The sequence below is a fragment of the Loktanella sp. DSM 29012 genome (assembly GCF_900110705.1).
GTDB classification, from domain to species: Bacteria; Pseudomonadota; Alphaproteobacteria; order Rhodobacterales; family Rhodobacteraceae; genus Loktanella; species Loktanella gaetbuli.
This window is the reverse complement of record NZ_FOEJ01000002.1, coordinates 1-55,089: the sequence shown is the minus strand read 5'-3', so window position 1 is coordinate 55,089 and position 55,089 is coordinate 1. Positions and strand designations below refer to the sequence as shown.

Annotated in this window: 60 protein-coding genes (1 of these 60 only partly in view); 27 read left to right on the top strand and 33 right to left on the bottom strand. The window is 62.2% G+C overall.

Annotated features, from left to right (window positions below; all coding sequences use genetic code 11):
* The 3 genes in view from BMX27_RS04965 to BMX27_RS04955 are tightly spaced (each overlapping or abutting the next) and all read right to left on the bottom strand, a layout consistent with a single transcriptional unit that may run on beyond the window.
* Positions 1-456, bottom strand: the 5' portion of a protein-coding gene (locus tag BMX27_RS04965) for a methyltetrahydrofolate cobalamin methyltransferase (RefSeq protein ID WP_090158802.1). Its footprint begins 612 nt before the window's first position; 456 of the gene's 1,068 nt are visible here — the first part of the coding sequence; it begins with the start codon at positions 454-456; the stop codon falls past the left edge of the window.
* On the bottom strand, positions 453-1,442 hold the full coding sequence (locus BMX27_RS04960; RefSeq protein ID WP_090158801.1) for a methylenetetrahydrofolate reductase: 990 nt from the start codon (positions 1,440-1,442) through the stop codon (positions 453-455). Before BMX27_RS04960 ends, BMX27_RS04965 begins: the two co-directional genes overlap by 4 nt.
* Positions 1,439-1,735 (bottom strand): virulence factor, encoded by a 297-nt coding sequence (locus BMX27_RS04955; RefSeq protein ID WP_090158800.1) that lies wholly within the window; start codon positions 1,733-1,735, stop codon positions 1,439-1,441. The genes BMX27_RS04960 and BMX27_RS04955 overlap by 4 nt, the downstream gene beginning before the upstream one ends.
* Positions 1,736-1,966: 231 nt before the next feature.
* Between BMX27_RS04955 and BMX27_RS04950 the strand changes: the two genes are divergently transcribed.
* Together BMX27_RS04950 and BMX27_RS04945 are read left to right on the top strand one after the other, a co-directional pair.
* Positions 1,967-3,079: a Ppx/GppA phosphatase family protein gene (locus BMX27_RS04950; protein ID WP_056032114.1), complete on the top strand. Its 1,113-nt coding sequence runs from the start codon at positions 1,967-1,969 to the stop codon at positions 3,077-3,079.
* 63 nt (positions 3,080-3,142) lie between these two features.
* Positions 3,143-3,868 (top strand): RlmE family RNA methyltransferase, encoded by a 726-nt coding sequence (locus BMX27_RS04945; protein WP_056031276.1) that lies wholly within the window; start codon positions 3,143-3,145, stop codon positions 3,866-3,868.
* Here the strand turns inward: BMX27_RS04945 and BMX27_RS04940 are convergent.
* On the bottom strand, positions 3,853-4,461 hold the full coding sequence (locus BMX27_RS04940) for a sulfotransferase family protein (RefSeq protein ID WP_090158799.1): 609 nt from the start codon (positions 4,459-4,461) through the stop codon (positions 3,853-3,855). The genes BMX27_RS04945 and BMX27_RS04940 overlap by 16 nt on opposite strands.
* Positions 4,462-4,658: 197 nt before the next feature.
* Between BMX27_RS04940 and recA the strand changes: the two genes are divergently transcribed.
* From recA to BMX27_RS04920, 4 genes are all read left to right on the top strand, one after another.
* The gene (gene recA / locus BMX27_RS04935; RefSeq protein ID WP_056031281.1) at positions 4,659-5,732 is read left to right on the top strand and encodes a recombinase RecA; all 1,074 of its coding nucleotides are present in this window, start codon (positions 4,659-4,661) and stop codon (positions 5,730-5,732) included.
* 168 nt (positions 5,733-5,900) lie between these two features.
* The gene (gene alaS, locus BMX27_RS04930; protein WP_090158798.1) at positions 5,901-8,558 is read left to right on the top strand and encodes an alanine--tRNA ligase; all 2,658 of its coding nucleotides are present in this window, start codon (positions 5,901-5,903) and stop codon (positions 8,556-8,558) included.
* Complete coding sequence (locus BMX27_RS04925; protein ID WP_090158797.1) at positions 8,555-8,842, top strand: DUF1330 domain-containing protein; 288 nt, start codon at positions 8,555-8,557, stop codon at positions 8,840-8,842. Before alaS ends, BMX27_RS04925 begins: the two co-directional genes overlap by 4 nt.
* 20 nt (positions 8,843-8,862) lie before the next feature.
* On the top strand, positions 8,863-9,312 hold the full coding sequence (locus BMX27_RS04920) for an MOSC domain-containing protein (protein WP_090158796.1): 450 nt from the start codon (positions 8,863-8,865) through the stop codon (positions 9,310-9,312).
* A gap of 106 nt (positions 9,313-9,418) precedes the next feature.
* Here the strand turns inward: BMX27_RS04920 and typA are convergent, their stop codons facing one another.
* The 12 genes from typA to BMX27_RS04865 all read right to left on the bottom strand — a co-directional run bounded on the left by typA (position 9,419) and on the right by BMX27_RS04865 (position 20,660).
* Positions 9,419-11,236: a translational GTPase TypA gene (gene typA, locus BMX27_RS04915; protein ID WP_090158795.1), complete on the bottom strand. Its 1,818-nt coding sequence runs from the start codon at positions 11,234-11,236 to the stop codon at positions 9,419-9,421.
* A 61-nt stretch (positions 11,237-11,297) separates the two neighbouring features.
* Positions 11,298-11,627 (bottom strand): DMT family transporter, encoded by a 330-nt coding sequence (locus BMX27_RS04910; protein WP_090158794.1) that lies wholly within the window; start codon positions 11,625-11,627, stop codon positions 11,298-11,300.
* A 31-nt stretch (positions 11,628-11,658) separates the two neighbouring features.
* Positions 11,659-12,261, bottom strand: a complete 603-nt coding sequence (locus BMX27_RS04905) for a YitT family protein (RefSeq protein WP_090159188.1) — start codon at positions 12,259-12,261, stop codon at positions 11,659-11,661.
* An 88-nt stretch (positions 12,262-12,349) separates the two neighbouring features.
* Positions 12,350-13,558 (bottom strand): NADP-dependent isocitrate dehydrogenase, encoded by a 1,209-nt coding sequence (locus BMX27_RS04900; RefSeq protein ID WP_090158793.1) that lies wholly within the window; start codon positions 13,556-13,558, stop codon positions 12,350-12,352.
* A gap of 91 nt (positions 13,559-13,649) precedes the next feature.
* The gene (locus BMX27_RS16805; RefSeq protein WP_177172652.1) at positions 13,650-13,787 is read right to left on the bottom strand and encodes a hypothetical protein; all 138 of its coding nucleotides are present in this window, start codon (positions 13,785-13,787) and stop codon (positions 13,650-13,652) included.
* Positions 13,784-15,028 carry a formate dehydrogenase subunit gamma gene (locus BMX27_RS04895; protein WP_090158792.1) on the bottom strand — a complete coding sequence of 415 codons (1,245 nt, stop codon included), beginning with the start codon at positions 15,026-15,028 and terminating at the stop codon, positions 13,784-13,786. Before BMX27_RS04895 ends, BMX27_RS16805 begins: the two co-directional genes overlap by 4 nt.
* A 63-nt stretch (positions 15,029-15,091) precedes the next feature.
* The gene (gene fdh3B / locus BMX27_RS04890; RefSeq protein WP_056031309.1) at positions 15,092-15,685 is read right to left on the bottom strand and encodes a formate dehydrogenase FDH3 subunit beta; all 594 of its coding nucleotides are present in this window, start codon (positions 15,683-15,685) and stop codon (positions 15,092-15,094) included.
* 11 nt (positions 15,686-15,696) lie between these two features.
* Positions 15,697-18,657: a formate dehydrogenase subunit alpha gene (locus BMX27_RS04885; protein ID WP_090158791.1), complete on the bottom strand. Its 2,961-nt coding sequence runs from the start codon at positions 18,655-18,657 to the stop codon at positions 15,697-15,699.
* A gap of 42 nt (positions 18,658-18,699) precedes the next feature.
* The gene (locus BMX27_RS04880; protein ID WP_090158790.1) at positions 18,700-18,891 is read right to left on the bottom strand and encodes a twin-arginine translocation signal domain-containing protein; all 192 of its coding nucleotides are present in this window, start codon (positions 18,889-18,891) and stop codon (positions 18,700-18,702) included.
* A gap of 49 nt (positions 18,892-18,940) precedes the next feature.
* Positions 18,941-19,528 carry a TorD/DmsD family molecular chaperone gene (locus BMX27_RS04875; protein WP_090158789.1) on the bottom strand — a complete coding sequence of 196 codons (588 nt, stop codon included), beginning with the start codon at positions 19,526-19,528 and terminating at the stop codon, positions 18,941-18,943.
* Positions 19,525-20,127, bottom strand: coding sequence for a DUF3306 domain-containing protein (locus tag BMX27_RS04870; protein ID WP_090158788.1), 603 nt, complete (start codon positions 20,125-20,127; stop codon positions 19,525-19,527). The genes BMX27_RS04875 and BMX27_RS04870 overlap by 4 nt, the downstream gene beginning before the upstream one ends.
* A complete protein-coding gene (locus tag BMX27_RS04865) occupies positions 20,124-20,660 on the bottom strand; it encodes a DUF3305 domain-containing protein (protein WP_090159187.1) in 537 nt (178 codons plus the stop codon). Before BMX27_RS04865 ends, BMX27_RS04870 begins: the two co-directional genes overlap by 4 nt.
* Positions 20,661-20,943: 283 nt before the next feature.
* On the opposite strand from BMX27_RS04865, the gene BMX27_RS04860 reads away from it, so the two are divergent.
* The 5 genes from BMX27_RS04860 to BMX27_RS04840 are packed head-to-tail and all read left to right on the top strand — an operon-like array spanning position 20,944 to position 25,332.
* Positions 20,944-22,893, top strand: coding sequence for a 4Fe-4S binding protein (locus tag BMX27_RS04860; RefSeq protein WP_090158787.1), 1,950 nt, complete (start codon positions 20,944-20,946; stop codon positions 22,891-22,893).
* A gap of 9 nt (positions 22,894-22,902) precedes the next feature.
* Positions 22,903-23,097 (top strand): DUF6494 family protein, encoded by a 195-nt coding sequence (locus tag BMX27_RS04855; RefSeq protein ID WP_090158786.1) that lies wholly within the window; start codon positions 22,903-22,905, stop codon positions 23,095-23,097.
* Entirely contained in the window at positions 23,094-24,161 is a 1,068-nt protein-coding gene (gene apbC, locus BMX27_RS04850; RefSeq protein ID WP_090158785.1) for an iron-sulfur cluster carrier protein ApbC, read from the top strand. Before BMX27_RS04855 ends, apbC begins: the two co-directional genes overlap by 4 nt.
* Complete coding sequence (locus BMX27_RS04845; protein ID WP_090158784.1) at positions 24,161-24,859, top strand: biotin/lipoate--protein ligase family protein; 699 nt, start codon at positions 24,161-24,163, stop codon at positions 24,857-24,859. The genes apbC and BMX27_RS04845 overlap by 1 nt, the downstream gene beginning before the upstream one ends.
* Positions 24,856-25,332: a DUF6505 family protein gene (locus BMX27_RS04840; RefSeq protein WP_090158783.1), complete on the top strand. Its 477-nt coding sequence runs from the start codon at positions 24,856-24,858 to the stop codon at positions 25,330-25,332. The genes BMX27_RS04845 and BMX27_RS04840 overlap by 4 nt, the downstream gene beginning before the upstream one ends.
* Positions 25,333-25,410: 78 nt before the next feature.
* Here the strand turns inward: BMX27_RS04840 and BMX27_RS04835 are convergent, their stop codons facing one another.
* The 7 genes from BMX27_RS04835 to BMX27_RS04805 form a co-directional block, all read right to left on the bottom strand.
* On the bottom strand, positions 25,411-26,220 hold the full coding sequence (locus tag BMX27_RS04835) for an ABC transporter substrate-binding protein (RefSeq protein WP_090158782.1): 810 nt from the start codon (positions 26,218-26,220) through the stop codon (positions 25,411-25,413).
* Positions 26,217-26,933 carry an ATP-binding cassette domain-containing protein gene (locus BMX27_RS04830; protein ID WP_090159186.1) on the bottom strand — a complete coding sequence of 239 codons (717 nt, stop codon included), beginning with the start codon at positions 26,931-26,933 and terminating at the stop codon, positions 26,217-26,219. Before BMX27_RS04830 ends, BMX27_RS04835 begins: the two co-directional genes overlap by 4 nt.
* Entirely contained in the window at positions 26,927-27,631 is a 705-nt protein-coding gene (locus tag BMX27_RS04825; protein WP_090158781.1) for an ABC transporter permease, read from the bottom strand. The genes BMX27_RS04830 and BMX27_RS04825 overlap by 7 nt, the downstream gene beginning before the upstream one ends.
* 42 nt (positions 27,632-27,673) lie before the next feature.
* Positions 27,674-28,096: a cupin domain-containing protein gene (locus BMX27_RS04820; protein WP_090159185.1), complete on the bottom strand. Its 423-nt coding sequence runs from the start codon at positions 28,094-28,096 to the stop codon at positions 27,674-27,676.
* Between the two features lie 206 nt (positions 28,097-28,302).
* Positions 28,303-29,580: a phosphopyruvate hydratase gene (gene eno, locus BMX27_RS04815; protein WP_090158780.1), complete on the bottom strand. Its 1,278-nt coding sequence runs from the start codon at positions 29,578-29,580 to the stop codon at positions 28,303-28,305.
* A gap of 35 nt (positions 29,581-29,615) precedes the next feature.
* Entirely contained in the window at positions 29,616-30,506 is an 891-nt protein-coding gene (locus BMX27_RS04810) for a DMT family transporter (RefSeq protein WP_090158779.1), read from the bottom strand.
* 64 nt (positions 30,507-30,570) lie between these two features.
* On the bottom strand, positions 30,571-30,996 hold the full coding sequence (locus BMX27_RS04805) for a Fur family transcriptional regulator (protein ID WP_090158778.1): 426 nt from the start codon (positions 30,994-30,996) through the stop codon (positions 30,571-30,573).
* A 137-nt stretch (positions 30,997-31,133) separates the two neighbouring features.
* On the opposite strand from BMX27_RS04805, the gene BMX27_RS04800 reads away from it, so the two are divergent.
* Complete coding sequence (locus BMX27_RS04800; protein ID WP_090158777.1) at positions 31,134-31,919, top strand: DUF533 domain-containing protein; 786 nt, start codon at positions 31,134-31,136, stop codon at positions 31,917-31,919.
* Here BMX27_RS04800 and BMX27_RS04795 read toward each other — a convergent pair.
* Genes BMX27_RS04795 through BMX27_RS04785 form a run of 3 tightly spaced genes read right to left on the bottom strand, consistent with a single transcriptional unit; the run spans position 31,916 to position 34,623 of the window.
* Complete coding sequence (locus BMX27_RS04795; RefSeq protein WP_177172651.1) at positions 31,916-32,887, bottom strand: CorA family divalent cation transporter; 972 nt, start codon at positions 32,885-32,887, stop codon at positions 31,916-31,918. The genes BMX27_RS04800 and BMX27_RS04795 overlap by 4 nt on opposite strands.
* Complete coding sequence (locus tag BMX27_RS04790; protein WP_090158775.1) at positions 32,877-33,719, bottom strand: PhzF family phenazine biosynthesis protein; 843 nt, start codon at positions 33,717-33,719, stop codon at positions 32,877-32,879. Before BMX27_RS04790 ends, BMX27_RS04795 begins: the two co-directional genes overlap by 11 nt.
* A 31-nt stretch (positions 33,720-33,750) precedes the next feature.
* Positions 33,751-34,623 carry a GNAT family N-acetyltransferase gene (locus BMX27_RS04785; protein WP_177172650.1) on the bottom strand — a complete coding sequence of 291 codons (873 nt, stop codon included), beginning with the start codon at positions 34,621-34,623 and terminating at the stop codon, positions 33,751-33,753.
* Positions 34,624-34,693: 70 nt separating this feature from the next.
* Here BMX27_RS04785 and BMX27_RS16995 point away from each other — a divergent pair, with 70 nt between their 5' ends.
* On the top strand, positions 34,694-34,816 hold the full coding sequence (locus tag BMX27_RS16995; protein ID WP_256212400.1) for a hypothetical protein: 123 nt from the start codon (positions 34,694-34,696) through the stop codon (positions 34,814-34,816).
* On the opposite strand, the gene tyrS is transcribed toward BMX27_RS16995, so the two are convergent.
* Positions 34,813-36,063, bottom strand: coding sequence for a tyrosine--tRNA ligase (gene tyrS / locus BMX27_RS04780; protein WP_090158773.1), 1,251 nt, complete (start codon positions 36,061-36,063; stop codon positions 34,813-34,815). The two genes, BMX27_RS16995 and tyrS, sit on opposite strands and share 4 nt — an antisense overlap.
* A gap of 61 nt (positions 36,064-36,124) precedes the next feature.
* On the opposite strand from tyrS, the gene BMX27_RS04775 reads away from it, so the two are divergent.
* Positions 36,125-37,240, top strand: a complete 1,116-nt coding sequence (locus BMX27_RS04775; RefSeq protein WP_090158772.1) for an anhydro-N-acetylmuramic acid kinase — start codon at positions 36,125-36,127, stop codon at positions 37,238-37,240.
* 125 nt (positions 37,241-37,365) lie between these two features.
* Positions 37,366-37,950, top strand: a complete 585-nt coding sequence (locus tag BMX27_RS04770) for an outer membrane protein (protein WP_090158771.1) — start codon at positions 37,366-37,368, stop codon at positions 37,948-37,950.
* 58 nt (positions 37,951-38,008) lie between these two features.
* Here BMX27_RS04770 and BMX27_RS04765 read toward each other — a convergent pair whose 3' ends face one another.
* Positions 38,009-38,347 carry an MmcQ/YjbR family DNA-binding protein gene (locus tag BMX27_RS04765; protein ID WP_090158770.1) on the bottom strand — a complete coding sequence of 113 codons (339 nt, stop codon included), beginning with the start codon at positions 38,345-38,347 and terminating at the stop codon, positions 38,009-38,011.
* A gap of 194 nt (positions 38,348-38,541) precedes the next feature.
* Here BMX27_RS04765 and cysS point away from each other — a divergent pair, with 194 nt between their 5' ends.
* The 3 genes from cysS to BMX27_RS04750 all read left to right on the top strand — a co-directional run bounded on the left by cysS (position 38,542) and on the right by BMX27_RS04750 (position 42,460).
* Positions 38,542-39,975 carry a cysteine--tRNA ligase gene (gene cysS / locus BMX27_RS04760; RefSeq protein ID WP_090158769.1) on the top strand — a complete coding sequence of 478 codons (1,434 nt, stop codon included), beginning with the start codon at positions 38,542-38,544 and terminating at the stop codon, positions 39,973-39,975.
* 70 nt (positions 39,976-40,045) lie between these two features.
* A complete protein-coding gene (cimA, locus tag BMX27_RS04755; protein ID WP_090158768.1) occupies positions 40,046-41,665 on the top strand; it encodes a citramalate synthase in 1,620 nt (539 codons plus the stop codon).
* A gap of 30 nt (positions 41,666-41,695) precedes the next feature.
* Positions 41,696-42,460 carry a squalene/phytoene synthase family protein gene (locus BMX27_RS04750; RefSeq protein WP_090158767.1) on the top strand — a complete coding sequence of 255 codons (765 nt, stop codon included), beginning with the start codon at positions 41,696-41,698 and terminating at the stop codon, positions 42,458-42,460.
* Here the strand turns inward: BMX27_RS04750 and BMX27_RS04745 are convergent.
* Genes BMX27_RS04745 through cobA form a run of 3 tightly spaced genes read right to left on the bottom strand, consistent with a single transcriptional unit; the run spans position 42,457 to position 45,881 of the window.
* The gene (locus BMX27_RS04745) at positions 42,457-43,692 is read right to left on the bottom strand and encodes an MFS transporter (RefSeq protein WP_090158766.1); all 1,236 of its coding nucleotides are present in this window, start codon (positions 43,690-43,692) and stop codon (positions 42,457-42,459) included. The genes BMX27_RS04750 and BMX27_RS04745 overlap by 4 nt on opposite strands.
* Complete coding sequence (locus tag BMX27_RS04740) at positions 43,689-44,969, bottom strand: cobyrinate a,c-diamide synthase (protein ID WP_090158765.1); 1,281 nt, start codon at positions 44,967-44,969, stop codon at positions 43,689-43,691. Before BMX27_RS04740 ends, BMX27_RS04745 begins: the two co-directional genes overlap by 4 nt.
* Positions 44,970-45,029: 60 nt before the next feature.
* Complete coding sequence (gene cobA, locus BMX27_RS04735; protein ID WP_090158764.1) at positions 45,030-45,881, bottom strand: uroporphyrinogen-III C-methyltransferase; 852 nt, start codon at positions 45,879-45,881, stop codon at positions 45,030-45,032.
* A gap of 97 nt (positions 45,882-45,978) precedes the next feature.
* Between cobA and BMX27_RS04730 the strand changes: the two genes are divergently transcribed.
* The 8 genes from BMX27_RS04730 to pgi all read left to right on the top strand — a co-directional run bounded on the left by BMX27_RS04730 (position 45,979) and on the right by pgi (position 53,581).
* Positions 45,979-47,028, top strand: a complete 1,050-nt coding sequence (locus BMX27_RS04730; protein WP_090159184.1) for a cobalt-precorrin-5B (C(1))-methyltransferase — start codon at positions 45,979-45,981, stop codon at positions 47,026-47,028.
* Positions 47,025-47,753 carry a cobalt-precorrin-6A reductase gene (locus BMX27_RS04725; RefSeq protein ID WP_090158763.1) on the top strand — a complete coding sequence of 243 codons (729 nt, stop codon included), beginning with the start codon at positions 47,025-47,027 and terminating at the stop codon, positions 47,751-47,753. The genes BMX27_RS04730 and BMX27_RS04725 overlap by 4 nt, the downstream gene beginning before the upstream one ends.
* Positions 47,750-48,382 carry a DNA-3-methyladenine glycosylase family protein gene (locus tag BMX27_RS04720; RefSeq protein ID WP_090158762.1) on the top strand — a complete coding sequence of 211 codons (633 nt, stop codon included), beginning with the start codon at positions 47,750-47,752 and terminating at the stop codon, positions 48,380-48,382. The genes BMX27_RS04725 and BMX27_RS04720 overlap by 4 nt, the downstream gene beginning before the upstream one ends.
* The gene (locus BMX27_RS04715) at positions 48,379-49,047 is read left to right on the top strand and encodes an alpha/beta hydrolase (protein WP_090158761.1); all 669 of its coding nucleotides are present in this window, start codon (positions 48,379-48,381) and stop codon (positions 49,045-49,047) included. The genes BMX27_RS04720 and BMX27_RS04715 overlap by 4 nt, the downstream gene beginning before the upstream one ends.
* 126 nt (positions 49,048-49,173) lie before the next feature.
* Positions 49,174-49,758, top strand: coding sequence for an HNH endonuclease (locus tag BMX27_RS04710; RefSeq protein ID WP_056031404.1), 585 nt, complete (start codon positions 49,174-49,176; stop codon positions 49,756-49,758).
* Positions 49,759-49,846: 88 nt separating this feature from the next.
* Positions 49,847-51,301, top strand: coding sequence for a glucose-6-phosphate dehydrogenase (gene zwf, locus BMX27_RS04705; protein ID WP_090158760.1), 1,455 nt, complete (start codon positions 49,847-49,849; stop codon positions 51,299-51,301).
* A gap of 4 nt (positions 51,302-51,305) precedes the next feature.
* Complete coding sequence (gene pgl / locus BMX27_RS04700) at positions 51,306-51,977, top strand: 6-phosphogluconolactonase (RefSeq protein ID WP_090158759.1); 672 nt, start codon at positions 51,306-51,308, stop codon at positions 51,975-51,977.
* A 5-nt stretch (positions 51,978-51,982) separates the two neighbouring features.
* The gene (pgi, locus tag BMX27_RS04695; protein WP_090158758.1) at positions 51,983-53,581 is read left to right on the top strand and encodes a glucose-6-phosphate isomerase; all 1,599 of its coding nucleotides are present in this window, start codon (positions 51,983-51,985) and stop codon (positions 53,579-53,581) included.
* On the opposite strand, the gene BMX27_RS04690 is transcribed toward pgi, so the two are convergent.
* Positions 53,578-54,048 carry an acyl-CoA thioesterase gene (locus BMX27_RS04690; RefSeq protein WP_090158757.1) on the bottom strand — a complete coding sequence of 157 codons (471 nt, stop codon included), beginning with the start codon at positions 54,046-54,048 and terminating at the stop codon, positions 53,578-53,580. The two genes, pgi and BMX27_RS04690, sit on opposite strands and share 4 nt — an antisense overlap.
* The gene (locus BMX27_RS04685) at positions 54,045-54,389 is read right to left on the bottom strand and encodes a RidA family protein (RefSeq protein ID WP_056031419.1); all 345 of its coding nucleotides are present in this window, start codon (positions 54,387-54,389) and stop codon (positions 54,045-54,047) included. The genes BMX27_RS04690 and BMX27_RS04685 overlap by 4 nt, the downstream gene beginning before the upstream one ends.
* 261 nt (positions 54,390-54,650) lie before the next feature.
* Here BMX27_RS04685 and BMX27_RS04680 point away from each other — a divergent pair, with 261 nt between their 5' ends.
* Positions 54,651-55,010, top strand: coding sequence for an integrase arm-type DNA-binding domain-containing protein (locus BMX27_RS04680; protein ID WP_090158756.1), 360 nt, complete (start codon positions 54,651-54,653; stop codon positions 55,008-55,010).
* Positions 55,011-55,089: the final 79 nt, after the last annotated feature.

Sequence of the window (55,089 nt, the reverse complement as noted above, 5' to 3'; positions counted from 1 at the left end):
CACATTGTATTTCTTGACCAGCGGCAGCACCAGTTCCAGCCGTTCTTCCTCGCCGGTGACAGAGTTCAGCAGCGGGCGGCCCTCGGCCTCGGCCAGACCGTTTTCCAGCGCACCGGGGACAGAGCTGTCGATGCATAGCGGAAGATCGCTGACGCGCTGCACGCAGGCGATCAGCTGTTTCATCAGCATCGGCTCGACAAAGTTGTTGTCGGCGTAGCGGGGATCCTCGGCCATCTTGTTGGAAAAGACGGCCCCCGAATTGACGTCCAGCACGTTCGCTCCGGCAAGGGCCTGCGCGATGGCATCCGCCTCGACCCGACTGAAATCGTCGCGTTCCAGTTCTTCGGCGAGGATCTTGCGCCCGGTGGGATTGATCCGTTCGCCAATGACGCAGAATGGCTGGTCAAATCCGATGATGGCGGTTTTCGTTTTCGATTCGATAACGGTGCGGGTCATGCGATGTCTTCCTGTGGGTTGGCTGGCACGGCAGAGGCGCCGCCATGGGTCATGGCCCATGTAGCATTGGTCTTGATCCCGCCAAGCGGGAAGAAGTGGACGGTGGTGATGTTGAAATCGGGGTGCGCGGCCTTGTGTGCGGCAAGCGCGGAAACCACGTCGTTCGGTTCATAGGGCAACAGCAGTTTGGTCACGTCAGCGGCGCGCTTTTGCAGCACCTTCAATGAAGGGCCGACACCGCAGGCGATAGCGAATTTGATCATCGTTTGCAGTTTGGCGGGTCCTGCGATGCCGATGTGGATCGGTAGCGTGATACCGGCCTGTTTGAGGCTGTCAGCCCAAGCGATGATGGGCTGCGCGTCAAAGCAGAACTGCGTTGCAATCGCCATCTGCGCATCCGTGCGGGATTGGAAATCGTTTTTCCAGCGCAATGCCGCATCCACCTGGGTCTGGGTGCCATCGGTGTCGATATCGCGGTTTCCCTCCGGGTGGCCTGCAACATGCAGGCGGGTGAAACCGGCCTGATCAAACAGGCCCGTTTCCATCAACTGCATGGAATCGCTGAAATCGCCGTGCGGGGTCGTAACACCACCAGCCAGCAGCAGCGCCTGACGCACGTCCGCCTCGCCCTGATAGCGAGCGATCCAGTCCGCCAGCGTGGCCCGGTCCTTGATGATGCGGGCGGGAAAATGCGGCATCACGGCGTAGCCTTCGGCATTCAGACGTTTTGCCGTCGCAACCATGTCGTCGATCGGCGTGCCGTCGATATGGGCGATATAGACGCGGGTGCCAGCGGGCAGAAGCTGCGTGAAATCGGGGATCTTCTCCGCCGTGCGTGGCATCACCTCGATCGAGTAGTCGGCAAGCAATGCCGCCACCGCCGGAATCGGAGTCGTCAGGTCTGGTTCAGGCTTGCGCTTGAGAAAGGGAAGGAGGGACACGGCGGTTTCCTTTAGTCGGAGTGACAGGGGGCGGGGCGGCGTCATGCCCAGCCGTCGGTTGCGATCAATGCGCGCAGGCGGTCGGCGGTATATTCGGCGTCGAGGCGCGCGGCCTCGGCCTGTGCCACGGCGGCATCATCACCTGATACGCTGTAGGGGTCGCCGCGGCGCATACCGGCAAGGTAGTCATCGGTGCCTGCAGCGCCCGACTTCATGGCGGCCCGGTCGATGGCCTGTTCAAACCGTTCGGGCAATTGCACCTTTTGGGCCTTGCGACCACGGCCGACCATGACCTGTGCTGGCATATCGCGCCAATAGATAATCGTGACGTCCGGCATGATCCTGATCCTCTGTTCGCAATTCGCGTTCTAACATTCCGCACGTCGTGCCGCGGCCTGTTTTCGACACAACCGCATCCTGTCGCGACGGGTATCGCAACTGTCGACCCCACGCACCAGACCGGCGGACGCCAGAAACCCACATGATTATGGTGAAGGGACCTCATGTCGCTTGCGTGGGGCGGCGTCAGGGCCTACCTTGGTTGCAACTCGAAATCGGAGGGCGTGACGATGGCGCCCATGCGTCCCCATGGTGCGGGCGCGTTCCCCAAAGCGGTCGTAACCCCCGCGCCAAATGCCCCGGACCCTGCGCAGCTCTATGCGGCGCTGGATTTGGGAACAAATTCCTGTAGGATGCTGATTGCCCAACCCAAGGGCAGCCAGTTCCACGTGATCGACAGCTTTTCCAAGTCCGTCCAGCTGGGACAGGGCCTCGAAAGCAGTGGGAAACTGTCGCGTGCGTCGATGAACCGCACGATTCAGGCCATGCGGATCTGTCGCCAGAAACTGGAACGCCACGGCGTCAAAAGGATGCGTCTGGTTGCAACAGAGGCCTGTCGCCGTGCACGCAACGGGGCCAATTTCATCGCACAGGTCCGGCGCGAAACGGGGTTGCAGCTGGAAATCATCAAGCCTGAGGAAGAAGCGCGGCTTGCCGTGATATCCTGCGCGCCATTGGTCAGTACCAAGACCGAACAGCTGTTGGTCGTCGATATCGGCGGGGGATCGACCGAGCTGGTCTGGATCGACATCAGCCATGTCCCTGCACGCGAACGCCCGCGGGCGATCATGCGGCTGCACGCAGGGTTTGTTGCTGATCCCGGCCCGTTTGCCGCGGCCAAGGTGGTAGACTGGATTTCTGTGCCACTGGGCGTAGCCACGCTGCGCGATCAATTCGCTGATGTGGATGACGACGCTGCACGTTTCGCCCTGATGAGCTGGTTCTTTGAAGAAAACCTGTCGGATTTTGCACCTTCGGCTGCGGAACAGGCCCGCGACGGTTTCCAGATCATCGGCACCAGCGGCACGGTCACGACGGTCGCTGCCTCGCATCTGGGGCTGAAACGGTATGACCGGACCAAGGTGGACGGCCTGCGCATGACGTCAGACCAGATCGACGCGGTGATCCGTGGCTATCTGAAACTGGGTCCCGATGGCCGGCGTGATGATCCGCGCATCGGGCGTGACCGGCAGGCACTGATCATGTCGGGGGCCGCGATCCTGCAGGCCCTGATGCGGCTGTGGCCGACGGACCGGCTGTCGGTTGCTGACCGCGGACTGCGCGAGGGGTTGCTTTATGCGCAGATGTCGGCAGATGGGGTACTGGAAGACGCCCCCTACTGAAGGGGCCGATTTTTCTGCGAAAAATCGGGGGCCCCGGCCCACGGCAATGAGTAGGACGCGACGATGGCGAACAAACCGACAAAGAATTCATCCGGGCGGGGTCAGCGGGACCTGACGGTCAAGGTCAAATCCGCACGCGGCAGGTCCACGTCGTCGACCCGTTGGTTACAGCGTCAGCTGAATGACCCTTATGTCAAGAAGGCCAAGGCCGAGGGGTATCGCGGACGCGCGGCCTACAAGATCCTCGAGCTGGACGACAAGTTCCGTTTTCTCGTGCCCGGTGCGCGCGTGGTCGATCTGGGCTGTGCCCCCGGCGGCTGGTGTCAGGTCGCGGCCCGCCGGGTCAATGCATTGGGCGACCGCACGTCCAAATCCGTGGGAACCGTGCTGGGAATTGACCTGCAAGAGGTCGAACCGGTGGCAGGGGCCACGATCTATCAGCTGGATTTTCTGGATGAGGGCGCGGATGCGCAGGTCAAGGCATGGCTGGGCGGTTCCGCAGACGTCGTGATGTCCGACATGGCGGCAAGCGCATCGGGCCACAAACAGACCGACCACCTGCGCATCATTTCACTGTGCGAAGCGGCGGCCTATTTTGCGTTTGACGTGCTGGAAGAAGGCGGCACCTTCGTGGCCAAGGTGCTGGCCGGCGGCGCAGAAGGGAACCTGCAAAAGTTGCTCAAATCGCGGTTCACCAAGGTCGCCAACGTCAAACCCCCCGCGTCGCGGTCCGACAGTTCGGAAAAATTCGTCGTGGCCACCGGGTTCAAGGGTCAGATCAGCGACTGACGCCCGGCCATGTCCCACACCTCGAATTCGATGCTGCGTTTTTCGCGCAGCCTGGCCGCGACCGCGGGGCTGAGAGGGGTGGGTTTGCTGGGCGAGACGTTCAGTCGCTTGAGGTCGAGCGTCACGTCCAGCCGTGCCTCGAGAAAGGCAATCAACAGGTTCTGATCCTCGTAGCGGAACAGGTGGTCGATCCCCATGTTGCCATCACCGTCCAGCACGAATTTGGCCTGAGACCCGACATTGGCGAAATCGGCTGGCTTGCCCTTGCAATATTCCAGCACAAAATCATCGAAACTGACGTCGCGGGTGCTGTTGGGGTGGCCGATCAGATCATCGCGCGACCTGTAGCGATACCAGCTGCCCAGCCAGTCAACAGGATCGCGGACCACGGCCATGATCTCGGGTTCCTTGCCACCGGCTTGCACGAACAATGGCTTGAAAAACCGACGGTAACGATAGACGGGCGCGTGTTTGATCTGGGGCGGGTCGCGCATCACCATCGCGGCCTTGGGGGCCAGTGCGCCCTCGATGGCGGTCGTGCCGGTTTTCGGCACCGCGAGGAACACCAGATTCTGCTTCCAAAACACGAGCATGGCTGCCCTCCGCTGATCAGATCAAAAATAATCCTACGCCATGCACGAAGTATTAACCACCATCCACACAATCTGAAGCTGTTCAGAAAGAGATTGCAATGTTCTTGTTTCGGTCTCATATAGGTCAATGAGAACACAATAAGAACAAAGAGCGGTGATTGCCGCTGTTTCAGGTACGTGACATAAGGACGAAACTCATGGCAACGGCAGAACTCCTCAAAATGGCTGACAAGAAAACCGCCGACAAGCAAAAGGCACTCGATAGCGCGCTGGCACAGATCGAACGCCAGTTCGGCAAGGGGTCCATCATGACCCTGGGCGGCAAGAATCAGATGCCCGATATCGAGGCGACCAGCACCGGATCGCTTGGTCTGGACATCGCCCTTGGGATCGGCGGTCTGCCCAAGGGGCGGATCATCGAAATCTACGGGCCGGAATCGTCCGGCAAGACGACGCTGACACTGCACACTCTTGCTGAAGAGCAGAAAAAGGGCGGTGTCTGCGCATTTGTCGACGCCGAACACGCGCTGGACCCGCAATATGCGAAAAAGCTGGGCGTCAATCTGGACGAGCTGCTGATTTCGCAGCCCGACACGGGTGAACAGGCGCTGGAGATCGTGGATACGCTGGTGCGGTCGGGTGCGGTCAGCCTTGTGGTTGTCGACTCGGTCGCGGCGTTGACGCCGAAATCCGAACTCGAAGGTGACATGGGCGACAGCAGCGTGGGCGTTCACGCCCGTCTGATGAGCCAGGCCATGCGCAAGCTGACGGGATCGATCAACCGGTCTGGTTGCATGGTGATCTTTATCAACCAGATCCGCATGAAAATCGGTGTCATGTTTGGATCGCCCGAAACGACGACCGGTGGTAACGCTCTGAAGTTCTACGCATCGGTGCGGCTGGATATCCGCCGGATTGGCGCGCTCAAGGATCGCGATGAGGTCGTGGGTAACGCCACCCGCGTCAAGGTCGTCAAAAACAAGGTTGCACCACCGTTCAAACAGGTCGAATTCGACATCATGTATGGTGAGGGCATTTCCAAGATGGGCGAGCTTCTTGATCTGGGCGTCAAGGCCGGGATCGTCGAGAAGTCGGGTGCCTGGTTCAGCTACGGCGATGAACGCATCGGGCAGGGGCGTGAAAACTCCAAGACCTTCCTCAAGGAAAACCCGGCAATCGCGATGGAAATCGAGGACAAGATCCGTGCGTCGCACGGGCTCGACTTTGGTGCCTCGGGCGGGTCTGACGACGACGATCTGGTCGAAATGTAGGATTGCTTTCGACGGCATGACTGGACGTGTGGATGATGAACACGGACAGGACAGCGAACAGGGCGTGCACTGCGGTGCGCGCCCTGTTTTGTCTTTGGGGTTATTGCTGGACCCTTGGGCTATGGGGGGCTATTTCAGGCGCAACCTGTTGATCCGAAAGCGCCAGATATGACCTCTCTTGCCGATATCCGCTCTACCTTCCTGAACTACTACGGCCGCCAGGACCACGAAGTCGTGGCCTCGAGCCCGCTGGTGCCGCGCAACGATCCGACGTTGATGTTTACCAACTCGGGCATGGTGCAGTTCAAGAACCTGTTCACCGGTCTGGAAAATCGCGATTACCAGCGCGCGACCTCTGCTCAGAAATGTGTGCGCGCGGGCGGCAAGCACAATGATCTGGACAACGTCGGATACACGGCGCGGCATCATACCTTTTTCGAGATGCTCGGGAATTTCAGCTTTGGCGATTATTTCAAGGACGACGCCATCGCATTTGCCTGGGAATTGCTGACCCGCGATTTCGGCCTGAACAAGGACAAGTTGCTGGTCACGGTCTATCACACTGATGACGAGGCCGCCGAGATCTGGAAAAAAGTCGGTGGTTTCGGCGATGACCGCATCATTCGCATCCCGACGGACGACAACTTTTGGCGCATGGGCCCGACCGGTCCCTGCGGCCCCTGCACCGAGATTTTCTACGACCACGGCGACCACATCTGGGGTGGCCCTCCGGGCAGTGCAGAAGAGGACGGTGATCGTTTCATCGAAATCTGGAATCTGGTGTTCATGCAGAACGAACAGTTCGAGGACGGCACGATGCGGCCGCTGAACATGCAGTCGATCGACACGGGCATGGGACTTGAGCGCATCGGCGCGCTGTTGCAGGGCAAACATGACAACTACGACACGGACCTGATGCGCGCCCTGATCGAGGCGTCGGCCCATGCGACCAGCAGCGATCCCGATGGTCCGGGCAAGGTGCACCACCGTGTTATCGCAGACCATCTGCGGGCCACGTCATTCCTGATCGCCGAAGGCGTGCTGCCCAGCAACGAGGGACGTGGCTACGTCCTGCGTCGGATCATGCGCCGTGCGATGCGTCATGCGCATCAACTGGGCGCGGCCGATCCGCTAATGCACCGCCTGGTGCCTGCATTGGTACAGGAAATGGGTGCGGCCTACCCCGAGTTGGGGCAGGGAAAGGCGCTGATCGAGGAAACGCTGAAGAACGAAGAAGTGCGTTTCCGCCAGACCCTCGACCGTGGATTGAAATTGCTGGACGATGAACTGGCGCAATTGCCGGATGATGCAGACCTGCCCGGCGAAACGGCGTTCAAACTCTATGATACCTATGGTTTTCCGCTTGATTTGACGCAGGATGCGCTGCGCGAAAAGGGCCGTGTGGTGAACACCGACGGGTTCGACAGTGCGATGGCCGCCCAAAAGGCCAAGGCCCGTGCGGCCTGGTCGGGCAGCGGCGAACAGGCTGACGCAAGCGTCTGGTTCGACATCGCAGACAAGTCTGGCACCACCGATTTTCTGGGCTACGAGACGCTGAATGCCGAAGGTCAGATCGCGGCGGTGATTGTCGATGGTGCACCTGCGGACACCGGGACCGGTGCAGTGCAGATCGTTCTGAACCAGACGCCGTTCTATGCCGAAAGCGGCGGTCAGGTCGGCGATGCGGGCACGCTGAAAACCGAAACGGGGACCGTGCGGATCACCGACACGAAAAAGGTCGCAGGTGTTTTCATTCATATCGGTGACGTCACCACGGGCGAGATCCGGCGCGGTCAGGCCGCTGTTCTGGCGGTCGATGCCGACCGGCGTGCCGATATTCAGGCCAACCATTCCGCAACCCACCTGCTGAACGAGGCGTTGCGCGACACGCTGGGCGACCATATCGCACAGCGCGGGTCCCTGAATGCGCCTGACCGTCTGCGGTTCGATTTCAGCCATCAAAAGGCGGTCGAGGCGGATGAACTTGCAGCGGTCGAACGCGCGGTCAACGCGATGATCCGACAGAACACGACCGTGGAAACCCGCATCATGACCCCGGACGATGCCCGCGCGCTGGGTGCGCAGGCACTGTTTGGCGAAAAATACGGGGACGAGGTGCGTGTTGTATCGATGGGGCGCAAACCGGGGTCCGGCAAGGGTGTCGATGGTCAGACCTATTCGCTGGAATTGTGCGGTGGCACGCATGTGAGCCGTCTGGGTCAGATCGGTGCCTTTGTGCTGTTGGGCGACAGTGCATCCAGTGCTGGCGTGCGCCGGATCGAGGCGCTGACCGGGCAGGCCGCACTGGATCACCTGCGCACTCAGGATGCCGCACTGGCGCAGGCAGCCGCTGTGCTCAAGGTGCCGGCGGCGGATGTTGCATCACGGGTCAAGGCACTGATGGATGAACGCAAGGCGCTGGCAAACGAAGTGGCGCAGTTGCGCCGCGATCTGGCGATGGGCGGCGGCAGTTCCGCTGAGTCCGAAAGCGAGGTCGTGAACGGCATTCCGTTCATCGGGCAGGTCATGGCCGGCGTGTCGGGCAAGGATCTGCCCGCGCTGATCGACCAGTTCAAGGACCGCGCCGGGTCCGGCGTTGTTCTGCTGATCGCGGATGCAGGCGGCAAGGCCGCAGTCGCTGCCGGCGTCACGTCCGACCTGACGGACCGTGTGTCTGCCGTGGACGTGCTGCGCGCGGCTGTGGCCGAGTTGGGTGGCAAAGGGGGCGGCGGCCGCCCCGACATGGCGCAGGGCGGCGGTGCCAGCATTGACAACGCCGCGGCGGCGCTGGCCGCCGCGCGGTCCATCCTGGAGGGAAAAGCATGAAAACCGCACTTTGGATTGCCCACGTCACGGTAACGGACGAGAAATCTTATGCCAGATACGCAGCCCTCGCGACCGGGGCGATTGCGGATCACGGTGGGGTATTCCTTGCCCGTGGTGGTGACTACGAGACGCTGGAAGGGCCGGATCGGTCCCGCAATGTCGTGGCACGGTTTCCGTCGAAACAGGCGGCGCATGATTGCTACTATTCGGACGCTTACCAAGAGGCGTTGAGCCATGCCAAAGGCGCATCCGTGCGCGAGCTGAGCATCGTCGAAGAGCTGTGAGCCCAACCAGTCTTGCCAGCATGATGGCGCGACATGCGCAGATCGGGCGGCTGGACTGGATCGGGTTGCGGCCTGAGCGGCGTGCGGAGGTGCTGTCCGTCGCGCGGGCAACGGTGACGCCGGACGGTTTGACCGATGACCATGCGCGCCCGGGCAAGCGGGCGGTGACACTTGTTCAGGCGGAACATCTGCCGGTCATTGCCGCGCTGTCCGGGCATCCGGTGATTGCGCCCGAAACACTGCGGCGCAATCTGATGGTGTCGGGGATAAATCTGGCCGCCCTGCGCAAGGGGCAGCTGCGCATCGGTGACGTGATACTGATGATCGAGGGTCCCTGTCCGCCCTGTTCCCGGATGGAGGAATATCTGGGTCACGGAGGTTATAACGCTGTGCGCGGGCACGGAGGTTGGTATGCCTCTGTCGTGACGCCCGGCGCGATAGCTGTCGGCGATGCGGTGGTGGCCGGGTAAGGGGGCGCTGCCCCCTCTGCCCCCTGCGGGGCCATTCACCCCCGGGATATTTGAAACCAGAAGAATGTGAAAAAAGGCCCGCCCGGTGGGGCAGGCCTTTGGTCGTTCAGCCGGCGCGCGACTGGCGTTTGCGCTCATGCGGGTCGAGGTAGCGTTTGCGCAGTCGAATGGCGTTTGGCGTGACTTCGACCAGTTCATCGTCGTCGATATAGGCGATGGCCTGTTCCAGCGACATGGTGACCGGTGTCGTCAGGCGCACGGCTTCGTCGGTGCCGGAGGCACGGACGTTGGTCAGCTGCTTGCCCTTGAGCGGGTTCACCTCGAGATCGTTTTCACGGCTGTGTTCGCCGATGATCATGCCTTGATAGACCGCTTCTTGGGCACCGATGAAGAATTTGCCACGGTCTTCGAGTTTCCAAAGGGCAAAGGCGACCGATGTGCCGTTTTCCATGGAAATCAGAACGCCCTGACGACGGCCCTGGATCTTGCCCTTGTAAGGGGCCCAGCCGTGGAACAGGCGGTTGAGGATACCCGAACCGCGGGTGTCGGTCAGGAATTCACCGTGATAGCCGATCAGGCCGCGCGACGGGACATGTGCAATGATGCGGGTTTTTCCTGCGCCTGCGGGCTTCATCTCGACCAGCTCGCCCTTGCGCGGGCCGGTGAGTTTTTCGACCACTGCGCCGGTATATTCGTCATCCACGTCGATCGTGGCTTCTTCGATCGGTTCGTGACGCACACCGTCGATATCGCGATAGATCACCTGTGGGCGCGAGATTGACAGCTCGAAGCCCTCGCGGCGCATGTTTTCGATCAGCACGCCCATCTGCAATTCGCCACGACCAGAGACCTCGAAGGCGTCGCCCATGGGCGTGTCCGCGATCTTGATCGCGACGTTGACTTCGGCCTCTTTCATCAGACGGTCACGGATGACGCGGGACTGCACCTTTTTGCCGTCCTTGCCAGCCAGCGGGCTGTCGTTGATGCCGAAGGTCACGGTGATGGTGGGCGGGTCGATGGGCTGTGCGGGCAGGGCGGTCTCGATGGACAGGTCGCAGATGGTGTCGGCCACGGTGGCCTTGGTCATGCCGGCAAGCGTGACGATATCGCCGGCCTCGGCCACGTCGATGGGCTGCTGGCCCAGGCCACGAAACGCGAGGATCTTGGACACGCGGAACTGTTCGATCTTGTCGCCTTTGCGCGACAGCGCCTTGACGGTTTCGCCTGCGCGCAGCGTGCCTGCCTCGACGCGGCCGGTCAGGATGCGGCCGATGAACGGATCGGCAGACAGGGTCGTTGCCAGCATCTGGAACGGCTCGTCGCGGCGCTCGATCTGCTTGGGCATGGGAACATGGGCGAGGATCTGGTCGAACAATGCGTCGAGGTTTTCGCGCGGGCCGTCCAGTTCCTGATCGCACCAGCCAGCACGGCCAGAGGCATACATGACGGGGAAGTCCAGCTGTTCGTCGGTCGCTTCGAGTGCGGCAAACAGGTCGAACACGTTGTCCACGGCCTGATCGGGTTCACCGTCGGCCTTGTCGACCTTGTTGACGACCACGATGGGACGCAGGCCGAGGGCCAGCGCCTTGGACGTGACGAATTTCGTCTGCGGCATCGGGCCTTCGGCGGCGTCCACCAGCAGGACCACACCGTCGACCATGGACAGGATGCGTTCCACCTCGCCACCGAAATCGGCGTGGCCGGGGGTGTCGACGATGTTGATCCGGGTGCCTTTCCATTCAACGCTCGTGCATTTGGCAAGGATGGTGATTCCCCGCTCGCGTTCGATGTCGTTGCTGTCCATCGCGCGTTCGGTCGTCGCCTCGTTTTCGCGGTAGATGCCGGATTGCTTGAGTAGCTCGTCCACCAGCGTGGTTTTGCCGTGGTCAACGTGTGCGATGATCGCGATGTTGCGAATGTCCATGTGGTCTGCCTTTGTACGGAGTTGCGCGCGCCATACAGCGCCAAGCGTCCAAAGGCCAGCCCTAGTGCACTGTGGTGTCCGAGAACACCTGAATGACGATGATACCGCACATGATCAGCGCTATTCCCGCAACGGCTGCACCATCCAGCCGTTGGTGAAAGATCAGATAACTGAAGCCTGCGATGAGCACGATCCCGAGGCCGGACCAGATGGCATAGACGATGCCGACCGGCATGACCTTGAGTGCCAGCGCCATGAAATAGAACGATGCGCCGTATGTGGTCAGACACAGTGCCGATGGCCACAGCCGTGTGAACTGCTGGCTGGCCTGCAACGACATGGTGCCTATGGTTTCGAGTGCAATCGCGATGATGAGCCAGAGATAATGCATGGCGCCGACCTAACCCGACAGGTGCTGCGTGTCACGTCGCGATGTAGCGGTCACGACGGTGATTGAAGGTGATGATCAGGTTCAGGACGACCGCGCCAAGCAGCGACCACATGACGACTGTCGCCGGGAACAGCAGCAGGGCGAGGGCAAAGATCACGGCGTCCACGGCAAGCTGGACGTAGCCGGCCTTGAACCGGGTGGTGTCCTGCACCAGCAGCGCCACGACACCCAGACCGCCAAGGCTGCCATTGTGCCGGAACAGGGCCAGCAGCCCCAGACCGGTCAGCGATCCGAATGCAATGGCCCCCAGAGCCGGAGACAGGGTTGCAAACACCAGATTCTGCGGAATGATTTCGGTCAGCACCGACAGGGCTGTCACCGAGATCAGAGATTTGATCGTGAATGCGGGTCCCAGCCGCCGCCAGGCCAGCATGTAAAACGGCAGGTTGATCAAAAAGAACACCGGTCCGAACGACCAGCCGCTGAGATAGGCGATGATCACGGCCACGCCCGCCGTCTGTCCGGTAATCAGCCCCAGATGGGTCAGAAATGTCAGTCCAAGCGCGCAGAGGAACACACCCAGCGTCATGCCTTGGACGTCATCTGCCAGCGAATGTTTGTCTGATGGTGTCATGCAGGGCAAATAGGGCAACATGACTGACCTGTCCACGCAAAAGGCCGCCCCGTGGTCGGGACGGCCCCAAGATGCATGAAATTTGCGCTTACATGACCGCTTGCAGGTTTTTATCAATCGCTTCGAGGAAACCTTCGGTCGTCAGCCACGATTGGTCCGGACCGACGAGCAGAGCCAGATCCTTGGTCATCTGGCCTGATTCTACGGTATCGACGACGACTTTTTCCAGTTTTTCGGCAAAGGCCTGAAGCTGCGCATTCTCGTCCAGCTTGGCGCGGTGCTTCAGCCCGCCGGTCCAGGCAAAGATCGACGCGATGGAATTGGTCGAAGTGGCCTTGCCTGCCTGATGATTGCGATAGTGACGGGTGACGGTGCCGTGCGCCGCTTCTGCCTCGACGATCTTACCGTCTGGGGTCATGAGCGCGGAGGTCATCAGGCCAAGCGAGCCAAAGCCTTGGGCCACGGTGTCGGACTGGACGTCGCCGTCGTAGTTCTTGCAGGCCCAGACATAACCGCCGGACCATTTCATCGCGGAGGCAACCATGTCATCGATCAGGCGGTGTTCATACCACAGGCCGGCGGCCTCGAACTTGTCCCGGAATTCGGTGTCATAGATGTGCTGAAAGAACATCATGAACTGACCGTCGTATTGTTTCAGGATCGTGTTCTTGGTCGACAGATAGACAGGGTAGCCGCGCTTGAGGCCATAGTTGAACGAGGCACGCGCGAAATCCGCGATGCTGTCGTCGAGGTTGTACATGCCCATGTAGACACCGGACGAGGGCGCCTTGAACACCTCTTCTTCCATGACGTTGCCGTCGTCACCGACCCATTTCATCGACAGGGTGCCGGGGCCGGGGAATTTCATGTCGGTGGCGCGATACTGGTCGCCATAGGCGTGTCGCCCGATGACGATAGGCTGGGTCCAGCCGGGGACCAGACGCGGGACGTTTTTACAGATGATCGGTTCACGGAACACGACACCGCCAAGGATGTTGCGAATCGTGCCGTTGGGGCTGCGCCACATCTTTTTCAGGCCGAATTCTTCGACGCGGCCTTCGTCGGGGGTGATCGTGGCACATTTCACGCCGACGCCGATCTCCTTGATCTTGTGGGCGGCGTCGATCGTGATCTGGTCGTCGGTCGCGTCACGCGACTGGATGCTGAGGTCGTAATACAGCAGGTCCACATCCAGATAGGGCAGGATCAATTTCTTCTTGATGAAATCCCAGATGATCCGGGTCATCTCGTCACCGTCGAGTTCGACGATCGGATTGGCTACCTTGATTTTGGACATGGTCACTCCGGCGCGTTTGGGTGGGTTTCACATTGCATAGCGCAAATGAAATCCACCCGAAAGATCGTATACGAACGTATACCGAAATAACCTATTCGCCGCCGACCCGCACGAAGGTCCCGCTGGTATAGGCCTCTTGTGATGACAGCGGGGTTGTTTCGGTCAGGATGACGTTGGCCGCGACGGTGATGACACCAGCGCAGACCAATGCGGCCAGAAACGATTTCATGCGCGTCCCTCCGTAATCTTTTCAGGGGTTTCCTGACGAACCTTTTCCAGCCACAGGTTGTGGTGCTCGCGGGCCCACTCCTCGTCCACGTCGCCTTTGCCCATGGCATCGAACGCGCCTTCCATGCCTACGGTGCCAAGGTAGATGTGGAAAAAGATGATCGCGGTCAGGATCAGCGCCATCGCAGCGTGCCAGATTTGCGCCAGTGCCATTTCCTCTTGGGGGGCGAGGTCAGCAGGCAGGGCAGGCAGACCGACCCAGCCCAATACGCCCGTGTCGTTGATGAAACCAAAGGTCTTGGTGAAGAGGTTCAGCTCGAACGGGAACAGCAGCGACAGACCCGACAACGAAATGGTGCCACCGAACACGATCACCGCCCAAAAGATGAGCTTTTGACCTGCGTTGAATTTCTTGGCGGGCGGATGACCGCCGCCGAACATGCCGCCCCCGCGTGCCAGCCATTTCAGATCGGTCTTGTCCGGGATGTTGTTGAGAACCCACATGAAGAAGATCATCACCAGCGCCAGCATGAAGGCCCAGCTGATGTTGTCGTGCACCCACTTGCTGGCCGCAGCCACAGCGGCAAAGGAGTCGTGGCCAAAGATCGGGATGAACACCTTACGCCCGAACAGGGACAACAGACCCGTCACGCCCAACACGACAAAGCTGGTCGCCAAGAGCCAGTGACCAAACCGTTCGATCGCCTTGAACCGTTCGACACGACGCCCGGTCGGGGGGTGATCCATGCGCATTTTACCGCGCAGGACGTAGAAAATGACCAGCAGGGCCAGCGAACCCAACAGGATCACGGCACCCCAGAACGGCAGCGGTCCGTCGCGGGCCTCGAGCCAGACCATGCCGCCATCCTGAATAAGGGTCTTGGCGGCCGGGCCGTTGTTGACCGTGGTGACATCGGCGGTATCAAAGCGCAGCGCGCGCCACTGATCGCTGTCGGAAGCGGTGCCCGAAGGCCCCAAAACACCCGATGCGGGCACATCGCTGTCGAAACCGGTGTTTGCGCGCCTGTCGCTGTCGTCAACGGACAGCCCTTGCTGGCGGCGCAGGATGTCCTCCAGCGTGGGTGCACCGCCCGTGGCCGCGCGGTCGCCAATGTTGGTTTCCGCGTCAACCGGCGTCTCATCGGTGACCGCAGCACCAGTGACGGCCGGATCGACGTATTGTGCAAACGCCGGACCGGTCAGGCCAAGGGTCAGGAATAGGGCGGCTAGGGCCTTCAACATGGATCGCTCCCGGTCAGAAATTGTGGTGATCGGGGCGCGCTGGCGCGCGCCCCGCAGCAGGGGTCAGCCCTGCTTTTCGCCGTAGGCTGTGCCCCAGCCCCATGCGCCGGAACCGAACCCGCGTGCGACGGTACGCTCGCGGTAGATTTCCGACACATCGTCGCCGTCACCGGCCAAAAGCGCCTTGGTCGAACACATTTCCGCACAGATCGGCAGTTTGCCTTCTGCGATGCGGTTGCGACCATACTTCTGGAATTCGGCCTGGCTGTGGTTTTCCTCGGGGCCGCCAGCGCAGAAGGTGCATTTGTCCATCTTGCCACGGCTGCCAAAGTTGCCGGCCTGCGGATACTGCGGCGCGCCAAAGGGGCAGGCGTAGAAACAGTAACCACACCCGATGCACAGGTCCTTGGAGTGAAGCACCACACCGTCAGCCGTCTGGTAGAAACAATCCACCGGACACACGGCCATGCAGGGCGCATCAGAACAATGCATACAGGCCACGGAAATGGACCGTTCACCCGGTTTGCCGTCCTGAATGGTCACCACCTTGCGGCGGTTGATGCCCCAAGGCACCTCGTGTTCGTTTTTACAGGCTGTAACGCAGGCGTTGCATTCGATGCAGCGTTCGGCGTCGCAGAGGAATTTTGCGCGTCCCATAATATTTCTCCTTACGCTGCGCTGATTTTGCAGAGGGTGGCCTTGGTTTCCTGCATCTGGGTGACGCTGTCGTAACCATAGGTCTGTGCGGTGTTGGTCGATTCACCCAGCACGATCGGGTCTGCCCCTTCGGGATAACGCGACCGCAGATCCTCGCCTTCCATGACGCCACCAAAGTGGAACGGCATGAATGCGACACCCGGTCCCACGCGTTCGGTGACCATGGCGGCCACCTTGACGCGGCCCTTTTCAGGACCTTCGACCCAGACCTGCGCACCGTCGCGCACACCCAGGTTGTTGGCGTCACGCGGGTTGATCTCGACGAACATCTCCTGCTGAAGCTCGGCCAACCAGGGGTTGGACCGGGTTTCGTCGCCGCCGCCCTCGTATTCGACCAGACGACCAGATGTCAGGATGATCGGATAATCCTGCGAAAAGTCGTTTTCTTGGATGGAGGAATACATCGTCGGCACGCGCCAGAACTTCTTGTCGTCATAGGTCGGGAATTCCGCGACCAGATCGCGCCGGTTCGTGTACAGCGGTTCGCGGTGGATCGGCACCGGGTCAGGGAATGTCCAGACCACGGCGCGGGCCTTTGCGTTGCCATAAGGCGCGCAACCATGCAGGATCGCAACCCGCTGGATACCGCCCGACAGGTCGGTTTTCCAGTTCACGCCGCCAACCTTGTCCAGATAATCGGACGGCAGTTCGCCCGTCTGGCTGGTTTCGCCGACCTCTTCGGTGCCGGGGCGCGTATCGCTGAACCCGCCGACCCATTCGATCATGCGACGCTCGTATGGGGTCAGGTCGCTGTCCCAGCCCATTTCGATCAGCATCGCCATGGTGAATTCGGGGTAACCGTCCTCGATTTCCGACCCTGGGTTGCTGACGCCTTCGGCCAGCAGGTTGTCGCCATCGCGTTCCACGCCGAAACGAGCGCGGAACGGCAGACCGCCTTCTGCCACCGGCAGCGACATGTCATAGAGGTTGGCCGAACCGGGGTGGTTCATTTCCGGCGTACCCCATGCAGGCCACGGCATGCCGTAGAAATCGCCGTCAGCCGGTCCACCGTTGGCGCGCAGCGTCGTGCGGTCAAAGGTGTGCTGGTTCGCCATATGCATTTTCAGGCGTTCCGGGCTTTGTGCCGTATAGCCGATCGTCCACATGCCGCGGTTGAATTCGCGGGTGAGGTCCTCGATGTTCGGTTCGTCGCCCTCGACCGCGATGTTGCGGAACAGACGATCCGAAAAACCGAACTTGTCCGCGAACAGCTTGATGATCGTGTGATCGGGCTTGCTCTCGAACAGGGGATCGACGACCTGATCGCGCCACTGCAACGACCGGTTGGATGCGGTGACAGATCCGCGCGTTTCGAACTGCGTCGTGGCCGGCAGCAGCCACACACCGTCCTGACGGTTTTGCATGACCGCAGACACCGTGGGGAAAGGGTCGATGACCACAAGCATGTCCAGATTTTCCATGGCCGTGACCATTTCCTTCTGGCGGGTCTGGCTGTTGGGGGCGTGACCCCACAGCACCATCGCGCGAGTGTTGTCGGGCTGGTCCAGATTGGCCGCGTCCTCCAGCACGCCGTCGATCCAGCGGCTGACGGGAATACCGGTCAGGTTCATCATCGCGGTCTCACCGACCATCGCCGGGCTGAAACGCCCCCGGAGCCACTCAAGGTCTTCGTCCCAGACGCGGGCCCAGTGGGCCCAGGCACCCTCGGTCAGGCCATAGTAGCCGGGCAGCGTATCGGCCAGAACGCCCAGATCGGTGGCACCCTGCACGTTGTCGTGGCCGCGGAAGATGTTGGTGCCGCCACCGGCGGTGCCCATGTTGCCCAGTGCCAACTGCAGGATGCAGTAGGCGCGGGTGTTGTTGTTGCCGTTGGTGTGCTGTGTGCCACCCATGCACCAGATGACAGTGCCGGGGCGGTTGTTGACCAGCGTGCGGGCGACGCGTTCCAGCTGCTCACCGGGGGCACCGGTGACGCGCTCGACTTCTTCGGGGGTCCACTTTGCGACTTCGGTGCGGATTTCGTCCATGCCCCAGACGCGGGTGCGGATGAATTCCTGATCTTCCCAGCCGTTTTCAAAGATATGCCACAGGATGCCCCAGACCAGCGCCACGTCGGAGCCGGGACGGAAACGGACGAATTCGTCTGCGTGTGCCGCCGTGCGGGTAAAGCGCGGGTCGCAGACGATCAGCGGCGCGTTGTTTTCTTCCTTGGCCTTGAGCACGTGCAGCAACGACACCGGGTGCGCCTCGGCCGGGTTGCCGCCGATGATAAAGATCGCCTTGGAATTGTGGATGTCGTTGTAGCTGTTCGTCATGGCGCCGTAGCCCCATGTGTTTGCCACACCGGCCACCGTGGTCGAGTGGCAGATCCGTGCCTGATGGTCGACGTTGTTGGTGCCCCAGTAGGCCGCGAACTTGCGGAACAGGTAGGCCTGTTCGTTGTTATGCTTGGCAGAACCCAGCCAATAGACCGAATCCGGGCCGCTTTCTTCGCGGATCTTCATCATGCCGTCGCCGATTTCGTTGATCGCGTCTTCCCACGACATGCGAATCCATTCGCCCGCGACCTTTTTCATCGGGTATTTCAGGCGGCGTTCACCGTGGGCGTGTTCGCGCACGGATGCACCCTTGGCGCAATGGGCACCGAGGTTGAACGGGCTGTCAAAGCCGGGTTCCTGACCGATCCAGACGCCATTATCGACCTCTGCCAGAACGGTGCAACCGACCGAACAATGGGTGCAGACCGATTTGATCGTCTGGACGTTGGCGTTGCTGACCTGCTGTGCGCTGGCCGGCGTCACGGCACCGCCGGTTGCGGCAATGGCCGACAATCCGCCGATGGCCAGACCGGACCCGCGCAGAAACCCGCGCCGGTCGATCGTGCCACGGGCCTTGTCGCTGGAAATGCCGGGGCGGGCGCGGCGACTGTTATCTGTCTTTTTGCGAAGCATGGTATCCTCCTTCGATCCGCCGATGGGCGGTCGGCGTTGAAATCAGAAGCGGGCGCTGGCCAGGTAGGTGCGCGTATGCTCGGTGTCCTGAATGGTGGTCGAGGACAGGTCGACCGGCTTTGCCTGGGCCGCATCGGGCTTTGCGATTGCCACCGCCGCAATGGCGGCGGGCGCGGCAGTCCCGGCAAGTTTCAGAAATCCGCGGCGGTTGGTGCCTTTGGTGTCTTCCGTCATTGGTCGTCCTCCCAGTTTGTGTGCGGGCGTCCCCGCGGGGTCATTGCGTTCAGGCAGCAAGCCGGAACGCCTCTTTTTCGATTGTCATGAATGCAGCGCCGACGGCACCGACATGGGTATACAGTTCTGCCGATTTTGCCTTGCGCAGGTCACCATAGAAATGTCCGGCCCAGGGGCCGACATGCTTGGCGTAGAAATCCTTTTGTGCGGCAAGGCTTACGGGGGCACCAAAGCGTCCCACAATCATGCCGCCCATCATTTCCATCAGCGATGCCGCATTGTCCTCTGGTTCAAAGACGTTGGCAGCACGCACGATCCGCAGGTCCATCATGTCGCGCCGCAGCCGCGCCAGCGGTTTTTCGTTCAGAAATCCGGTCAGGTAATAGCTTGCGTAGGGCAGCAGTTCACCACGGCCCAAACCGATGAACAGTGCGTTGTATTCACGCGACACGTCCTTGGGCTTGCCTTTGCGCGCTGCTGCGGCCAACCCGTTGATCGCGGTTCCCAGCGCCGTTTCGTCACCGGATAATTGTGCGGTCTGGTCCAGCAACAACTGGTCAGGCGGTCCCGAAAGGATCAGCCCGAGGAAATTGTACAGGTCGGCGCGCAGCCGGTCCTCTGCTGACAGATCGGTCATGCCGCCCCCTCATCGAACGCAAACCGCATCCGACGCGGTGCGGGTGGTATGTCGTCGGACTGCGCGTCAGCCTCAGTTTCTGCCTCGGCATAGGCGACAGGCTGGGGCAGGTCTGGCGTTTGCACTTCGTCCTCGACCGGCTCGGCCACTGGTGCGACAGCATCGGCCACCTCTTCGGTCGGGGCACTTTGCGCGGCAATCCGTTCGATATGCTTCAGCAGGCCCTTGCCGACCTGATAGCTGGTCTGAAAAGGCCCCTGATCCCGCGCCATGGCGAGGTAGTCGTCGTCGTAGTCATTCAACCCGTCGACACAGGCCAGCACCGGGTTCGACCGCCACAGCTTGCGCAGCGCACGTTTGCGCAGATAGGCGGGCACTGTTTTCGCCATGAAGGCGGTAAAATCGTCCCCTGCCTTCAGCGTATCGGGATCGGGCAGGTCCAGTAGACGCAGAACGTCCTCTTCGGGCAGTGCGTCAAGGTCGAGCTGAGGCGTGTCGCAGGTTTCGACACCGGCGGCGTGTGTTGATTCGGCTTCGGCTTCTGCCTCGGCGCGCAGGCCCGCACGCCTGCGAGCAAAAAAGGATGCGACCGCAGTCACGACTGGGTCTCGTGCGTCGTGGGTGCGCGGTAAACATCTGTCGTCTGGTTGATCCGGTGATCGCCAATCCCGTCCTGGGTTGTATCAACGCGCTGGCGATCCCGCCGGCGTTTCACGAATGGCACCTCGACGTGATGCCGCGCGACATAGGCCTCGACCCAGTTTCGTACGGCGGCCGGCATCGCGACCTTTTCGACGATGTCCTCGCCATTGTCGGCATAATCCTGCGCCTCGTAGGGAGAGGCCGTGACCGACACCAACCGCAGCGGGGCATCGCTGCGCGCCGTATCCGCCCGCATGATGATATAGAGCGACGGGCAGCGCGTCTGCAATTCATGCACATAGGCCTCGGTGTCAGAGGCATGCAGATCGACGTCCAGCGTCGCCACATGAAAATAGGTCACATCATCCACGGTGCGTAACGTGGTCCAGTCTGCTGGCCCGGCACCCGGCAGGACGTCGGTTGCCTTCCACGACCACTTTGCCCAGCGGGTCACGCCCGGCGCACGACGCACGACGACGCCAATTGGCATCGACTCTTGATGAGGCGTTGTCAGACGCAATTTGCGACGAACGGTCATTGTGGTCCCGGTCTCTTTGGCTGGGTCCGGAGAAACCTCCGGCGGTCTTGGCTGCAATCAGTGTCGCAGGAGGTCGCCTGGCTCTGCAAGCAAAAAATGGTATCCAACGGCATGCAAGATGCCTTTGGCCCATGCTGCGGTGCAGCAATGGCGGCGCAAAAAATTGCTGAAAGTATGGGTGTTTACGATCTCTTGCTTTCGCTGGTATCAGGTGCCCTGCGCCGGGGAGAGAGCCATGACCAAGACAGTTTTGATCTGCGATTGCCTGGGCAGTCAGCGCGTCGACGGGACCGGATTGACGGCTGCGACAGGGCTGTCCTGTTCGGCTTGTCATACCAACCTGTGCGACGCCCAGATCGACCTTGCCGAGACCGCCTTGCGGCAGGGCGATGTCGTGATCGCCTGCCAGCAGGAAGCGCCAAGATTTACTGAACTTGCCGACGATATCGGGGCTGCGGTCCCGACCTTTGTGGACCTGCGCGACCGGGCCGGCTGGACGGCCGACGAGACAGCCACGGCGAAACAGGCCGCCCTGCTGGCAGAGGGTGTTCTGCCCCGCGGCGAGGTGCGGTCGATGGATGTGGTCAGCGATGGCACATGCCTCATCCTCGGGGTTTCGGATGTGGCCGTCCGCGCGGCGGAACAACTGGCACCGATCCTGGGTGTCACCCTTCTGATGCCTGATGGTTGGGAGGTCGATCTGCACAGCGGCTACGATACGGTGACGGGCGAATTGTCGCAGGCCACCGGGTCGCTGGGCCAGTTCGAGACGAAATTCGACCGCCTGCGCCAGACGATCCCTGGCGGTCGTGGTCCTGTCGCCCTGACCCCGCCGCAAGACGGTGCGCGGTCGGGCTGCGACATCATCCTGGATCTGCGCGGGGCAGGGGCGCTGTTTGCCGCCGACGCCAAGCGGGACGGCTACCTGCGGGCCGACCCCGGCAGCCAGACGGCTGTGGCAGACGCCGTGCTGGCCGCTTCGCAGCTGATCGGCACGTTTGAAAAACCCCTCTATGTCCGCATGGAGGAATCGCTGTGCGCACATAGCCGGGCAGAACAGACCGCCTGCACGAACTGCCTGGATCTTTGTCCGACAGGAGCGATCACGCCTGATGGCGACCATGTGACCGTCGATCCCGCGATCTGTGCGGGGTGCGGGGCCTGTAGTGCTGTTTGTCCATCCGGTGCGATCAGTTTCGACGCCCCCAGCACCGACGATACGTTCCGGCGTCTGAACACCCTGGCCAGCGCCTATCGCAAGGCCGGGGGCCAAGCCCCCCGTCTGCTGGTGCATGATGCGGATCACGGCGCGCAGATGATCGGCCTCGCGGCGCGGTTCGGTCGGGGTCTGCCCGCTGATGTGATCCCGCTTCAGGTCGCAGCCCTCGCGGGCTTTGGCCATGCCGAGGCATTGGCGGCACTGGGGGCGGGATTTGCCGACGTGGCGATCCTGCTGTCGCCCAAGACCGAACGCGAGGCACCCGTGGCGCAGACCGCGCTGGCAAATGCCATTGCCGGGCGCGCGGCTGTCAACTTGCTGGACCTGAATGATCCCGATGCGTTGTCTGATGCGCTCTTTGATGCGGATGCGGGGCCTGTGGTTGAAACACCCGCCTTGCAGATGGGACGGCGGCGTCAGGTCGCGCGTCTGGCGGCCAAGACGCTGAACCCGGAGGCCACGGTCATCGATCTGCCCGCCGGTGCGCCCTATGGTGCTGTGCTGGTCGATACCGACGCCTGCACGCTGTGTCTGTCGTGTGTCTCGCTGTGCCCGTCCGGTGCGCTGGGGGACAATCCCGACCATCCGCAGCTACGGTTCCAAGAGGACGCCTGCCTGCAATGCGGGTTGTGCGCCAACATCTGCCCAGAGCAGGCGATCACGCTGCAACCGCGGCTGAACCTGACCGATGCGGCGCTGACCCAGACGGTCGTGCACGAAGAAGAACCGTTCGCCTGCATTTCCTGCGGCAGCCTGTTCGGCGTCAAATCCACGATCGAGGCCGTGACGGCCAAGCTGGCGGGGCATTCCATGTTCCCGAACCCCGACGCCTTGCGGATGATCCAGATGTGCGACAACTGCCGCGTGAACGCGCAGTACCACAGTCAGAACAACCCGCTGGGGGGTGGTGAACGGCCCAAGCCCCGCAGCAGCGAAGACTATTTTTCCAAACGTAAAGATCACTAGGAGAACCCGATGAGCGACGAGAATTTCAACATGTCGATGCGCAAGTTTCTCAAGCAGGTCGGTGTGACCAGCCAGCAGGCGATCGAGGAAGCGATGCGCAACGCGGAGACGACTGGCAAGACGTTCGATGCCAAGGTCGTGCTGACCATCGACGGTATGGATTTCGAACACGTCGTCACCGGCAAGATCGAAGGTCCGCAATGACCGCAACCCGCGACGACGTCCAAAAGGTTCTGGCCGGCATCACAGATCCCGTCTCGGGCGGGCCGCTGAATGCATCAGGTGCGGTCAAGGCGCTGAACGTGGATGGCAGCACCGTGCGTTTCGTGCTGGAAATTCCGCCCAGCCGGGCTGCCGACTACGAGACCGTCAAGACCGAGGCCGAGGCCGGGATCAGGGCGCTGGATGGAATAGACACCGTCAGTGTCGTGCTGACGGCCCATGCGACGCCCGCCGCGCCGCCGGACCTGAAACCACAGCGCGCGTCCCAGCCGCAGGGGCCGCAGAAAATTCCGGGTGTGGACCGGATCATCGCCATCGCCTCTGGCAAGGGTGGCGTGGGCAAATCGACAGTAACGGCGAACCTCGCCTGTGCGCTGGCGGCCGAAGGGCGGCGGGTGGGCCTGCTGGATGCCGATGTTTACGGCCCCAGCCAGCCCCGGATGCTAGGTGTGTCCGGTCGTCCGGCCAGCCCCGACGGCAAGACGATCCTGCCGCTGCGCAACTACGGCGTGACCATGATGTCCATCGGCCTGATGACCAACGAGGATCAGGCCGTTGTCTGGCGTGGCCCGATGTTGATGGGTGCGCTTCAGCAGATGATGACGCAGGTGCAGTGGGGCGCGCTTGACGTGCTACTGGTGGATCTGCCGCCGGGAACCGGTGACGTGCAGATGACGCTTGCGCAAAAGGCGCAGGTCGATGGTGCGATCATCGTCAGCACGCCGCAGGACATCGCGCTGCTGGACGCCCGCAAGGGGATCGACATGTTCAACCAGCTGCATGTGCCGATCCTGGGTATGATCGAAAACATGTCGACGCATATCTGCACCAACTGCGGTCACGAAGAACATGTCTTTGGGCACGGCGGTGTCGCGGCAGAGGCCGCGAAGCTGGGTGTGCCGCTGCTGGCCGAGGTGCCACTGCACCTGTCGATCCGCAAGGCTGCGGATAGCGGTGCGCCGATCGTCGTGTCTGACCCCGACAGCGCCCAGGCGACTGCATTCCGCGATGTCGCCCGTGCTCTGATTGCCGACGGCCGCGCCTGATGCCTGATTTCCCGCCGCTGTTCCGAGGTCAGGATTGTGCGGGCACCTGTCCTGTCACCGCCGCGATTGCGGCGGGGCAGGCTGGCGCTGACCCCGGTCTGGTCTGTTATGATCTAGCCGGCGACCGGCTGCGGGCGGCGATCTTGTTCGCGCCAGAGGTGCCGTTGGCACAGGCGGCGATCATGCTGCCGCTGTGTGCGGTGGGGTTCCAGAATGCGCTGGGCACGCTGGCACCGCCGGTCGTGGCGATCCACCTTGGCTGGGACGGCAACATCTATGTCAACGGGGGGCGCTGCGGGGAACTGACGCTACACGCGCCCGACTGCGCGGGTGACGCCGCACCTGATTGGCTGGTGATCGGTCTGACGCTGGATCTGTGGCCGCGCGACACCGAAGGTGGCGCTTCACCGGACCAGACAACCCTTTATGCCGAAGGCTGCGCCGAGGTGGCGGCCCCGGACCTTTTGTCGGCATGGGTGCGCCATAGCCTGTCATGGCTGGACACATGGACCCATGACGGACCGGCCCCGCTGCACCGCGATTATGTCGGGCTGGTGCATGGCATGGGCAAGGACGTGACGCTGGCGGGCCGGTCGGCACATTTGCTGGGATTGGACGAAAGCTTTGGCGCCTTGCTCCGGTCCGGTGATGATACCACGCTTGTCCCCCTGACCACCCTGATAAAGGAAACCGCATGAAACTGGCCCGCGCCATTCATTTTGACGAAAGCGACACACGCGTTTTCCACAATCCTGCGCGCACCGGGGAATGGTGCATTTCCGGCGGATTCGAATTTTCAAACTGGACCGAGGGCGATCTGGTCGGCAAGGCCCGGCAGGCCTTTGCAAACGGGTGGTTCGGTCTGGAGACGGCGGGTCGCAGCAGTTTCGTTGCCGTGACGACGGTTGAACAGGCCGAGGTGACGGCCCTGACGGACGCGCTGGCGGCACATTTCGTCAGTGTCTACGGTGCCCCGGACCTCGATGCAGCGCGCCCTGTCGCGGCCGAGGAAATCGCCCAGATGATGGATCTGTGCGACGAACATGACCCTAACACGCTACTGACCGTCAGCCGCGAACTGACCGATGGCGGTGTGCGCGAAGGCTATCGCGCGATTGCGCCGCAGGACGCAGGACTAGAGCAATTCGCGATCCATGTGACCGAGGACTGAGCGGGCTGTCGGGTTTGCAGTGCAAACCCGATGCCTGCGGCGCGAGTATTTTCGGCAAGATGATACGCCTGCCGACCTCTAGGGGGCAGCGTTGGCATTGAAGACGAAGAGTGGCTCACCCGCGATGGTGTAGCTGTTGATCAGGTCGCGTGCGCGGTCCGAGATCAGCCAGTCCTGAAGGCGCGTTGCGCCATCGATGTTGGTGTCTGGCTGTGCGTCCGGGTTCACAGGGATGAAGGTGTATTGATTGAACAGCGCGGGATCACCCGCAAAGAGCAGCGCCAGATCACCCTTGTTCCCGAAATTCAGCCAGCTCGCGCGATCGGCAAGGATATAGGCGTTGAGGCCGGACGCCGTATTGAGCGCGGCCCCCATGCCGGCACCGACGGCGTTGTACCAGTCACCAAAGGTGGCTGGATCGGTTCCGGCGGCCGCCCAGAGGGCCAGTTCCGCCTTGTGCGTGCCGCTGTCATCGCCGCGACTGACAAAGGGTGCCTGCGTTGTGCTGATCTCGTTCAGGGCAGCGGCCGCAGTGTCGGCGCTGGAAATGGACGCGGGGTCTGCTGCGGGCCCGATCAGCACGAAATCGTTGTACATGATCTGCTGGCGTGCGGTGCCATAGCCATCGGCGACGAAGGCCTCTTCTGCGGCACGGGCATGTACCAGAATTGCATCGACATCGCCGGCCTCTCCGAGTCGGATCGCCTGTCCGGTGCCCACGACGAGCAGTTGCACGTTGATGCCCGTATCCTCGGCGATGGCGGGCAGCAGCACATCGGCTAGGCCGGAATTTTCGAATGAGGTCGTGACGGCCAGGCGCAGGTCTTCTGCCATTGCCGGGGTAGCGATCAGTGTTGCGAGGGCCAGCAGTGGTATGTTCCGTGTCATGGTAAAATGTCTCCGTTCAAGAAGGCGCGTAGGGCCTTGGTTTCAGGGGTTGCAAGCGTCGTCTGGGCATTGCCCCGTTCATGTACAGCACCACTGACCATGAAGATGACGTCATCCGCAAGGCGTCGGGCCTGACCCATATCATGTGTTGCCATGAGAATCGTGATTCCATCGCTGCTGGCCTGTCGCAACAGATCCTCGATGTCGCGCATGGCAGCACCGTCGAGGCTGGCGCAGGGTTCATCGAGAAACAGAACCTGCGGTTTGCGGATCAAGGCGCGCGCAAGTGCGAGCTTCTGCCGTTCGCCGCCGGACAGGCGCGGGGCGGGCGTATCGAGAGCATCGCCGAGGCCGATCCGCTGGGCCCAGTCCCTTGCCAATGCATTGCGAGTGGCCCTGCCAACGCCCGCCAGTTTGAGCGGATAGGCCAGATTGGCCAACACCGACCGCCGCAACATGATCGGGGTCTGAAAGACAAAGGCCTGATCGCGTTCCACGATGTCATCGGGGCCGGACCAGGTGATCCGGCCCTCGCTCAGGCGTTCCACGCCGTGCATGACACGCAGTAGCGTCGTCTTGCCCGATCCGTTGGGTCCAAGCAGGACGGTCAACCGGCCTGCGTCGAGTGTCAGGTCAACGGGACCCAGCAGGCGTTTTCCGCGGCGGCGGACCGTGGCACCGGACAGGTGGAGGGGCAGGAGGCGGGTCACCAGCGGCCCTCGCGTTCGGTCCGGCTGAGGGCATGAATCGCAAGGTTGACCACGATTGCCAGCCCGATCAGGACGAAGCCAAGACCAAGGGCCAGCGCAAAATTTCCCTTGCCGGTTTCCAGTGCGATTGCGGTGGTCAGCACACGGGTCGCATTGTCGATGTTGCCGCCCACGATCATGATTGCACCGACTTCGCCGATCGCGCGTCCGAAACCTGCCAGTGTTGCCGTCAGCAGCGTGCGGCGACCGTCCCACATCAGGGTTGCGATGCGCTGCGCCTTTGTGGTGTTCATCGAGATCAGCAGGTCGTGATATTCCGCCCAGAGGTCGCGCATGGCCTGATGGGTGACCGATGCGATCAGAGGTGTGATGATGATGACCTGTGCGATGATCATGGCCGCGGGCGTGAACAACAGACCCAAGACGCCCAGTGGCCCGGCCCGCGACAGCATGACGTAGACGACCAGTCCCACGACAACGGGTGGCAAACCCATCAGCGCGTTCAGAACCGCGATCACCGTTCGTCTGAACCGGAAACGCTGAATAGCGAGCATTGTGCCCAGCGGAATGGCAATCGCACTGGCGATGACGAGTGCGGTCAATGTGACACGCAAAGACAGCAGGCTGATGTTGACGAGATCGGGATCACGCGTCACGACCAGTCGTGCTGCCTCTGCCAAACCTTGGGTGATGTCATTCATGGCATGCTTATGGCCGACTGCAGGAGGTGCCGTCGAGACCTGTCAGTAGCGCGGAATGTCGAAACCGGGTTCGGCTAATTCAAAGCCCGCGTATTCGAACCCCGGCGCGCAGATGCAAGTGCATAAGGTCCAGTTCCCCGTGGTGCGGGCCGCTTGCCATTCCATCGGCGGCAGGGCGACCTGTGGAATATGGCCAGACGCCAGGTCAGGCCCCATGATGACGTCCTCTGCCGGACCGGCCTCGGTCGCGGCACGCGACAGGACCAGCGGCGCGCCTGCGTGAAACAGCCAGATTTCTGGCGTGTCGACGCGGTGCCAATGGCTGGATTCACCCCTGGCCAGCAGAAAATAAATTGCAGTGATGTTCGCCCTTGGGCCATCACCGTGGGACCATGTTTCGCGAAACCAACCGCCTTCGGGATGCGGAGCAAGATCAAGATAGCTGATCAATTGCGCCGTACTCATGTGCATCAGCCGATCCGGTGATCCCTCCATTTCGCGGTCTTCTCCCTCAAATATCTTCACGTGTGACGGTGCTCTCCCTGCGGATGCATCTGTAGCCGCCTGCGTAACCCTACGTAAAGCTTGGTGATGACATGACTTTACGTCAGGCGTGCCGGATGGGATGTCGCGGTGCCCGCCACGAGGGAGGGCAGGCACCGCAGTTGCGATCAAGACCGCAGGATGGACCGACCGGCGTAGATGGCCGTGTCGCCCAGCATTTCCTCGATGCGGATCAGCTGATTGTATTTTGCCAGACGGTCGGAACGCGACAACGAACCGGTCTTGATCTGGCCGCAGTTGGTGGCAACGGCCAGATCGGCAATCGTCGCGTCCTCGGTTTCACCCGAACGGTGGGACATGACGTTGGTGAACCGTGCACGATGCGCCATGTCGACCGCCTGAAGCGTCTCGGTCAGCGTGCCGATCTGGTTGACCTTGACCAGCATGGAGTTGGCGCTGCCCTTGGCGATACCCTCGGCCAGACGCTTGGGGTTGGTGACGAACAGATCGTCGCCGACCAGCTGGATGCGGTCGCCCAGACGGTCCGTCAGGGCCTTCCAGCCGTCCCAGTCGTCTTCGGCCATGCCGTCCTCGATGCTGATGATCGGATAGTCCGACACCAGCTGCGCGAGGTAATCAACATTTTCGGCAGCGGTCAGGGATTTGCCCTCGCCCTTCATCTCATACTTGCCATCGCGGTAGTATTCGGTCGAGGCGCAATCGAGTGCGAGATAGATGTCCTCGCCCGGCTTGAATCCGGCCTTTTCGATGGATTTCAAAATGAAATCAAGCGCCTCGCGGGTGGAGCTGAGGCCGGGGGCAAAGCCGCCCTCGTCGCCGATGCCCGTATTGTGGCCTGCGGCGGACAGTTCCTTTTTCAGGGTGTGGAACACTTCTGCGCCCATGCGGACGGCCTCGCGAATGTTGTCCGCGGCGACCGGCATGATCATGAATTCCTGAATGTCGATCGGGTTGTCGGCATGTTCACCGCCGTTGATGATGTTCATCATCGGGACGGGCAAGGTGCGCGCGGATGTGCCGCCGATATAGCGGAACAGCGGCTGCGTGGTGTAGTCGGCGGCTGCCTTGGCCACGGCCATCGACACGCCCAGGATCGCGTTGGCACCCAGACGGCTCTTGTTGTCGGTGCCGTCCAGTTCGATCATCGTCAGGTCGATGCCGACCTGATCGGTGGCGTCGAAATCCAGCAATTCGTCGGCGATCTCGCCGTTCACGGCGGCAACCGCTTCGGTTACGCCCTTGCCCATGTAGCGGTTCTTGTCGCCATCGCGGCGCTCGTGTGCTTCGTGCACGCCGGTCGAGGCACCTGACGGCACCGCTGCGCGGCCCATCGTGCCGTCCTCGAGGGTGACATCAACCTCGACCGTGGGGTTGCCACGACTGTCGAGGATTTCGCGGGCGTGAATGTCGATGATGCTGCTCATGGGTGGGCCTTTCGGTGATGTTAGCGTTATCGGGGTCATACCAATGGTGGTTGTCGAAGGGAAGCGCGGCCGCGCCGCGCCTCGCGCAAGAGGGTATAAAGACCGGAGCCGACCACGATCAGCGATCCGGTCAGGACCCAGGCATCGGGTCGTTCGCCAAAGACCAAGGTGCCGACGATCAAGGCGAAGACCAGCCGGGAATAGCGGAATGGGGCCACGAAAGACACGTCACCAATGCGGGTTGCGGCGACGATGGCGTAGTAGGCCAGTACACCGACGACGACGGTCAAGCCGACAAGCGCTATGGCACCGCCATGCGGGGCAGAGAGCGTCTGGTCGGTTGCCAGCACGACGGCCAGTCCGGTGGGCACGATCACCGCAAAGGCATAGGTCGATAGTTGCATGCTGCTGACGCTGCGCGGCACGCCGCGCGTGGCAAGGTCACGGCCCGCCAGAAATACAGCACCTTGCAATGCAAACAACGATGCGGGCTGGAATGCGTCCAGACCAGGCCGGATAATCAGCATGACACCGCAAAATCCGATGGCAATGGCAACCCAGCGCCGCCAGCCGACGTTTTCGCCCAGAAACAGGGCCGCGCCCGCAGTCACGAACAGCGGGATCGCCTGAATGATGGCGCTGGCCGACGAAATCGGCGTCAGGGCGACGGCCGTGACGAAACCGACCGTGCCCAGCACCTCGCATCCGTTGCGCAGCAGCACCATCGGATGCAGCAGGTCGCGCGACAGCAGGGGGTCGCCGCGTTTGAGGCTCAGCGCGCCGAACACCAGCGCACCACCCAGCCCCAGATACATCAAGATCGCGCCGACTGACATCGTGTCAGCCAGCAGTTTGATGAACATGTCCTCGATGGCAAAGCCCAGCATGGCCAGCACCATCAGCCCGCCGCCGCGTAGATTGTTCATGGCATGCTCCGTTGATCTGCGCGCATGACTATGCTGACGCAGGGGTGGGGACCAGCCCCGCCGATCACTCGGCGTTCTCTTCGGGGGAAATGGGTTCACCGTAAAGTTCGAGACGGTGTCCCTGCAAGCGATAGCCCAATCTGCGGGCAATCCGTTCCTGTAGCGCCTCGATCTCGGGATCTACGAATTCGATCACCTGTCCGGTGGTCATGTCGATCAGATGGTCGTGATGCGGCCCGTCGGCGTGTTCGTAACGGGCGCGCCCATCACCGAAATCGTGTTTTTCCAGAATGCCTTCTTCTTCGAACAGTTTCACCGTGCGGTAAACGGTCGCCAGCGAAATGCGCGCATCCAGTGTTATCGCGCGACGGTGCAGTTCTTCGACATCCGGATGGTCGGTGGCTGCATCCAGCACCTTTGCGATGGTGCGGCGCTGGCCGGTCATCCGCAAACCGGCGGTCGCGGCGCGGGACTGGATTGATTGGGTCATGGCTTCTCCGCCGGTTGTGCGGCTACCCTTAGCCAGATTTTCGCCGGTGGGCTACCACGTCCGCCCATTTGCATGGCAAGTTGCCACAAGATGTGCCAGCTTTTGCCTGAACTGGTTCAACTTTGGGGATATTTGACATGAGTCTGATGAAAACACTGGCCCGCGTGGCTGTCGGGGTTGCCGTTGCCAAGGGTGCAGCCTCGCTGACACGTAGCGCGAAACAAGGGAAATCCGGGACTATGCTGGACGACATGCTGGGCGGCGGCAGCCGGTCGGCAGGGGGCAGCACTGGATCAGGCGGTCTGGGCGGCCTGCTTGAAAGCTTGCAGGGGGCCAAGACAGGCACGCGCAGTGCCGGGTCCAGCGGCGGTCTGGCCGGTATGCTGGGCGGTCTGACCGGCGGCGGATCGAGCGGCGGTGCCCTGGGTGGTCTGGCCGGTGCCGGTGGTCTAGGTGGCCTGCTGGGCGGTCTGGCCGGAGCCAGCAGCAATGGCGGTGGCGGGTTCGGCCGGACGCTGAATTCGCAATTCCAGCAAACGCCCGAGGACCCGATCGAGCCGACCGCAGAACAAGAGGGTCTGGCCGCGGTGATGCTGGTTGCGATGGTGCAGGCGGCCAAGGCCGACGGACAGATGGACGAGACCGAACGCCACCGCATCATGGAACATCTGGATGACGCCACGGCCGAGGAACGCGCCTTTGTCGAACAGGCCATGGCCGCCGACATCAGTGTCGCGCAGCTGGCCGAAATGGTTCCGGTCGGGGCAGAGGCGCAGGTCTATGCAATGGCGCTGGCCGCCATCGACCTCGATCACATCAAGGAGGCCGAGTTCCTGCGCGATTTCGCAGACCAGTTGCAGCTGGAAACCGAAACAGTGAACGACATCCATCGCCAGACCGGCGCGCCGGTGCTGTTCGGCTAAAACCAGCGCAGCCAGCGCATCACGGCAGCCGACAGGACGCCGATCACGACCATGCCGATGCACAGGATCGCAAAGGCATGGTCGTAGGCCACGCCAGGCATGCCCGCGACATTGACCCCGAACAGACCCGTCAGAAACCCCAGTGGCAGGAAAATCGCGGCCACTATCGACAACCGATACCCGTTGCGTTCCAGACGGGCCGCGGCGACGGCGTCCAGATGATCGGCCATTGCCTCAAGCCGGTCATGCACCTCTGACAATTCTTCCAATGACCAACGGCACCGGCTGGCGGTATCGCGCATCCGCGCACGCAGATCGTCCGCGATCAGGTCTGTGTCCAGTTGTGCCAGCTGTTGCAGCGTATCCGCCAGGGGTGACACATGGCGGCGCAGCTTGATGATCTCGCGGCGCAAGGGGGCAAGGTCGGTGAGCGGCTGGCGGTTTTCCTCGTAGACCGAATCTTCCATGTCGTCGGCCAGATCCTCGCGGTCGAATGCGATCTGTTCGACCCGCGCGACAAGTGCCTCTGTCAGGCGGGCCAGCATGTGATCGGTGCTGTGCGGTGCGTCGTTGCGAGCGATCCGGTCGCGCAATTCCTCGACGGCATATACGCGCTGGCGCCGCACGGTGACGATCAGGGTGCCTGTCAGCCAGATGCGCAGGGATACCATGTCGGCATCTTCTTCGTTTTCGTTCAGATTGATTCCGCGCAGGGTGACGGTAAGGCCGCCGTCGCCGTGATCCGTGCGCGGCCGCGTCTTGTCGGCCAGCAGGGTGCGTCGGGCCAGCGGCGGCAGGTTTTCAGCCGACCAGCCGCGCAATGCCGCATCCGACAGATCAAGGTGCAACCAGCGATAGGACGCCCCAGCAGCCGGGGAAATGCCAAAGCTGTCGCAAGGCTGCGCCGTGCCATCCGACCAGATGTCATAGGCGCAGAGCGGCACCAGGCTGGGTGGTTCAGATGACAAGGCGACCCTCCATTGTCTGGCACGCGGCCCCGGTGATCCGCACGGCGCCGGCATCGGCCTGCGCATGGATGATCGCAGGCCGGCCCATATCGTCGCCCTGGTGGATCGTCAGAGTCTGATCGGTTCCGGTCACATTGCGCAAGAGCGCGGCCAGTGCGGCAGCCGCGCTGCCGGTGGCCGGGTCCTCGGGGATGTTGTCCAGCGGCGCGAACATGCGCGCATGGATGTCATCGCCGTCCTGGACATAGGCAAAGGTTGCGAAATCCAGGCTGGCGGGGTGCAGGTCTCTTGCCTGTTTCATCGCAGTGGTGTCGGGGGCGCAGCGGGACAGGGCGGCCCTGTCGGTCAGCCGCACGAACGTGAACGTCAGGCCGACACCGGCCTGCACCGGGCGATGGGTCTGCGTGTCGATCTCGGACACTGCAAGCCCTAGCACGCGTGCGACCAGATCGACCGCAGGTTCATCCGCGCGGGTCAGCGGATTCGTCGTGACAAAGGCCGCGCGGTCACCCGTCACCTCGCAGATGATCGGTCCTGCGCCGGTCTCGAGGGTCATGTCCGTCGGAAACCCCAGTTTTGACAGGGCCACCGCAGTTCCGATCAGCGGGTGACCGGCAAAAGGGATTTCCATGGTCGGGGTAAAGATACGCAGCCGCGCCGTGTGCCGCAGATCATCCGGCGGATAGACGAAAACAACCTCGGAGAAATTGAATTCCGCCGCAACCTTTTGCAGATCGCTGTCCCTGACACCTTCGCCGTCAGGGAACACGGCCAATTGGTTGCCGCCAAAGGGGGTGTCCGTAAACACGTCATAGACGACATATCGGGTCATCGGCCTGCTCCATCCTTGTGTCGGGAACAGCCTACAATGATTGGCGGGGACGCTGCCACCGCCGAAACGCGCCGGACGGTCGGGGCCATCTGATCCAGGTGCCGCCCAAGGTGAGCGGGGCAGCGCCTGATCCCAGTTTGAACCGTGCCAGACCGGGTGCATGCCGCGTATCCAAGCCGCCCAGATCCAGCGTGGCGATCCCCGTGTCACGCAGCCAATCCGTGACAGCCATCAGGACCGCGTGATGCGCCCGCGCACGTCGGCCTGCGTCGCCGGACCAGCCGATGTGATAGGTGGCCGATGGGCCATGCGTCAGAACAAGCATGGCGGCGATGGGTTCGCCATCCTGATGTGCTGCAAAAACCTGCGCCTGACCGGGATTTGCCTGCGCATAGGCCCGTGTCAGTGCGGGGGGCAGGGCGCGATAGCCGCGCGAATTTTGTTGCGCAGCCTCTCGCGCGAACAGCCATGCATGTTCGCCGTCCAGCGGGGATCGCGTCAACGTCAGCCCGGCGCGGGCCGCCGCGCGGGCCGCACTGCGCCATTTGCCATGTGCCATGCGCATTTGCGCGTCGGTATCAAAGGCCACTGGCAGGATCGCGGTCGTCGCAGGGGTCATCACCTGGGCAAAGCCTGCAGCGCGGCAGACGGCCTGCGTTCCGTTTGCAGCGTTCAGCAGATGCAGCCGTGCAGCGCGCAGCATCGCCACCCGGTCCGCCAGCGTGGATTGATCCGCAAACACCGGCCCCTGCGAGGAAAAACGGACCTCACCCAAGGGTCCGATCCTGCGGCGGATCACCAGCGCATGACCTGCATCCGTGGTCACGAGGTCCGCGCCACGGCCCAGCGCCGTCAGCGCAAGGCCCATGTCGGGTGATTGCATCAGCGCAAGATGGGTGGCCATTTTCATGGCCCGATTAACGTTATCGAAAGCTAAGGTCTGCTTAATCGCACCAAGACAGAAAGGTGGAACCTTGGCAAAATCGCAAACCGTTCTGGGTATCAGGGCCGAGGCACCGCGCCCCACGGCGCTGGCGGCGGCCATTGTCGCGACAATGGCCTGCCTGCCTTTGCTGGTGTTCTGGGCGCTGGCCTAGGTCAGGCGCACCAGTGCGTGGCGTTTCTTGCCCGCGCTCAGTTTCATCGGGGTGGCCAGCATGTCGGCCGTGACCATCAGGCTCGCGTCCGAAAGCGGTTCATCGTTCAGGCGTGCGCCGTTTTCAGCGATCAGGCGCTTGGCCTCCTTGCCGGACCCGGCCAGACCGCTGCGCACGATCAACTGCACGATGGACATGCCATCGCCCAGATCCGCTGCGGGCAGATCGAGCGTGGGCAGATCATCACCCACACCGCCCTGTTCGAATACCTCGCGCGCGGTGGCCTCTGCCGCTTCGGCTGCGGCGCGTCCGTGCAGCAATGCCGTGACCTCGTTAGCGAGGATGATCTTGGCCGCGTTGATTTCGGACCCCTGCAAGGCACCCAGTCGGTCGCATTCATCGACAGGCAGTTCGGTAAAGATTTTCAGGAACTTGGCCGTGTCCGCATCCGTCGTGTTGCGCCAGAACTGCCAGAACCCGTAGGGGGCCAGCATGTCGCCGTTCAGCCAGATCGCACCGCCTTGGGATTTGCCCATCTTGCGTCCGTCGCTGGTGGTCAGCAGCGGCGTGGTCAGACCGTAGATTTCCGTATCGGCCACCCGGCGGGTCAGGTCGATTCCGTTGACGATATTCCCCCACTGGTCCGATCCGCCCATCTGCAACAGACAGCCATAGCGCCGGTTCAGTTCCAGAAAATCATAGGCCTGAAGGATCATGTAGTTGAATTCGAGGAATGACAGCGATTGTTCGCGGTCCAGCCGTGATTTCACGCTCTCGAACGCCAGCATCCGATTCACGCTGAAATGCCGTCCGATGTCGCGCAAAAAATCGAGGTAGTTCAGTTGATCCAGCCATTCCGCGTTGTTGAGCATGATGGCATCGGTCGGTCCATCACCATAGGAAAGGTATTTGGCAAAGACCTGACCCATGCCGTTAATGTTGGACTGGATCTGGTCCGGGCCCAGCAGGGGGCGTTCATCGCTGCGGAATGAAGGGTCACCGACCTTGGTCGTGCCGCCGCCCATCAGGGTGATCGGCTTGTGCCCGGTTTTTTGCAGCCAGCGCAGGACCATGATGTTCATCAGGTGGCCCACATGCAGCGATGCCGCCGTGGCATCATAGCCGATGTAGGCGGGCACAACCCCCTTGCTGAGCGCGTCATCAAGGCCCTGATAATCGGTGCAATCGGCAAGAAAGCCGCGCTCCATCATCGTGGCGATGAAATCCGATTTGGGGTGATAGGTCATGGCTTGTTCCCTTGGCGTTGAATTGGCATCAATAGCCGCGAGCTTGTCCGAGGGAAAGACCATGAAGATCAAAGGGCCGGTGCGTGCACTGGGGGCCATGTCGGGCACGTCGCTGGACGGGATCGATGCAGCCGTGCTCGTGACCGACGGCGAAACGATCAGCAGCTTTGGCGACAGCGACTACCGCGAATATTCGGATCGCGAACGCGCCACCTTGCGGGCCGCCTTGGGGCTGTGGCCGGACGACGATGTGGCCGCGGCCGCACGGGTCGTGGCCAAGGGGCATGACGTGCTGTTGTCGGGGTTTGCAGACGTGGACCTGGTCGGGTTTCACGGTCAGACACTGGCCCATGATCCCGATGGACGGGGTACGCACCAACTGGGGGATGGTGCGGCATTGGCACAGGCGCTGGGCGTGCCTGTGGTCTGGGATTTTCGCAGTGCGGATGTGCGGCTGGGCGGGCAGGGTGCGCCACTGGCCCCGTTCTATCACTTTGCCCTGGCAAAATGGATGAAGGCGGACCGCCCGCTGGCGTTTCTGAACCTGGGCGGTGTCGGGAACCTGACATGGATCGACCCTGCGTATCAAAAGCCCGAGGAAGACGGCGCGCTGCTGGCGTTTGATACCGGACCTGCGAATGCGCTGCTGGATGACGCCATGCTGACCCGCACCGGTTTCCCCCGGGACGAGGGCGGTCGATTGGCAGCACAGGGCGAAATTGACGACGCCATCGTCGCAGACTTTTTGCAGCACGCCTATTTTTACAAGATCCCGCCCAAGTCACTGGACCGCGACACGTTCCAACACCTGGCGCAGGCGGTGTCGGTGCTGTCGGACGCGGATGCGGCGGCGACCTTGACGGCGGCCACCGCGCTGAGCGTTGCCGAAGGTTTGCGTCATTGCCCCGCGCTACCCGAGACGATCTGGGTCTGCGGCGGAGGGCGTCGTAATCCGACGATGATGCAGATGATTGACGCAGCCACAGGAGCCCGCGTGCGCCCGGTCGAAGATGCAGGTCTGGACGGTGACATGCTGGAGGCGCAGGCATTCGCCTATCTGGCCGTGCGTGTTGCACGGGGGATGCCCACGTCCTGCCCCGGCACCACGGGGGTGCGCGCTGCCGTATCGGGCGGAACCCTGTCTGTGCCCGACCTGGAACCAGGCACCCCTAGCTGAGGCGGGATCACGGCTGCGCTAACGTTCTAACGAAATCGTGTATGCGGATTTTTCATTTTGATGGACCTGCTCGCACCCCTGTGCGTTTGGGCTTTGAAGCAAATAAAAACTAAGGACTTCACAAAATGAAATACGTTGTCTCCACCGCCGCGATCATGATGGGTCTGTCAGGCGCTGCTTATGCAGGCGGAATGGCAGAGCCCGCAATGGAGCCCACACCGACCCCCGTCGTCGTTGCCCCCGTTCAGCCCCTCAATGACTGGACCGGTTTCTACGCCGGTGGTCAGCTGACCATGGGTGATGTGGAACCGGGTGCCGCAGAACTGGACGCCGATGGTTTTGGTTTGCACGCTGGTTACCGCTATGACCTCGGCAGCTATGTGCTGGGTGCAGAGATCGACGTCGATCGTCTGGACGTCGACACGCTGCCCGATGACGCGACCGTCGCCCGCCTGAAGGCCGTTGCCGGTTACGACGCTGGCCGTTTCATGCCCTATGTGACCGCCGGTATCGCGCGTCTGGAAGTTGACGCAGGCGCTGCTGGTGATCTGAGCGGCAACGGTGGATTTTACGGTGTTGGTGCGACATATGCCGCCAGCGACCGCATTGATCTGTCGGTCGAGTACCTCCAGCATGAGTTCGATGATTTCGAAGTGTTGGGCGATACGGATGCGGACACGCTGTCGGCACGCGTCTCGTTCAACTTCTGATCCTGTACAGTCTGGATCACGGAACGGGCACCTTCGGGTGCCCGTTTTGCATTTTGACCTATCCCGACAGGCTGTCGCGGACAGCGCGGGTCAGACTTGCCCGAATGATGTCGTAGGACACACCAATCCTGTGTGCCAGTTCTGCCGGATCGGCATCCAGCGGGACGGCAACCCAAGATTTGTGAAAATATCGCGCGCGACCGGCAAGACCGGCATCAATCAGCATCTGCGCCGTCTCGATACTATCGGTCTTGACCGACACGGTCCTTGTATCTGGGCCCAGGCTTGCGAATAGCTTGCCACCTATTTTCCAGCTGTCATGACCCGGCCCCAACGCATCGTCGCAGGTCGCACCGGCAAAGGTGGCGCAAAGCGCATTCACGGTGTCACGGCTCATGATGTCAGATTGCGACAGGTCTTAAAGCTTGGCAAGTGAGCATCAGGCTGCTACGCAGATCATATGAACAAGCGTTGCATTCACATTTGCTGCATTATTTCCTGCTGATCCGCTCGGCAGGCCGCTTTTTCACGTTTCATCCCTGAACTGAACTCGCTAGGTCTGCCGCCGCGTATTGCTGCCGCGAGGGCCCCATGACGACAATTCGATTGCACAACACGAAAACCCGCCGAAAAGAGGAATTCATTCCCCGTGATGCGTCGCGTGTGGGCCTCTATCTGTGCGGGCCGACGGTCTATGACCGGGCGCATCTGGGCAACGCGCGGCCGGTCCTGGTGTTTGACGTGCTGTTCCGTCTGCTGCGGCAGGTTTATGGTTCCGATCACGTGACCTATGTGCGCAACTTCACGGACGTCGATGACAAGATCAACGCACGCGCCGCCGAAACGGGCCGCGCCATCGGGGATATCACGGCGGAAACGATCCGCTGGTATCACGATGATATGGACGCGCTGGGCGCGCTGCGGCCGACGCACGAACCGTGTGCCACCGATTTCATCCCCGAGATGATCACGATGATCGAAACCCTGATTGATCGGGGGCACGCCTATGCTGCCGAAGGCCACGTGCTGTTCGCGGTCGAAAGCTTTGCCGACTATGGGCAATTGTCGGGCAGGTCGTTGGACGACATGATCGCGGGTGCGCGGGTTGAGGTCGCACCCTACAAGCGCAACCCGATGGATTTCGTGCTGTGGAAACCGTCGGGCGATGGTCAGCCCGGTTGGACCAGCCCCTGGGGTTATGGTCGCCCCGGCTGGCATATCGAATGCTCTGCGATGTCAAAGGCGCTGCTGGGGGACACATTCGATATCCACGGCGGCGGCAACGATCTGATGTTCCCCCACCACGAAAACGAAGTCGCCCAAAGCTGCTGCGCCAATCCGGAGGGTGATTTTGCGCAGGTCTGGCTGCACAACGAGATGTTGCAGGTCGAGGGCAAGAAGATGTCCAAGAGTCTGGGCAATTTTTTCACCGTGCGCGACCTGCTGGATCAGGGCATCAGCGGCGAAGTGATCCGCCTTGTCATGCTGGGAACCCACTATGGCAAGCCCATGGACTGGACAGAAAAGCGACGTGACGATGCCGATGCCACGCTGCGGCGCTGGTACGGTATTCTGGCGGGGCATGGATTCAGTCCGGCCCTGATCGCGGCGCTGAAGGCCGATGGTCTGTGGAAACCGGACGCCGAATTCATCGGTGTTCTGGCGAATGATCTGAACACCTCGGGTGCCATTGCCCGGCTGCATGTCTTGTCCAAGGGCAAGACGCCCGCACAACTTGCGGGGTTTGCCCATGGGTTGGACATGTTGGGTCTGGTGCCCGACTGGGCACACCTGCCGCATCTGGACGGTGGTGAGGGTGGTGCGGGCGTGTCAGACGATGCCGCGGCCAAGGTCGATGCGCTGCTGGCCCGCCGCGCGCAGGCACGTCAGGACAAGGATTGGGATGCGGCGGATCAAGTTCGCGATATCCTGACAGCGGCCGGCGTGCTGGTGACGGATGTGGGCGGGCAAGCGACCTGGACACCCGGACCGGCATTCGATGCGGCCAAGCTGGAGGACCTGTGATGCCGAATTTTCGCGAAAATTCGGGTGTGGCCAAACTTTCGCGAAAGTTTGGGGCCCGGAGGGAGATGCCATGACCAGGGAACGCCTGTACCTCTACGACACGACCCTGCGCGACGGACAACAGACCCAGGGCGTGCAGTTTTCCACAACCGAGAAGCTGCGGATCACACAGGTCCTGTCCGACCTTGGCGTGGACTATATCGAAGGCGGATGGCCGGGGGCGAACCCGACCGATTCCGAATATTTCGAAACCGTGGGCCAGATGACACCCACCCTCGCGGCCTTTGGCATGACCAAACGCGCGGGACGTTCGGCTGAAAACGACGATGTTCTGGCCGCCGTACTGAACGCAGGGACGCCTGCGGTCTGCATCGTCGGGAAATCCCATGCGTTTCACGTCAGCACGGCGCTGGGGATCAGCAACGACGAAAATACCGAAAACATCCGTGCCTCGATCGCACATATCGTGGACCAGGGGCGCGAGGCGCTGTTTGATGCGGAACATTTCTTTGACGGCTACAAATCGGACCCGGATTACGCGCTAGAGGCCATCCATGCGGCCCATGCAGCAGGCGCGCGCTGGATCGTGCTGTGTGACACCAATGGCGGCAGCCTGCCCGAAGAGGTTGGCCGTATCACGCGTGCCGTGATTGCCAGCGGCATTCCCGGTGACCGTCTGGGTATCCACACGCACAACGATACCGAACACGCGGTCGCCAATTCGCTGGCCGCCGTCAGTGCCGGTGCGCGTCAGATCCAGGGGACGCTGAACGGGCTGGGTGAACGCTGCGGCAACGCCAACCTGATCACACTCATCCCGACGCTTCTGCTCAAGGAGCCTTATGCCAGCGCCTATGAAACGGGCGTGACGCTGGACGCGCTGAAGGGCCTGAAGGCGGCAAGCCGGGTTCTGGATGACGTGCTGAACCGGGTGCCTGCGAAACAGGCGGCCTATATCGGGTCCAGCGCCTTTGCCCACAAGGCGGGACTGCACGCGAGCGCCATCGCCAAGAACCCTGCGACCTATGAACACATCGATCCTGCGTTGGTTGGCAACAGCCGTATCATTCCGATGTCGAACCAGGCCGGACAGTCTAATCTGCGTGAACGCCTGTTGCGGGCCGGGCTGGAGGTGGCGCCGGGCGACGCGCGGCTGGCCCGCATCCTCGACAGGATCAAGGAACAGGAGGCCCGCGGCTATTCCTATGACACGGCACAGGCCAGTTTTGAGCTTTTAGCCCGCCGTGAGCTGGGGCTTTTGCCCGATTTCTTTGAGGTGAAACGCTACCGCGTCACTGTTGAACGCCGCCGCAACAAGCGCGGCAAGATGGTGTCCCTGTCCGAGGCCGTGGTCGTGGTCAAAATCGACGGTCGCAAGGTGCTGAATGTGTCGGAAAGCCAGGGCGAGGACGGCCGCGATCGTGGCCCGGTCAACGCCCTGTCGCGTGCCCTGGCCAAGGACCTGGGACCCTATCAGCACATCATCGACGACATGCGGCTGGTGGATTTCAAGGTGCGTATCACCGATGGCGGTACCGAGGCTGTCACCCGTGTCATCATCGACAGTGCCGATGCTGCGGGCCGGACATGGTCGACGGTGGGTGTCTCTGCCAATATCGTGGATGCCTCGTTCGATGCGCTGCTGGATGCGATCAACTGGAAACTCCTGCGCGATGGGGCAGAGGTCTGATTTTGAGTATTTCTGGCAAGATGATACGCTATGAGCTTTGACGCCTGCGCGGCGCTGGTTGAACGGGGCGATCCGCTACGGTTTCGCGCCGCGATGGCGGCACCCTTGGCCGCACGCCGGGTCTTGTTTCCGCTTTATGCCTTCAACCTGGAGGTGGCACGCGCCCCCTGGGTCACGTCAGAGCCGATGATCGCCGAAATGCGGCTGCAATGGTGGCGCGACGTTCTGGCCGAGGTCGTCGCAGGCGGGCCGGTGCGGCGGCATGAAGTGACGGATGCGCTGTCTGATGTATTGGACGTGCAGGGCGCGCGTGATCTGGATGGATTGATTGCCGCGCGGCGCTGGGATGTCTATCCGGACGCATTCGAGGATGCAGGCCATTTCGAGGATTACATCAATGCGACGGCTGGCAGTCTGATGTGGACCGGCGCGCGTCTGCTGGGGGCGCAGGATGCAGTGCCAGTGCGCGATATGGCGTTCGGTGCAGGTGTCGCTGCCTTTTTTCAGGCTATTCCGGCGTTGGAGCAGGCCGGACGCAAACCCCTTGTGGATGGGACGCGTGATGGTGTTGCGGCGCTGGCGCGGGCGGCATTGTCACGTTTCGACCGCGGGCGCGCGGCGCAGCGAGATTTGCCCGCCCTCGCACGCGCGGCGGTGCTGCCCGCATGGCAGGCGCGGCCGCTGTTGGTGCAGGCGGTCCGTGATCCGGGTCGAGTTGCAGATGGCCGGTTGACGCTTGGGCCGCTGGCGGACTGCTGGCGGTTGACACGAAGCGTGGTGACGGGCCGCGTCTAGACCGTTTGTCGTGCCTGTCCGCGCGACAACCAGACCAGGGCCGCGCCCGCCAGCAGCAGAAACGGCACCATCGCGATATTGACATAGGACCAGCCCTGCGCGGCAGATCTGCCAGCGCAGTTCAGCAAGCCGCCAGAGGCGAGCGAGGCGAGCGTGACCATGCCAAAGACGATCATGTCGTTCAGACCCTGTACGCGACCGCGTTCGGCCGGTGAATGGCTGGCGGCCAGCATCGTCGTGGCCCCGATAAAGCCGAAGTTCCAGCCAAGGCCGAGCAGGATCAGCGCCACGTAAAAATTCCCCAAGGCAATCCCGGACAGCGCGACGATCCCGGCGATCCCCAGCAGCACCAGACCCGTGCCGACGATCCTGGGTGCGCCGAACCGCGCGATAAGGTGTCCGGTAAAGAAGCTGGGCGCAAACATGGCCAGCACATGGCCCGTCACGATGTTGGAGGCGTCGGACACCGTGTATCCGCAGCCCACCACCGCCAGCGGTGTCGAGGTCATCACCAAGTTCATCAGCGCATAAGCGACCATGGCACAGATGATCGCCACGGCGATCTGCGGGGTGCGCAGTAGTTGGCCCGTGCTGCGCCCGAGGTCTGAACCGGCGACCGGCCTGGGTGGGCGAGGGATACGCAGCAACGGGAAGAGGACGATGCCCACAAGGTTCAGTGCCATGGCACCGAAGTAGACGGGCAAGAACCGCGCCACCGTGGCATCGGGGTTGTCGAATGTCAGATAGGACACCAGTTGCGGTCCGATGATGGCAGAGACAAGCCCGCCGGCGAGCACGTAGGAAATCGCCTTGGGCCTGAAATCGTCCGACGCGGTATCGGCCGCGGCGAAGCGGAAAAAGCCCTGCGCGCTCATGTAGATGCCTGTGAGGTAGCTACCCAGCAGGAATAGCGCGAAATTCTCGATCGTGATTGCATAGGCGGACAGGCCCGCGCCGATCAGACCGCCCGCCGCGCCTGTCATGAAGCCCGCGCGGCGCCCGGACCGCTGCATCATGTGCGACAGCCAGGGTGCCGTTGTCATGGACCCAAAGACGATCATCGAAATCGGCAGGGTTGCAAAACAGGCGATGGGGGCGAGTTGTTGCCCTGCCAGTCCACCCACGACAAAGATCATCGTGATCTGGCTACCGAGGATCGCCTGGGCTGCCACGAGGATCGCGACATTGCGCAGGGCGGTCCTGTTCTGGGGATGTGCGGTTGTAACGGTCATGGCGCGTCGGTCCTGTCGATGAGATGTGCAAAAGACCCTGCAACACGCCCGGCGACAAGCCCCATGTCGGGCAGGGCGGTACCCTCGGCGTCATGGGCCGCAAACAGCGGATTTCCGCGTGCATGCAGCGTCGTCGCATAGTGAAATTCATGTCCGGCCCAACGCCCGGTCATCGGGCCTTGCTCCGCATGCAGGTGTCGGTAGCCCAGATGCAATTTGCGCTGAGCGAAAGAGGTATGCAGGTCCAGCAGGCCGGCCATGGGATGGATGAGCCCATCCGCGTCCGTGATGGCCTGTCCCAAGGCCATGAATCCACCACATTCACCATAAATATCCGTGGTTTGTGATGCGTTTCTCAAGCTGGACAGAAAGCGGTTGGCACTGCTGAGCTGAGCGGCAAACAGCTCTGGGTAGCCGCCGGGCAGATAGATCAGGTCGGCTTGTGGGACGGGATCGTCCGCAAGCGGCGAAAAGGCGATGACCTCTGCACCGGCGGCCTGCCAGTCTGCACGTTGATGGGGATAGAAAAAACTGAATGCCGCATCCTGCGCCACGGCGATCCGCTGGGCGGGCGGGGTGGTGCGCGCAGGTGTGACGTCGGGTCCGCAGGTCGCCAGATCACGGAGGGCCCCAAGGTCGATCCAGGTCGCCACGGTGTCCGCGACACGGTCGAGAAACACGTCGAGCGCGGGATCCTCCTGGGCCTGGACCAGACCGAGGTGGCGTGAGGGGCGGGCGATGCCATCCGTTCGGGGCAGGCAACCCAGCACCGGCAGGCCACTGGGGGCCAGAGCCCGGCGCAACATCCGCGCGTGGCGGTCGGACCCCACACGGTTGAGGATGACACCGGCGATGCGTACGTCCGGATCGCAGGCCGCAAAACCGGCGACCAGCGGTGCTATGGATTGCGCCATGCGGGCCGCATCTACCACCAGCACGACGGGATAGCCCAGCAGGCGGGCCAAGTCCGCGGTTGCGCCACGCCCATCTGGTGGCGCGCCGTCGAACAGGCCCATCGCGCCTTCGATCAGCAACAGACCATCACCCGATGCGCGCGCGCGCAGAAGGTCAGGCGTCATGGCCCAGGCGTCGAGGTTCAGGCAGGGCCGACCGCAGGCTGCCGCATGATAGGCTGGATCAATGTAGTCAGGTCCGGATTTGGCCCCCCGCACGTCGATGCCAGCGCGCGACAGGGCGCGCAGCAGCCCCAGCGTCACAGTCGTCTTGCCGCTGCCCGACGCGGGTGCGGCGATGATCAGGCCGCGCGGCGGTGACATCGGGCGGGCGCCTCCGGCGGGAGTATTTGTGGCAAGATGATGCGAGGGCGGCGCAAGGTCTCAGGCGATTTCGGCGGGCAGGCCACGGCCCAGCGGGTCAAGATCGCGTGGAGCCTCGCCTGCGATCATGCCCTGCCAGTCGAGGACCTGGCGCATCAGCACCGAGCGTCCGACGCAGATAATGGCAGGCGGTTCCATCCCGGTGGCGGCAATATCGTCGACCATCGTGCCGAGCGTTGTTTCCAGCACGCGCTGGTCGGCGGTCGTGGCCGAGGTGACGACTGCCACGGGTTCGGACGGCTGACGGCCTGCGCCGATCAGGTGACCGGCGATCTGGGCTGCGTGCTTCATGCCCATGTAGATCACGAGGACCTGCGATCCTTTTGAGATGCTTGCCCAATCGAGTGATGAGGGCGCTGCACCGCTTTGGTCGTGGCCGGTGACGAAGGTCACGGATTGGTTCACGTCGCGGTGCGTGACGGGGATGCCCGCATAAGCCAGCCCGCCGATGCCAGCGCTGATGCCGGGGATGATCCGCACCGGCACGTTGTGCTGCACGAGGGTTTGCGCCTCTTCTCCGCCGCGACCGAAGACAAAGGGATCGCCGCCCTTGAGACGCAGCACGCGTTTGCCCGCGCGGGCGAGGTCAACCAGCCGCAGCGAGATGTCGCGCTGCTTGGCCGAGGGTTTGCCGCCACGTTTGCCTGCGTAGATATGTTCGGCCTGCGGTGCCCAGTCGAGGATCGCCTCTTGAACCAGCGCGTCAAAGATCACGACGTCGGCCTGCCGCAGCGCGTTCAGCGCATGCAGGGTCAAAAGACCCGGATCGCCGGGACCTGCGCCACACAGCCAGACCCAGCCCGGTTCCATCACGGGCCAGTCGAATGCAGGAAGGTCGGGCGTCTGTGTCATGGGGTCGTTATGGCCCAGCCGCGATGCGTTGAAAAGGGCCGAGAACGGCGATCTGCAGCACCTTGGCGACAGGCGGCGGCGCGCCTATAGTCCGGTCATGACGCGTAAACCCGACGGTCCCCTGCGCCGTGGCTGGACCACGGGTGCCTGTGCCACGGCCGCCACAAAGGCGGCCCTTGCACGGTTGTGGGGCGGCGCGTTTCCCGCCGAGGTCACGATCACGCTGCCGCGCGGCGAAACCCCTGTCTTTGCGTTGGCGCATATGGACGCGGGTTCCGACTGGGCCGAGGTCGGGATCACCAAGGATGCGGGCGACGATCCTGATGTGACCCATGGTGCACTGATCATCGTGCGGGTTGCCGCCTCTGCGGGTGGGGTTCGGTTCCGGGCGGGCACCGGGGTCGGCACGGTGACCAAGCCGGGCCTGCCGATCCCACCGGGAGAGCCCGCGATCAACCCGGTGCCCCGTCAGATGATGACCGATGTGGTTGATGCGATGGCACGCGACCACGGGTGCCCGGCCGATGTGACCATCACGGTGTCGATACCGGGCGGTGTCGAGATCGCGCAGAAAACCTGGAATCCGCGCCTGGGCATCGCGGGCGGGTTGTCGATCCTTGGCACGACGGGCGTGGTGCGGCCGTTCTCTTGTGCGGCGTGGATCGCGTCGATCCATCGCGGCGTGGATGTGGCGCGCGCGGCCGGGCTGACCCATGTGGCCGGCTGCACCGGGGCCACGAGCGAACGGGTAGTGCAGGACCTTTACCGGTTGCCCGATCATGCGATGCTGGACATGGGGGATTTCGTGGGCGGGATGCTGAAATACCTCAAGGCTCATCCTATCGCGCATGTGACCATCGCCGGTGGCATCGGCAAGATGACCAAGCTGGCACAGGGCGCACGCGACCTGCATTCGGGCCGGTCGCAGGTTGATTTCTCCGCGCTTGCTGCGCTGACCGGCCATGCAGAGGTGGCCGGGGCCAATACGGCCTTGCAGGCCTATCAGATGGTCGGCACACCTATGGCAGAGGCCGTCGCGCAAGGCGCTTTGGCCGCCGTCACAGACGGGTTCGGGGGCTCTGGCATGCGGTTCGACATCGTGATCATCGACAGGGACGGGCAGATCATCGCCCGTGCTGGCGCATGACGCTGTTGTTGCTGGCGGGAACCGGCGATGCGCGGCGGTTGGCGCAGGGATTGGCCGACAGCGACGTGCCTGCGATTGCGTCCCTGTCCGGGGCCACCCGGCAGGCCAACGCATTGCCATTGCCGACGCGCATCGGCGGCTTTGGCGGCGAGGCGGCGTTTCGTGAATACTTGTCCACGCAGGGGATCACAGCCGTGCTGGACGCGACCCATCCCTTTGCCAGCCGGATCACCCTGCGCACGGCGGCGGTCTGCCGGGATATGGGCCTAGCGTATCTTTATCATCTGCGTCCGCCCTGGTCACCGGGGCCAGAGGACCGCTGGACCATGATCGACCGCGAAGAAGATGCGGCGCAACATATCGGGCCTGACCAGACGGTGTTCCTGGGCACTGGTCGTCAGACGCTGGACCGGTTCAGCAACCTAGAGGGCCGCCGCGTGATCTGTCGCCAGATTGATCCGCCGACCTCGCCTTTTCCGTTCGAAGGTGGTGAATTCCTGATCGGGCGGCCGCCGTTTTCGGTGCCGCATGAACGCGATCTGTTCACGGAACTAGGGATCGACGTGCTGGTGGTGAAGAACGCAGGCGGCAGCGCCAGCCGGACCAAGCTGACGGCGGCGGCTGATCTGGGGTTGCCGGTGCTGATGATCCGTCGCCCGCCGCCGCCCGATGCGCCGATCTGCGATGATCTGGCCGAGGCGCTGGATTGGGCCAAGCGGCAATGAGCGTTGGCCGGATCATCAAGGGTGACGCCTGCGTGGCCGAGGGGGCCGCATGGCTGGCGGCGCGGGACACCCGGATGGCCACCGCGCTGCGCCAGGTTGGCCCCCTGCCGCTGCGGCTGAAGCACGACGGATTTCCGGCCTTGCTGTCTGCGATCTGCGGCCAGCAGGTCAGCGTGGCCTCTGCCAACGCGATCTATACGAGGCTGGAGGCGGCGGGTATGACCGCACCGGCCGAGGTTGCCGCCAGTGATGTGGAAACGTTGCGCAGCCTGGGGCTGAGCAGGCCCAAGGCGCGATATGCCATTGCCCTGGCGCAAGCGGGAATCGACTTTGACGCGTTGCGCGGCATGATGACCGACGATGTGACGGCCAGACTGGTGCAGGTGCCCGGTATCGGGATCTGGACTGCTGAAATCTATGCCATGTTCAGCCTGGGGCGGGCCGATGTCTTTGCCCCCGGTGATCTGGCCCTGCAAGAGGGTGCGCGGATGCTTTATGATCTGCCCGCTCGACCCACGGAACGCGCACTGCGGGACTTCGCACAGCGCTGGTCGCCATGGCGGTCGGTTGCGGCGCGCATCCTGTGGGCCTACTACGCTGATCAGAAAAAACGCGAGGGAATCCGATGACACGTGCACTGAACGCTGGCCGCAAGGAACCGAAATCGGGCGATATCCGCGCCGCCGTGATTTTCCTGCACGGATACGGAGCCAATGGGGCTGACCTGCTGGGGCTTGCTGATCCGCTGGAGGATCACATGCCCGACACGCTGTTTCTGGCGCCCGATGCACCCGAGGATTGTGCAGGATCACCCATGGGTTACCAGTGGTTCCCCATTCCCTGGATCGACGGGTCCAGCGAAGAAGAGCAGGAGGCGGGCCTGCGCCGCGCTGCCGACGATCTGAACGCCTTTATCGATGGTGTAATGATCGACGAGGACCTGCTGCCCGAACAGGTCATGGTGCTGGGGTTCAGTCAGGGGACGATGATGGCACTGCACGTGCTGCCCCGGCGCGAGGATGCGGTGGCGGGGCTGGTCGCCTTTTCCGGCCGTCTGTTGCAGCCGGAACTGCTGGCAGACGAGGTCGTCAGCCGCCCGCCGGTGCTGCTGGTGCATGGCGATCAGGATGATGTCGTGCCGCCACAGTCGCTGCCGCTGGCGGCAGAGGCCTTGCAGAACGCTGGCTGGAAAGAGGTCTATGCCCATGTGATGAAAGGCACGGCCCACGGGATTGCGCCTGACGGGTTGCAGGTCGCACTGGCATTCATGGCTGACAGGCTGGGGATGGATTGACGCGGCAAACTGTCATCCAAATTTCATTTGGATTCTGTCAGCCACTAGATATAGTCGAAATCAACAGGTGGCGCGCCACATGAACCGGGCATCGCGCCATCCTTGACCGACAGGGACGTGGACGACATGGACGGTGATTTCAGAACGGAATTTGTGCGTGACCCGGCGGGGCTGAAACATTTTCCCGCGCTTGTGCTGAACGCGGATTACAGGCCACTCAGTTACTATCCGCTCAGTCTTTGGCCGTGGCAGGACGCGGTCAAGGCGGCCTGGCTGGACAGGGTCCAGATCGTGAGTGAGTACGACGAGGTTGTGCACAGCCCGTCCACCACGATCCGGATACCCTCTGTTGTCGTCCTCAAGGATTATGTTCGACCCCAAAAGCGCGTGGCCTTCACGCGCTTTAACTTATTCTTGCGGGACGAATTCAGCTGCCAGTACTGCGGTGCGCGTGGTGACCTGACGTTTGATCACGTGTTGCCACGGGCGCGGGGCGGCGTGACCAGCTGGACCAATGTCGTGGCGGCCTGTAGCCCGTGCAACCTGCGCAAGGGATCGCAGCTGCTGAAACATTCGGGCCTGTCCTTGCGGCGCAAACCACATCAACCGCAACCGGCAGAGTTGCAGAACGTCGGGCGCAAATTCCCACCCAACCACCTGCATCATAGCTGGATGGATTTTCTGTATTGGGATGCCGAATTGGACGCCTGATTGCGGCACCCGTGCTAGACTTTTGGAAACCGGCTGGGTAACACGCACTCGTTAGCGCTAACGCGTCAGTCGAGGAATTGGAGCCGCTATGGTATCTCGCGTTATTCCGGTCGATGATTTCGACCTCGTGATTTTTGGCGGTACGGGCGACCTGGCCCGCCGTAAAATCCTGCCCGGCCTTTTCCGGCGGTTCCGCAGTGGCCAGATGCCGGCAGACAGCCGTATCATCGGTGCCGCGCGGTCCGAGCTGGATACATCCGGCTACCGTACGATGATCCGCGAGGCGATCGTGGAATTTGGCGGGGACGAGAAATCCGATACCGACACGCTGGACCAGTTTTTGAACGCGCTGGACTACGTGGCAATCGACGCCAAGGGTGAAGGCGGTTGGTCCGAACTGAAATCGCTGATCCGCGACAAGGTCATCAAGGCGTTCTATTTTTCCGTGGCACCGTCACTGTTCGGTGATCTGGCGGAACGTCTGCACGCCCATGAGATTGCGGATACAGACAGCCGTATCGTCGTCGAAAAACCGTTTGGCCGGGATCTGGCATCGGCGCAGGCGCTGAATGCGACGCTAGCCGAACATTTCGACGAACGGCAGATCTACCGGATCGACCATTATCTGGGCAAGGAAACGGTCCAGAACCTGATGGCCGTGCGGTTCGGCAATGTCCTGTTCGAACCGCTGTGGAACAGCCATTACGTCGACCACATCCAGATCACCGTGGCCGAAACGGTCGGTGTCGGCGGGCGCGGCGGCTATTACGACAAATCCGGTGCGATGCGGGACATGGTTCAGAACCACCTGATGCAGCTGCTCTGTCTGATCGCGATGGAACCGCCTTCGGTCTTTGGTGCAAACGAGGTGCGTGACGAGAAACTCAAGGTCATCCGCGCGCTGCAACCGGTCGAGGCGCACCATATCGTGCGCGGTCAGTATGACGCCAGCGATGACGCGGCCAGCTACCGGGCCGATGTGGAAAATCCGCGCAGCTTTACCGAAAGTTTCGTCGCGATGAAATGCCATGTGTCGAACTGGCGGTGGTCCGATACGCCGTTCTATCTGCGCACCGGCAAGAAGATGAAGGCGCGCACCTCTGAAATCGCCGTGGTGTTCAAGGATCTGGGTCACAAGATGTTCGAGGGCGATTCCGCCCGGCACCGCAACATCTTGGCGATCCGTCTGCAACCGAACGAAGGCATGGATTTGCAGGTGACGATCAAGGAACCGGGTCCGGGGGGCATGCGTTTGATCGACGTGCCGCTGGACATGACCTTTGCCGATGCGCTGGGGGATGACGCAGAGGATGCGACAGACGCCTACGAGCGCCTGATCATGGACGTGATCCGGGGCAACCAGACGCTGTTCATGCGCGGCGACGAGGTCGAGGCTGCATGGGCCTGGACCGATCCCATCATCGAAGGATGGGAGGCGCGCAACGACGTGCCGAAACTGTATGATGCGGGGTCCGCAGGGCCGGATGATGCCATGATGCTGATGCATCGCGACGGGCGCCGCTGGCGCGATATCAAGGGGTAATCAAATGGAATTCGTCACCTATCCCGACACCGAGGCCCTGATGATGCAGGTGGCGGGCAAACTGTCGTCCCAGCTGCGCGAACATCTGCTGACCAATGATTCCGCGACGCTGGCCGTGCCGGGCGGGACAACGCCGGGGCCGATCTTTGACAACCTGTGCGATGCCAATCTGGACTGGACGCGGATCAACGTGATGCTGACCGATGAACGCTGGGTGCCAGAGCACAGCGACAGGTCCAACACGGCACTGCTGCGCCGTCGTTTGCTGACGGGCCGCGCGGCAGCCGCGACTTATGTACCACTTTATGCCGATGCGCCCGCACCCGAGGACAGGCTGGACGATCTTCAGGCCAATCTGGCGACCACGCTGCCCTTGTCCGTTTGCCTGCTGGGCATGGGGGCGGACATGCATACCGCGTCGATCTTTCCGGGGGCGGACCAGTTGGACCGCGCATTGACAGGTGATGATACGCTGGTCGCCATGCGTGCGCCCGGCGCGCCGGAACCGCGGATCACACTGTCGGCCAAGGTGCTGCGCGCAGCGATGCACCGCCACATCGTCATCATCGGCGATGAAAAGCGCGACGCACTTGAGCGTGCCCGTACCCTGACACCCCAAGAGGCCCCGGTCGCCGCGATCCTGGATGGATCGACCGTGCACTGGGCAAAAGGCTGATCCCCATGTTTGATGCGCTCAAATCCCACCACGCCACAATCGCGGACCGCCGGTTTGCCGACATGCTGGACGCGGCGCGTGCTGCCGATTTCAGTGCGACGCTTGGCGACATGCGGTTCGACTACAGCAAGACCAACATCGACGCCGAAGGTCGCGCGCTGCTGATCGACCTGCTGGACGCACGCGGTGTCGCTGACCGCCGCGACGCGATGTTCGGCGGTCAGGCCATCAACGAAACCGAAGGCCGCGCCGTTCTCCATACCGCATTGCGTAACCTCGGTGGTGCGCCTGTCATGGTGGACGGACAGGACGTGATGCCGGATGTGCTGGCCACGCTCGACCGGATGGCAGATTTCGCCAGCCGGGTCCGCGACGGCAGCTATACCGGGCAGGGCGGGGCGATCACCGATGTGATCAACATCGGGATCGGTGGGTCTGACCTTGGCCCTGCGATGGCCGCCCGCGCGCTGCAGCCCTATCATGATGGGCCGCGCTGCCATTTCGTGGCCAATGTGGATCCTGCCGATATCGCGCAGACACTGGCGGTTTGCGATCCGGCGACCACGCTAGTGATTGTGGCGTCCAAGACGTTCACCACGATCGAGACGATGACCAACGCACAGACGGCGCGCGACTGGATGTCGGCATCGGTCAGCGATACAGGCGCACAATTTGCAGCCCTGTCGACGGCCGCTGACAAGACGGCGGATTTCGGCATCGCACCGGAACGGGTGTTCGGCTTCGCGGATTGGGTCGGTGGACGCTATTCGATGTGGGGGCCGATCGGCCTGTCGTTGATGATCGCTATTGGTCCTGACAATTTTCGCGCCTTTCTGCGTGGCGGGCAGGCGATGGACGACCATTTCCGCACGGCACCCTGGGACCAGAACCTGCCTGCCTTGCTGGCGCTGACAGGTATCTGGCACAACCAGATCTGCGGCTATGCTACGCGTGCCGTGCTGCCCTATGACAACAACCTCGCGCGGTTGCCGGCCTACCTGCAACAGCTGGAAATGGAGAGCAACGGCAAGGGCGTCAGCATGGACGGTGCCGATCTGCCCTATCATTCCGGCCCTGTCGTCTGGGGCGAGCCGGGCACCAATGGCCAGCACGCGTTTTATCAGCTGATCCATCAGGGCACGCGGGTGATCCCGTGCGAATTCATGGTTGCGGCACGCGGTCACGACGACGGGCTGCACCATCAGCATCGTCTGTTGGTCGCCAACTGCCTGGCCCAGTCCGAGGCGCTGATGATGGGGCGTGATCTGGACACGGCACGTGGCAAGGTCGCGGACAAATTCGACGGTGCCGAATTGGATCGTCAGGCCCGTCACCGGGTGTTTCCGGGCAACCGCCCGTCAACGACACTGATCTATCCCAAACTTACCCCCGCGGTGCTGGGCCAGATCGTTGCCCTGTATGAACACCGTGTCTTTGTCGAAGGTGTCGTTCTGGGGATCAATTCCTACGACCAATGGGGCGTGGAATTGGGCAAGGAACTGGCGACATCGCTGCAACCCGTGGTCGAGGGGCAGGCGTCAGCCGACGACAAGGACGGATCAACCGCAGCCCTCGTCGCCGCATTGCAGGCGCAAGGGCTTTAGTCCGGCACACCGTCGATCTCGCGCAGCTCTGTCCGCAGGCTTTCGGGCAGGGCCGCCTTGGTATTGTCGGGGTTCAGCATGACCAGCACGGCGTGGCTGGTTGTGGTCAGCCTGTCACCGACCCAGACACCATATTCCATGGTGAAACTGGATGTGCCCATTTTCATGGTGCGACCGGTCAGGATGTAGCGATCCGTCAGTTTGACCTCGGACCGGTAGTCCAGATCGACCGCGCGCAGCACGAATTTCGGGCGGTTTTCGCGCTGGTGCCACAGGCTGAACTGCTGAAAATACAAAATGCGCAGGTTTTCGAACCACTTGAGGTACACCGCGTTGTTGACGTGCTGCAGCGCGTCGATTTCCCCAAACCGGACCTGATCGGCCATCCCGAACCGCCAGGGTTCGGGAATACCTGCGGCGCGCAGCTGATCGGCGTTCAGCGGTGTCAGAAACGGCAGATCCGTCATTGCACTGCGGTCACGATGATTTCGACCTTGTAGTCAGGCGTGGCCAGTTTTGCCTCGCCGGTCCAGCGGGCAGGGGCGTGGCCGGGGGCGACCCAGGCGTCCCAGACAGCATTCATCGCCGCGAAATCGGCCATGTCGGCAACCCAGACCTGTGCCGTCAGGATCTTGGTCTTGTCCGTGCCAGCCTCGGCCAGCAGGGCGTCGATGCTGTCCAGCACGGCCTGTGTCTGGGCCGTGGCGTCCTGACCGGGCGCACCGACCTGACCGGCCAGATATACGATACCGTTGTGAACAACGGCTTGCGACATCCGGGGGCCGGATTGAATACGGGTGATGGTCATCGGGGATGCTCCTGCGCGATGGAGGGTGGAGCGGGTAACGAACTCCGCTGTGGCGTAGTTTCCCGTATCACCTCGTATCAAATGGTCAAGTAAAGAAGGACCTTTGTAAGAAGTAGTTGTAACGTCGTGTTGTGTCGCGTAGCAATCAGTTAGCCCATCTTGGGCGGGTTGGATGTGGGGGCTGATGTGCCAAAGCGTGCCAAGGAGCTTTCTGCGATCGAAGTAAGGCGACTGGGTCGTGGTGTTCACAATGTGGGCAGCGTGGCTGGTCTGCTGATGCAAGTCTCGGAAAATGGTGCGCAGTCGTGGCTGTTGCGTGTGAGGGTCGGAGACAAGCGGCGCGAAATTGGCTTGGGTCCTTTTCCGGAGGTAAGTCTTGCAAAGGCGCGTGAGAGAGCCGCTGAGACGAAAACTGAAATCCGCAAGGGCATTGATCCAGTAGAAAGCCGCAAGGCCGCAAGATCGGCGCTGATCGCATCTCAACGGCAAGGTCTGACCTTTATCGAGGTGTTCGAAAAGTATGCTGCAAAGAAGTTGCCGGAACTCCGAACGGAACGATACCGTGAGCAATGGCGGGCGACCGTCGAAAAATACGCGTTCCCAGATGACCTGCTCCCCTAAAAAGTCCGCGATTTGGGGTTAGTCTGTTCCTTGTAAAGGAGACGGACGATGAAGCGATCAAGGTTCACGGAAGAACAGA

Bases quoted from the DNA above. Each gene is read 5' to 3' on its own strand.
- cimA (WP_090158768.1), top strand. From the start codon at position 40,046: ATGACCAGGGAACGCCTGTACCTCTACGACACGACCCTGCGCGACGGA.
- BMX27_RS16805 (WP_177172652.1), bottom strand. From the start codon at position 13,787: ATGAAATCGTTTCTGGCCGCATTGGTCTGCGCTGGTGTCATCACCGTC.
- BMX27_RS04950 (WP_056032114.1), top strand. From the start codon at position 1,967: ATGGCGCCCATGCGTCCCCATGGTGCGGGCGCGTTCCCCAAAGCGGTC.
- BMX27_RS04860 (WP_090158787.1), top strand. From the start codon at position 20,944: ATGACCAAGACAGTTTTGATCTGCGATTGCCTGGGCAGTCAGCGCGTC.
- pgl (WP_090158759.1), top strand. From the start codon at position 51,306: ATGGAATTCGTCACCTATCCCGACACCGAGGCCCTGATGATGCAGGTG.
- BMX27_RS04835 (WP_090158782.1), bottom strand. From the start codon at position 26,220: ATGACACGGAACATACCACTGCTGGCCCTCGCAACACTGATCGCTACC.
- tyrS (WP_090158773.1), bottom strand. From the start codon at position 36,063: ATGACCTATCACCCCAAATCGGATTTCATCGCCACGATGATGGAGCGC.
- BMX27_RS04845 (WP_090158784.1), top strand. From the start codon at position 24,161: ATGCCTGATTTCCCGCCGCTGTTCCGAGGTCAGGATTGTGCGGGCACC.
- BMX27_RS04905 (WP_090159188.1), bottom strand. From the start codon at position 12,261: ATGACACCATCAGACAAACATTCGCTGGCAGATGACGTCCAAGGCATG.
- BMX27_RS04820 (WP_090159185.1), bottom strand. From the start codon at position 28,096: ATGAGTACGGCGCAATTGATCAGCTATCTTGATCTTGCTCCGCATCCC.
- BMX27_RS04945 (WP_056031276.1), top strand. From the start codon at position 3,143: ATGGCGAACAAACCGACAAAGAATTCATCCGGGCGGGGTCAGCGGGAC.
- alaS (WP_090158798.1), top strand. From the start codon at position 5,901: ATGACCTCTCTTGCCGATATCCGCTCTACCTTCCTGAACTACTACGGC.
- BMX27_RS04740 (WP_090158765.1), bottom strand. From the start codon at position 44,969: ATGTCACCGCCGCGCGGCCTGATCATCGCCGCACCCGCGTCGGGCAGC.
- recA (WP_056031281.1), top strand. From the start codon at position 4,659: ATGGCAACGGCAGAACTCCTCAAAATGGCTGACAAGAAAACCGCCGAC.
- BMX27_RS04750 (WP_090158767.1), top strand. From the start codon at position 41,696: ATGAGCTTTGACGCCTGCGCGGCGCTGGTTGAACGGGGCGATCCGCTA.
- BMX27_RS04770 (WP_090158771.1), top strand. From the start codon at position 37,366: ATGAAATACGTTGTCTCCACCGCCGCGATCATGATGGGTCTGTCAGGC.
- cobA (WP_090158764.1), bottom strand. From the start codon at position 45,881: ATGACACAGACGCCCGACCTTCCTGCATTCGACTGGCCCGTGATGGAA.
- BMX27_RS04865 (WP_090159187.1), bottom strand. From the start codon at position 20,660: ATGCCAATTGGCGTCGTCGTGCGTCGTGCGCCGGGCGTGACCCGCTGG.
- BMX27_RS04955 (WP_090158800.1), bottom strand. From the start codon at position 1,735: ATGCCGGACGTCACGATTATCTATTGGCGCGATATGCCAGCACAGGTC.
- BMX27_RS04925 (WP_090158797.1), top strand. From the start codon at position 8,555: ATGAAAACCGCACTTTGGATTGCCCACGTCACGGTAACGGACGAGAAA.
- BMX27_RS04725 (WP_090158763.1), top strand. From the start codon at position 47,025: ATGACGCTGTTGTTGCTGGCGGGAACCGGCGATGCGCGGCGGTTGGCG.
- BMX27_RS04895 (WP_090158792.1), bottom strand. From the start codon at position 15,028: ATGTTGAAGGCCCTAGCCGCCCTATTCCTGACCCTTGGCCTGACCGGT.
- BMX27_RS04875 (WP_090158789.1), bottom strand. From the start codon at position 19,528: ATGACCGATCTGTCAGCAGAGGACCGGCTGCGCGCCGACCTGTACAAT.
- BMX27_RS04765 (WP_090158770.1), bottom strand. From the start codon at position 38,347: ATGAGCCGTGACACCGTGAATGCGCTTTGCGCCACCTTTGCCGGTGCG.
- typA (WP_090158795.1), bottom strand. From the start codon at position 11,236: ATGGACATTCGCAACATCGCGATCATCGCACACGTTGACCACGGCAAA.
- BMX27_RS04880 (WP_090158790.1), bottom strand. From the start codon at position 18,891: ATGACGGAAGACACCAAAGGCACCAACCGCCGCGGATTTCTGAAACTT.
- pgi (WP_090158758.1), top strand. From the start codon at position 51,983: ATGTTTGATGCGCTCAAATCCCACCACGCCACAATCGCGGACCGCCGG.
- cysS (WP_090158769.1), top strand. From the start codon at position 38,542: ATGACGACAATTCGATTGCACAACACGAAAACCCGCCGAAAAGAGGAA.
- BMX27_RS04720 (WP_090158762.1), top strand. From the start codon at position 47,750: ATGAGCGTTGGCCGGATCATCAAGGGTGACGCCTGCGTGGCCGAGGGG.
- BMX27_RS04790 (WP_090158775.1), bottom strand. From the start codon at position 33,719: ATGACCCGATATGTCGTCTATGACGTGTTTACGGACACCCCCTTTGGC.
- BMX27_RS04825 (WP_090158781.1), bottom strand. From the start codon at position 27,631: ATGAATGACATCACCCAAGGTTTGGCAGAGGCAGCACGACTGGTCGTG.
- BMX27_RS04685 (WP_056031419.1), bottom strand. From the start codon at position 54,389: ATGACCATCACCCGTATTCAATCCGGCCCCCGGATGTCGCAAGCCGTT.
- BMX27_RS04960 (WP_090158801.1), bottom strand. From the start codon at position 1,442: ATGACGCCGCCCCGCCCCCTGTCACTCCGACTAAAGGAAACCGCCGTG.
- BMX27_RS04885 (WP_090158791.1), bottom strand. From the start codon at position 18,657: ATGCTTCGCAAAAAGACAGATAACAGTCGCCGCGCCCGCCCCGGCATT.
- zwf (WP_090158760.1), top strand. From the start codon at position 49,847: ATGGTATCTCGCGTTATTCCGGTCGATGATTTCGACCTCGTGATTTTT.
- BMX27_RS04840 (WP_090158783.1), top strand. From the start codon at position 24,856: ATGAAACTGGCCCGCGCCATTCATTTTGACGAAAGCGACACACGCGTT.
- BMX27_RS04900 (WP_090158793.1), bottom strand. From the start codon at position 13,558: ATGTCCAAAATCAAGGTAGCCAATCCGATCGTCGAACTCGACGGTGAC.
- apbC (WP_090158785.1), top strand. From the start codon at position 23,094: ATGACCGCAACCCGCGACGACGTCCAAAAGGTTCTGGCCGGCATCACA.
- BMX27_RS04690 (WP_090158757.1), bottom strand. From the start codon at position 54,048: ATGACGGATCTGCCGTTTCTGACACCGCTGAACGCCGATCAGCTGCGC.
- BMX27_RS04810 (WP_090158779.1), bottom strand. From the start codon at position 30,506: ATGAACAATCTACGCGGCGGCGGGCTGATGGTGCTGGCCATGCTGGGC.
- BMX27_RS04910 (WP_090158794.1), bottom strand. From the start codon at position 11,627: ATGCATTATCTCTGGCTCATCATCGCGATTGCACTCGAAACCATAGGC.
- BMX27_RS04920 (WP_090158796.1), top strand. From the start codon at position 8,863: ATGATGGCGCGACATGCGCAGATCGGGCGGCTGGACTGGATCGGGTTG.
- BMX27_RS04800 (WP_090158777.1), top strand. From the start codon at position 31,134: ATGAGTCTGATGAAAACACTGGCCCGCGTGGCTGTCGGGGTTGCCGTT.
- BMX27_RS04855 (WP_090158786.1), top strand. From the start codon at position 22,903: ATGAGCGACGAGAATTTCAACATGTCGATGCGCAAGTTTCTCAAGCAG.
- BMX27_RS04805 (WP_090158778.1), bottom strand. From the start codon at position 30,996: ATGACCCAATCAATCCAGTCCCGCGCCGCGACCGCCGGTTTGCGGATG.
- BMX27_RS04745 (WP_090158766.1), bottom strand. From the start codon at position 43,692: ATGACCGTTACAACCGCACATCCCCAGAACAGGACCGCCCTGCGCAAT.
- BMX27_RS04775 (WP_090158772.1), top strand. From the start codon at position 36,125: ATGAAGATCAAAGGGCCGGTGCGTGCACTGGGGGCCATGTCGGGCACG.
- BMX27_RS04785 (WP_177172650.1), bottom strand. From the start codon at position 34,623: ATGGCCACCCATCTTGCGCTGATGCAATCACCCGACATGGGCCTTGCG.
- BMX27_RS04730 (WP_090159184.1), top strand. From the start codon at position 45,979: ATGACGCGTAAACCCGACGGTCCCCTGCGCCGTGGCTGGACCACGGGT.
- fdh3B (WP_056031309.1), bottom strand. From the start codon at position 15,685: ATGGGACGCGCAAAATTCCTCTGCGACGCCGAACGCTGCATCGAATGC.
- eno (WP_090158780.1), bottom strand. From the start codon at position 29,580: ATGAGCAGCATCATCGACATTCACGCCCGCGAAATCCTCGACAGTCGT.
- BMX27_RS04940 (WP_090158799.1), bottom strand. From the start codon at position 4,461: ATGCTCGTGTTTTGGAAGCAGAATCTGGTGTTCCTCGCGGTGCCGAAA.
- BMX27_RS04715 (WP_090158761.1), top strand. From the start codon at position 48,379: ATGACACGTGCACTGAACGCTGGCCGCAAGGAACCGAAATCGGGCGAT.
- BMX27_RS04710 (WP_056031404.1), top strand. From the start codon at position 49,174: ATGGACGGTGATTTCAGAACGGAATTTGTGCGTGACCCGGCGGGGCTG.